Source organism: Mycobacterium colombiense (genome assembly GCF_001672755.1).
GTDB classification, from domain to species: domain Bacteria; phylum Actinomycetota; class Actinomycetes; order Mycobacteriales; family Mycobacteriaceae; genus Mycobacterium; species Mycobacterium colombiense_C.
In genome coordinates, this window is record NZ_LZKI01000132.1 from 112359 (window position 1) to 170029 (window position 57671).

A 57671-nucleotide genomic window follows, 5' to 3' on the forward strand; every position below is an offset into this window, starting at 1 on the left:
CATCGATCACGTCGTGTGGCGAAATCCGCTGCCGCGATGCGTTTTCCGGCGCAATCAACGACACGTACTTGTTGCCGAACAGCGTGGCCGCCTCGATGTTGGCCACCACGTTCGCCGGAATCAGCTTGATGTAGCGCGGATTCACCTCCAACAGCAGCTTGGCCGCCGGCGCGCCGTCCCGCTCGGTCTCCGAGATGCCGGACACCCGGCCGATCTCGACCCCGTTGTACGTGACCTTGGATCCCGGCTCCATCAACAGGCCCGCCCGGGTAGCGACCATCGTCAGCTCGGTCTTGGGCGTGAAGTCCCCGCGAAACTGCAGGTACACCAACGCCAAAACCAGTCCGCAGACCAACAGCAGGACGACGCCCTCGACGTACACCCACGCGCGTCGCCCCATCCGCGGCACCGGCGTCGCCATGGCCGTTACACCGTCAGATTGAAGTTCGGGTCGACGCCGTAGAGCGCCAACTGGGCGAGCAGGACCACTACCACCACCGAGACCAGTGAGAATCGCATCGATCGACCGACCGCCTGGCCCACGCCGACCGGGCCGCCACTGGCGGTATAGCCGTAGTAGCAATGGGTGATCATCACCACCACCGCGATGATCACGACCTCCAGAACCGACCAGCCGACGTCCTCGGGGCGCAGGAAGGTGCGGAAGTAGTGCTCGTAGGTGCCGTTCGACTGGCCGTAGAACACCGTCGTGACGACCTGACCCGACGTGAAAGCCATGTCGAGGGCCAGGGCGTACAACGGCACGATCACCCCCAGGCCGCCCAGGATCCGGGTGGAGACCAGGAAAGAAATCGATTTGATGCCCATGACTTCCAGCGCGTCGATCTCCTCGCTGATGCGCATGGCGCCCAGCTGGGCGGTTGCGCCGGCACCGACCGTGGCGGCCAGCGTGACCCCGGCGACGATCGGTGCGGCAATGCGTGTGTTGGCCAGTGCGGCAAAGAATCCGGTGAACGCCTCGACGCCGATGTTGCCCAGTGACGCGAAGCCCTGGATGGCGATCAGCGATCCGCCGGACAGCGTCACAAACCCGATGATCGCGACCGTGCCACCGACGACGGCCATCGCGCCGGTGCCCATGCCGATCTCGGCGACGAGCCGCAACGTCTCCCGCCGGTAATGGCGTAGCGCCCACCCGATCTGTCCGACGCTGATCCTGGCGAACCTTGCGAAAATGCCGATCCGCCAGAGCCTTCGCGCCGTGCCGCCGCCATAGCGGTTGAGATTGGCGGCCGTTCGCGGATAGCGGGCGCGCAGTACTGCCCCGGTCGCCATGTCAGCGGCCCGTCCCGAACCGCACGCCGATCGTGGTCAGCACCACGTTGACGGCGAACAACGCGATCACGCACAGCACCAGCGTCTCGTTGACGGCGGTGCCGACGCCCTTGGGGCCGCCCTTCGTGGTCAGCCCGCGATAGCAGCCGACCAGCCCGGCGATCGTTCCGAAGATGGCCGACTTGACCACCGAGATCACCACCTCGGGCAGGCCGGTGATCAAGGTGAGGGTACCGACGTAGGCGCCGGCCGAAATGTGTTGGATGAAAACGCCGAACACGAATCCGCCCACCAGTCCGATGGTGATCACCGCGCCGTTGAGCAGGGTGGCGACGATCGTCGCGGCGACGACGCGGGGCACCACCAGCCGGTGGATCGGGTCGATGCCCAGCACCTCCAGCGCATCGATCTCCTCGCGGATGGTGCGCGCGCCCAGGTCGGCGCAGATGGCCGTGGATCCGGCGCCGGCGATCACCAGCACGGTGGTCAGCGGTCCCAGCTGCGTCACCGCGCCCAAAGCAGCGCCGGCGCCGGAGATGTCGGCGGCGCCGAACTCCGCCAGCAGGATGTTGAGGGTGAAGATGATCAGCACGGTGAGCGGAATCGCGACCGCGAGGGTGGGCAGCAGCGAGACGCTGGTGATGAACCAGCCCTGCTCGATGGTCTCTCGCCACTGAAAGGGTGACCGGAACAACGCTTTGCCGGTCAGCACGCAGGTCCGGAAGAAGCCGCCGACCGCGTCGATCCCGGGCTGGATCTGACCGCGAAGGTACGTGGCGATCACGGTGTGGGTGCTCATCGCCGCGTCCCCCGCCGTTCGAGCGCGGCGATCATCGTGGAGTTGGCGAGTTCGAGGACGTCTCGGGCGGCTTTGCCCGCTTCGGCCGCATTTCCGGCGCAGATGGCCTCGGCCAGTTTGCGGTACGCGTCCGTGCGGTTGACCTCGGCGTTCATCGCGGTGGCCAGGGCGCTCAGCGCCCGCTCATACGCCGCGCGGAAAGGGTTGTACATCAACCGGAATACGATCGACCCGGAGCTGTCCACCATGTGGTCCCAGAACGCGAGGGTGTCACGATGCCACTCGGCCGGGCTATCCGATGCGTCCAGTCGGCGCAGCGAATCTTGGAGCAGCGCAGCCAGTTCGGGGCCGTGTTGTTCGGCCGCCAATTCCGCGACCTTCGGACCGATACGCAGCCGCGTCTCGAGGATGCTGCGGAAAACGCTCGCGTCGAGTTCGCCCTGGCGAAACAACAACTGGGGCAGCAGATCAAGGCCGGCGTGTCGGCGGAAATCCCGCACGGTCGTGACGCCGCCCTGGCGCACCTCGACCAGGCTGGCCGCCGAGAGACGCTTGAGCGCCTCGCGTACGGCGGGGCGCGACACCCCGAAGACCTCCGCCAGCCTGCGCTCGCTGGGCAGCGGCGAGCCCGGCTGTATCTCGCCGCTGAGCACATCGGTCGCGATCTGGTCGAAAACCGCTTCAGGCACCGATCGGCGAATTACCGGCTGCAGCGCCATGCGGCCAGTGTGGCTGGCCGACCGCCAGTCAGGTGGTCAGACCACCGGCGTGTCGGCAAATCTTTCCCGAGTTTGCGGGGCGCCTAATTCGCCGAGCGTTGCGCCGTCACAAACAGATTCCCGGGCACGTAGTCCCGGACTTCCTCGGGCGCGGCACGCCCGTAGCCGGCCATCAGCTCGTCGGCCGGCGTCACCGTCACGTCCCAGCCGTGCCGGTTAAACCACTCGCCGACGTCCTCGCGCTCCTCGAAATACCAGAGCTCGTCGGTCCGGGGCACCTGGCGGTCCGGATCCACGCCGGCCATCAGCCCGCGGATCCGGTCCATCCGCTCCCGGCGCTTCGCGCGGAACTGCGGGTCAAGGAACGTCGGCCCCAGCGCCTCCACGGCGACCCGGCTGCCGGGAACGGTCAGCCCCTGAATGCGCTCGAACAGCAGATCCTGTGCGGCGGCGGGCAGGTACGGCATCAACCCCTCGGCCGACCAGACGCTGGGCGCGGAGGGGTCAAAACCCGCCTGCCGCAACGCGGCCGGCCAATCCTGGCGCAGGTCCACCGGCACCGCGACCCGGTCACAGGCGGGCTGCGCCCCATGCTCGGCCAACGTGGAGGCCTTGAAATCCAGCACCCGGGTCTGGTCGAGCTCGTAGACCGTGATGCCCGCCGGCCAGGGCAGCCGCCAGGATCGCGCGTCCAGGCCGGCCGCCAGGATCACCGCCTGGCGGATGCCGGCACCGACGGCGTCGAGGAAGAACTTGTCGAAAAACGCTGTGCGCGAAGCCATGTAGCCGACCATCGACTGCATCTGCAGCGGCAACGTCGGTTCGGCCTCGATGACCTCGTCCGGCAGCTGGGCCGCGGAGTGCCAGTTCCACGCGCCGTCTCCGGCGGCGTCGAGGAACACCTGGGCGAATGGATCTGTGATCAACGGGTTTTCGTTGCGGGTCTCGGCCGCGCGGGCCGAAGCGACCCCCAACGCGGTCGCCCCCACGCTTTCGGTGATCTCCCAGCTGTCGTTGTCGGTCCTCGCCATCCTCAGTTCCTTCCCGTCCGCTGCGCCGCCACGAACAGCGTCTGCGGCGCGGCATCGTCGATGTCTTGTGGTGGTCTGCGGTCGTAGCCGGCCATCAGCTCCGGCGCCGGGGTGACCGTCACGTCCCAGCCGTGCCGGCCCAGCCAGTCCCCCACGTCTTCACGTTCCTCGAAGTACCAGAGGTCTTGCACATCGGGAATGTCGCGGTCGGGCTCCAGTTCGGCCATCAGGTCGCGCACCCGCTGCATGGTCTGGCGCTGCCGGTCGCGGGCGCCCTCGTCGAGGAAGTCGGGGCCCGGTGCCTCCACGGCGATCCGGCTGCCCTGCGCGCCGAGCGCCTGTACCCGCTCGAACAACAGCTCCTGGGCGGCCGCCGGCAGAAACGGCAACAGCCCCTCGGCCGACCACACGCTGGGCGCTTCGGCGTCAAATCCGGCCCGCCGCAAGGCGGACGGCCAGTCGTGGCGCAGGTCGACGGCAACGCTGATCAGCTCGCAGGTCGGCTGGGCGCCTTTGTCGCGCAGCGTCGACGCCTTGAAGTCCAGCACCAGGGGCTGGTCCAGCTCGTACACCCTGGTGCCGTCCGGCCAGGGCAGCCGCCACGCCCGCGAGTCCAGCCCGGCCGCCAGGATCACCACCTGCCGCACGCCCGCGCCGGTGGCGTCGAGGAAGAACTGATCGAAGAAGGCCGTCCGCGCGGCCATATAGTCGACCATGCCCTGCATCCGCGGCTTGAGGTCCGGATCGATCTCGGCGACCTGGGCGGGCAGGTTGGGAGCCGCGAACCAGTCCCACATACCTTCCCCGGCGGCCTGCAGGAACACCCGCGCGAATGGGTCGCTGATCAGTGGGTTCTCGCTTTCGGTCTCCGCCGCCCGGGCCGCCGCCACGCCGAGCGCCGTCGCCCCCACGCTCTCGGTGATCTCCCAGCTGTCGTTGTCCGTCCTGGCCACGCCGGTGCCTCCCCAATTCGCTAGCACGCCTACGTACCCGACCCTACGCGCGCCGGATGAGTGGGAGCTGTCAACGGACCGGGTATTGAGTTAACTTGTCGGCGGGCCGTTTAGCAGGTCGAAAGCACGGTGCCGGCGCGAATCCGAGGGATGTACATGCGAGTTGACGGGCGCGACATCGTCGTTTCCGGCAACTTGCTGCACCCGCTGGCCCGGCGGACCAACGACATCCTGCGGTTGATGCTGGCCTCGCTTTTCTTGGCGCTGGTGATCACGGGCTCGGTGATCACCCGCCCGCAATGGATCGCGCTGGAGAAATCCGTTTCGCAGATCGTCGGCGTCTTGTCACCCACGCAATCCGATGTGGTGTACGTGGTGTACGGGTTCGCGATCGTGGCTTTGCCATTCATCATCCTCATCGGGCTGATCGTCGCCGGGCAATGGAAACTGCTCGGCGCCTACGCCACCGCGGGGTTGAGCGCGATCCTCGTATTGTCGATCAGCGCCAGCGGCATCGCATCACCGCGATGGCACTTCGACGTTCACGATCGGCTCAGCACGGTACCGGCGCAATTCCTCGACGATCCGCGCTGGATCGGGATGCTGGCGGCGGTGCTGACGGTCTCGGGTCCGTGGCTGCCGGCGCGCTGGCGGCGCTGGTGGTGGGCGCTACTGCTGGCCTTCGTCCCCATCCACTTGGTGGTCAGCGCCATCGTCCCGGCGCGCTCGTTGGTGGGCCTGGCGGTGGGATGGATCGTCGGCGCTCTGGTGGTGCTCGTCGTCGGCACTCCCGCGCTCGAGGTGCCGCTGGAAGCCACGGTGCGTGCACTGGCCAAGGGCGGCTTCGCCGTCTCGCGGCTGACCGTGGTCCGGCCCGCCGGCCGCGGCCCGCTGATTCTTTCGGCCGACGGCGAACATCTCGGGGAGACGGCGCTGATCGAGCTGTACAGCCCGCACCAACGCAGCGGCGGAGCGCTGCGCCAGCTCTGGGGCAAGCTGCGGCTGCGCGACGCCGAGACCGCACCCCTGGTGACCTCCATGCGCCGGGCCGTGGAGCATCGCGCGTTGATGGCGATCGCCATCGGTGACGCGGGCGTGGCCAACACGGCGACGGTCGCCGTGGCCCCGCTGGACCGCGGGTGGATGCTCTATTCGCACCGGCCCCCGCTCGGCACGCCCATCGACGAATGCGCGGAGACGACTCCCGTTGGCCGGCTGTGGGAATCGCTGCGAGTCCTCAACGACCGCCAAATCGCCCACGGTGACCTGCGCACCCACCACATCACGGTGGAGGACGACACCGTGATGTTCGGCGGGTTCGGCAGCGCCGAATACGGGGCGACCGACGCCCAGCTTCAGTCCGACATCGCCCAGCTGCTGGTGACCGCCTCCGCCCTCTACGACCCGAAGTCGGCGGTGCGCGCGGCGATCGAGGTGTTCGGCAAGGACACCATTCTGAGTGCATCCCGCCGGCTCACGAAAGTCGCTGTGCCACGATCCCTTCGGCGGTCGGTACCCGACGCCGGTGCCGTCATCTCCGGCGCGCGGGCCGAGGTCAAGCGGCAGACCGGTGCCGATCAGATCAAGCCGCAGACCATCACCAGGTTCACCCGCAGCCAGATCGTCCAGCTGGTGCTCTTCGGCGCGCTGGTCTATGTGGCGTACCCGTTCATCAGCACGGCGCCCACATTCGTCTCCCAGCTGAGGACCGCGAACTGGTGGTGGGCGCTACTGGGCCTGCTGGTGTCGGCGCTGACCTACGTCGGCGCGGCCGCGGCGCTGTGGGCGTGTGCGGACGGCATGGTGAACTTCTGGACGCTGTCAATCGCCCAGGTGGCCAATACCTTTGCTGCGACCACCACCCCGGCGGGCGTCGGCGGGCTGGCGCTGAGCACCCGGTTCTTGCAGAAGAGCGGCCTGTCGGCGATGCGGGCGACCGCGGCGGTGGCGCTGCAGCAGTCGGTGCAGGTGATCGCGCATCTGGCGCTGCTGGTCTTGTTCAGCGCCGCGGCCGGCGCCTCGATGAACCTGCGGCACTTCGTCCCGAGCGCGACGCTGCTGTACCTGATCGCGGGGATCGCGCTGGGCATCGTCGGCACGTTCCTGTTCGTGCCCACGCTGCGCAAGTGGCTGGCAACCGAGGTGCGCCCCAAGCTGAACGAGGTGGTGACCGATCTGGTCAAGCTGGCCCGCCAACCGCGGCGCCTGGCCCTGATCCTGCTGGGTTGTGCGGGCACCACCCTCGGCGCGGCGCTGGCGTTGTGGGCCAGCATCGAAGCCTTCGGCGGCGGAACGACTTTCGTCGCCGTCACGGTGGTCACCATGGTCGGCGGCACACTGGCTTCCGCGGCGCCCACACCCGGCGGCGTCGGGGCGGTCGAGGCGGCGTTGATCGGTGGGCTGGCCGCATTCGGCGTGCCGGCGGCCGTCGGCGTGCCGTCGGTCCTGCTGTACCGGGTGCTGACCTGCTGGCTACCGGTGTTCGTCGGGTGGCCGGTGATGCGGTGGCTGACCGCCAACGAGATGGTCTGAGGACCTAGTTTTCGGATTCGGTCTGCGCGACCACGAGAACCGTTGAGGTGCGCACGCTTTGGCCGACCGTGGTGGTCAGAGACACCAGGTAGTAGTCCTCGGGCACCGACTGCGCGACGGTGATCGGGACGGTGACGCTGGCCGATCCGTCGGCGGTGAATCGGCCCGACGCCGGCTTCACGCCGATCCCGACATCCGACGAGGTGCCCGTGATGGCGTAGCCGTCGGCGCCGTCGGTCATGCGTTGCGCATCGAGGGTGACGCTGCCCGTGTGGCCGGGCGCGATCGTGACGACGGGCTGATCGACGTTGACGGCCACCGCCGAACTGCCCGCCCCGAACGACGGGGGGGCATCCGCTTCCGCTGTGCCCCAATGCTTGTCGGGATAGGCGGCCAGCGAGAAGGCCAGTGTGCCGCCGGTGCGGATGATCGACTCGGGCAGCGAGGTGCGGTCGGTGGCCTGGCCGTCGATCTTCAGCCCGCTGATGTATTTGAGGTGGTGCGGTCCCGAGGCGCCTGGGGCGGCGATCCGGATGGATTTGTTTGCGGGCAGCGCGATTTCGATTCGGTCGAACAGCGGTGCGCCCACGGTGAGGATCGGCGTTCCGGGGGTGGCCGGGTACAGGCCCAGCGCGGCCCAGACGTACCAGCTGGCCAGCGCCCCCAGGTCGTCGTTGCCCGGCTCGCCGTCGGCGGTGGGAGCGAAGAGCCCGCGCACCCGATCGACCGTGCGCTGCGTCTTCCACGGTTGGCCGATGTAGTTGTACAGCCACGGCACACCGAAACTCGGTTCGTTGCCGGCCCACAGGTAGGGCTGGTTGGGTCCGACGTTGAGCTTCTCGGTGAAGCGGTCGAGCCGGTCGGCCACGGCCGCGCGCCCGCCCAGCGCGGTCACCAGTCCCGCGACATTGTGCGGCACCGACCAGACGTACTGTTCGGCGTTGCCCTCGTCATACCCCACCTGGCCGAAGTTTTCCGGGACCACCACAAACCCGGGACCACGCCGGAAGTAGCCGGTCCAGCTGCGCGGCAGGATGTACCGGGTGGTCGGGTTGAACAGGTTCTGCCAGTACTGCGTCCGGTTCGCGAATTCGGTGGCGGTCGCGGCATCGCCCAGCGAGTCGGCGAACCGGGAAATGGCGAAGTCGTCCAGCGACCACTCGAGGGTGATCGACGCGTCGGCGATCCAGCCGTTGCGGCCGAATTCCAGTGTGAACGGCGCATAACCGAGCCGCTGGTAGGTGGCGATGCCGCGGCGCTCCACGTAACCACCCAGGCCCACACCGCCTTTGGTCGCCCCGTCCACCATGTAGCGCAACGCCGCTTTGGTGTCGAAGTCGTTGGCGCCGAAGGTGTTCAGGTTAACGATCAGCGGTACCACGCTGTCCCCGCTCATCTCGCCGGTCGCGGCGTTGGCGAACGCCCACCGGGGCAGCGCGCCGCTCTGCTCGGCGTCGTTCACCAGCGATTGGGCCATGTCGCCGGCCCGCTCCGGGAACAGCAACGCCTGCAGCGCTGCCAGGCACCGGTAGGTGTCCCAGTCGGAGAAGTTGGCATATTGCGTGTGGCCGGCGGCAACCGTGTGGATGGAGCCGTCGAACCCGACGTAGCGGCCGTCGGCGTCGTTGAACATGTTGGGGTGCAACAGCGATCGATACAGGGCGGTGTAAAAGGTGGTCAGATCGTCGACGTTGCGGCCGGCGACCGACACGCGCGACAACGCGGCGTTCCATTCCCTCGACGCGGCCCCGCGAACGTCGTCGAAGCCCGCCGCGCCCTCGGCCGCCAGATTCGCCCGCGCCCCCTCGATGCCGACGTAGGAGATGGCGGTCTGCACCTGCAGCGTCGACCCGGGGGGGAACTCCACATACCCGCCGCTGTACGGCGCGTTCGCGCTGCGGGCGCCGGCGTGAACCGCACTGCCGTCCCAGGATCCGTACGAGGTGAAGGGCTGGCTGAACTTCATCGCGAAGTACACGGTGTAGGCGTTCGGTTTGTCGCAGAACCCACCGCTGGTGGCCCAGCCGGTGATGGTGGTGTTGTCCTCCCCGATCTGAATGGTCGCGCGGGAGTTGCCCGCCAGCGACGAGCCGGAGCGCACCTGAAGCAGCGCGGGCCGTCCGTTGCGCGGGTAGCTGAAACGGCCTACCCCCGTGTGCGCGGTGGCGGTGAGTTCCGCCTTCACCCCGGTGCCGGGGAAGCGCACGGTGTAGTAGCCGGGCATGCCCTGCTCGGTGTCGTCGTGGGCGATCCTCTCGGTGGCGTTCCAGGGTTGCAAGGCGATTTCGCCGGTGACCGGCAGCATCGAGATGTCGCCGAAGGCAGCGCATCCCACCGAGGCGTGGGTCATGCTGAATCCGCTTGCGCGCGGGTTGTCGTAGTTGTAGCCGGCGTAATTGCCGACGGTGTCGGGCGAGTACTGCACCATCCCGAACGGCACGGTGGCGCCGGGGAAGTTGTTGATCTCCCCCACCGTCTCGCCGCCCGTCCCGGTGCCGATAAGGGTCACGACGTGGTCCACGGGGTTGGCCACGAACAGGGGCGGACCGTCGTATCCCCTCGGCGGGGCCGCCGCGATGAAGACCATGAAGACGGCCGACGCCGCGATGACCGCGATGAGGGCCCGTCGCGACCGCATACCTGTCTAATACTGGAAAACGACTGCATAGCGGCGTATTCGAGTGGCGTTTTGGCCCACGAATCGGATAACGATTGGCGGCCGACGGCGAAGCCGGCCAAAAGTCCAAAAGATCTCGGCAAACTGTCGATCCCCTTCGGTGACTGTCGTGCGCAGCATGGCTGGCACTGGTAACGGCCCAATTTCGGGAGATCGGAGCGATGAGATATTTGACTCTAGCAACCATTTCTGTGGCGCTGAGTGTAGCGCTAAGTCGGTTGCGGCCGCGACCACAAATCCGGTGAAAAACGTCGACGTCCCCTTCGGCGACGACGTCGACGGCCTCGGCAACGTCGTCGCAAACGAGCGCGCCACCGGCGGCGAAAGCCAAGTACACCATCGCCGGACGGCTCCGCGTCCACGCTCGGTGGTTTCCGGGCCTGGCAGGTGGGCGGCACGTATCAGCCGCTGAGTTTCCAGGCCGCCGGGCCCGGTTGGCTCTACGGTAAACGCATGACAGAGCAGTCGTATGCGGTGGACGCCGGGCATCCACCATCGGCGCTGATGCGTCTGGTCAATCCGGTGATGAGATTCCTGCTGCGCAGTCCGCTGGCCGGTCTCGCCCGCAATCAGTTCATGGTGTTGAGCTTCACCGGGCGCAAGACGGGACGGCCGTATTCAATTCCGTTGAGCGCTCACCTGATTGACGGCCAGCTTTACGCATTGACCGGAAACCCGTGGAAGCAGAACTTCCGCGACGGCGGGCCGGTCCAGGTGGTGTACGACGGCAAGTCGACGCCGATGCGCGGTGAGCTGATCCGCGACCGAGGCGTCGTGTCGGAACTGTTGTTGCGCTGCGCCGAGTCCTACGGAGTTCAGCGCGCACAACGCATGATCGGGCTGAAGTTTCGCGACCAGCGCATACCGACACGCGACGAGTTCGCCGAGGCGGTCGGTCGGCTGCATCTGGGTGCGGTCCGGCTGAGTCCGGCGGAATAGAATCGCGCCCGCTCAGCCGCCGTCGTCGCCGGTGCCGGGCGGCCGCAGGTGCGCTTCACGCAGGCGCTGGTCGAAGCGCGAGCGCGCGGTGATCACCTCTTTGCCCAGCGCCGCGAAGTCATCGGCGATCCGTTGGGCGAGCAGTCCGAGCCTTATGTTTCCCGACTGGGACAGCGTCTTGAGCATGTTGAACGCGGCGTCCTCGTCGATGCCGTAGATCAGCATCAGCATGCCTTTGGTGCGGTCGATCACGCCACGGCGCCCGGCGATTTCGGCGACCTTGGCGCTGATGGAGTCTTCCCTGGCGCGGGCGGGCGCGGGCGCGAGTTCGATGTAGAAGCCGTGGGTGCCGACGACTTTCCCGCCGTCATCGCAGAACGGGTCGCCCACCACGAGGACGTGATGGATCATTCCACCGGTGTCCACGATGCGATGCCGCGTGGAGAAAGCCTGACGACGCCGGATCATGTCGTTGATGCCGTCGGTCACCTGGGGACGATCGGCCGGATGCTTGTGCGACAGCACCAGCTCGGTGGTGGGTGTCACCGTGCCGGGTTCATACCCGTGCATGCGCTGGACCTGGTCGGACCACACCCAGCGGTGACCTTCGAAGTAGAAGCGGAACCAGCCCGCGCATTGCGGGGTGGCGCCCGCCAGGCCCCGCTCGATCGCTGCGGCTTGGCCTTCTAGTTTCCAAGCCACGGCGAACGTTTCGCGTCGAGGGCGATGGAATCGGCGGCGGGCATCGGTAGCGATGGCACGCCAATCGCTACTGCCTGGACGGGAAAACCCGCACTGCACATGCAGGAGTGAGATACCCCCATGGGGGTTCACGTTACATTTAATGACCAGTGGTCATCGGCAGAATGACGAAATTGCCGGGCAAGTAAGTTCAGGCGCCGGTCAGCAGCATTCGCCGCGCTCGCCGTGGATGTCGCTCCCTCACACCAGCCCCGCGCCCGCGGCCGCGCGGGTCCGGGTGACGGTCGGCCGCTCGAAACCGGCGTCGATCACGGCGCGCTGCACCGCCTCGCCGACCTTCTCGGTACGGTCCAGCGGCACCAGGGTGATCACGCAGCCGCCGAAGCCGCCGCCGGTCATCCGCGCCCCCAGCGCGCCCGCGCACACCGCGGTGTCGGCGATCAGGTCGATGCGTTCGGTGGTGATTCCGAAATCGTCGCGCATGGAGGCGTGCGAGGCGGTGAAAATTCGCCCGGCTTCGGGGTAGTCCGAATGTCGCAGCGCCGCAACGCAGTCGATGACTCGCTGATTTTCGCTGAGCACGTGACGGGCGCGGCGGGCGTCGACGGGGTCACGCACGGCGGACAGGTCGGCCGGCCCGCGATCGGCGGCCGCGCGCAGCGACGACGCCGCCAAGTCGGCGGCGGCCCGCTCGCAGGACGCGCGACGCGCCGCGTAGTCGCCGCCCGCGTGGCTGTGCCGCTCCCGGGAGTCGATCAGCAGCAACGCGACGCCCGCGGGCTCCGGGTCGAATTCCACCGGCGTGACGGTCAGGTCGGCGAAGTCGATCAGCACCGCCGTCGCGTCCCGGCCGAAAAGCGCGGCGAGCTGGTCGAGCAAACCCGTTGGCGCGCCCACGTACTCGTTCTCGGCCCGCTGGGCCAGCCGGGCCTGCTCCGTGACGTCGATGCGGACGCCGGCGGCCGAGGCGATCGCGCCCAGCGCCGCGCACTCCAGTGCCGCCGAGGACGACAGGCCCGATCCCATCTCCACGTCGCTGGTGATCGACATGGTGCCGCCGGGCACCGGGTGGCCGGCCTGGCGCAGTGCCCACACCACCCCGGCCACATAGGCCGCCCAGCCGGTCACCTCACCGGGAGCGGTGCCGATCCGGACGCGCACCGGGGTGTCCGCGCGGTCGCTGACCACGGTGATCGCGTCGCCGTCGGCGGGCGTGAACGTCGCGACCGTGCGCTGCGGTAACGCGATCGGAAGCGCGAAACCCAGGTTGTAGTCGGTGTGTTCGCCGATCAGGTTGATCCGCCCGGGTGCGGCGTAGCGGATCGTCATCGCAGTTCCCGTAGCCGCTGGGCCACGCTCTCCGGCGTGACGTCGCCGATGAAGGCGTCCATCGCCGATTCGGAGGCCGCCAGGTACTTGAGCTTGGTGGCGCTGCGCCGGATGGACATCAATTCGACGTGGAAGTAGCCCTCGGCCTGGGCCGCCGTGTCGGCGTACTGGTGCAGCGCCGAAATGTAGGGCAGCGGCGTGGAATACATCCGGTCGAACCGCCCGAGCACGTCGAGGTAGACGCCCACGAACGCGTCCATCTCGTCCTCGTCGAGCTCGGTCAGGTTGCGCACGAACCGGTTCGGGTAGATGTGCGCCTCCACCGGCCAGCGCGCCGCGAACGGCACGAACGCGGTGAACAGCTCGTTGCGCGCGACGATGCGACTGCCATCGGCGACCTCACGGGCGAGCAGGTCGCCGAACAGGTTGCGGTCGTGCCGGTTTCGATGTTGACGAGCCTGCTCCAGCATGGTGGCGGTGCGCGGCGTGAGATAGGGATAGCCGTAGATCTGCCCGTGCGGATGAGTCAACGTCACCCCGATTTCCTCACCGCGATTCTCGAAACAGAACACCTGCTCGATGCCGGGCCTGGCCATCAGGTCGGCGGTGCGATGCCGCCACGCCTCGACGACCAGTCGTGCGTGCGCCGGTTCCAGCTGGGCGACGGACCCGGTGTGGTCGGCGGAGAAGCAGATCACCTCGCAGCGGCCGTGCCCGGGCGCTGTCACGAAACCGTCCTCGGCGGGCACGGGCGCCGAGGCGGGCAGCGACGGCAGCGCGCCGGACAGGCTGGGGAATCGGTTCTCGAACACGACGACGTCGTAGTCGGGGGCGGGCACCTCACTGGTCAGTCCGGTCGGGCCCGGGCACAGCGGGCACGCCTCCGGCGGCGGCTTGTAGGTGCGGTCCTGGCGCTGCGCCGCGACGATCACCCACTGCCCGGTGGACCGGTCGAACCGCAACTGCGACTGCGCGGCGGGATCCCGCACCGGCAGCGGCCTGCGGTCCTCGACCGGCGCCGGACGATGCCCGGGCAGCGCGAAGAACAGCAGGTCACGACCGTCAGCCAGCTTCGCGAGCATCGGCGCAGTCACGATGTCGAAGACTAGCTTGGTCGCCGGGTCGCGGTTCGGGTAACCATGTTGACTAAACGCAAGAGAGGCGGTCTCCCGATAACTGTTCTTTACGAACGCGCCCGCAACTGGGTGATCGGCTCCGATCCTGGCTTGCTTCGGCTGCGAATGGCCACTCGGACGACGGCAGCGCTCGGCCTGTCCCTGCTGGCGCTCTTCATCCTCACCAGGGCGACGGGTCAGCCGCTGACCGTTGCCCTGCTGGGCGTCGTCATCACCATGGTCGCGTCCCGATCCGTCAACGAGCCCGACCCGCACCAGCAGCGGATCACCATGGCGCTGCTGCCCCTTCACGCCGCGGCGTCCATCACCGCCGCCGCGCTGCTGGCGCCGCACACGGTGGTCAGCGACGCCGTCTTCGTGATGGTCGTGTTCACCGCGGCATACATCCGGCGCTACGGGGCGCGGGGCAGGGCGCTGGGCAGGGTCGCGTTCATGTCCTACTTCTTCACGCTGTATCTGCACGCCCGCCTCGCGGAGCTGCCCTGGATGATCGGGGCGGTCGCGGTGGGCACCGTGTGCACGTACGTGATGAGCAGCTACGTCATGCCCGATCGGCCTGAGCGGGTGCTGCGTGCCACCATTCGGGCGTTGCGCGCCCGGATGGCGATCGTCCTCGACACCACCGCCGAGGCGGTGCGCACGGGCCGCCTCGACGAGCGGCGGCGGCGCCGCATGCGGGTCCGCACCATCCGGCTCAACGAGACCGCCCTGATGGTGCAGAGCCAGATCGAGGACAAGGCCGACCCCGGCACCCTGTGGCCCGGTGTCACCGCGGAACGACTCGCGCCCTGGCTGCTGGACGCGGAGCTGGCCATCGAATGGGTCGCCACCGCCGGCCGGCGGGCGGCCGTCATCGCTTGCGAGAACCCCGATTCCATGCCCGCGCCCACCCGGGTCGCGCTCGTCGACGCGCTTACCGAACTGTCGCGGGCCATCCGGATTCCGGAACCCGACGGGCTGCGCCGGGCCGCCGACCGCGCACAGCGGCTGCTCGATGAGCAGCGCGAGCCCGCTGCGGACCAGGCGGGCGATGACGAGGGCAGCGCGGCCGTGCGCCGCCTGGCGCTGGCGATCATCAACGCCGCGTCGGCGACGTCAGACGTGCGGGCGATCGTCGACCGCGTGGCCACCGGCCTGCCCCTCGACGACGGCGACGGCGAGCGCCCCCAGCCGGCCGAGGACGCCGTCCCGGACGAGGCCGCCGCGGACGAGCCGGCCGCCGGGCTGCGGCCGACCACCCGGCAGGCCATCCAGGTTTCGGTCGCCGCATCCCTGGCCATCGTCGTCGGCGAGCTGGTCTCGCCTGCTCGGTGGTATTGGGCGGTGATCGCGGCGTTCGTCATCTTCGCCGGCACCAACTCGTGGGGCGAAACCCTGACCAAGGGCTGGCAACGCCTGCTCGGGACGATGCTCGGCGTGCCGTGCGGCGTGCTGGTGGCCACGCTGCTGACCGGCCACAAGACCGCCGCGCTGGCCGGCATTTTCGTGTGTCTGTTCTGCGCCTTCTACTTCATGACGGTCACGTACAGCCTGATGACCTTCTGGATCACCACGATGCTGGCGCTGCTCTACGGACTGCTCGGCCAGTTCTCGTTCGGCGTGCTGATGTTGCGGATCGAAGAGACCGCGATCGGTGCGATCATCGGGGCGACCGTCGCGGTCGTGGTGCTGCCGACCAACACCAGAACGGCGATCCGCAGCGACACCCGTGCCTTCTTGACGAGCCTGTCCGCCCTGATCGAAATCTCCACCGCGACCATGTTCGGTGAGGAGGACAGCGCAAGCCCGTCGGAGCAGGCGCGTCAGCTCGATCGGGACCTGCAGCAGTTCCGCGTCACCGCCAAACCGTTGCTGGCCGGCGTCGCCGGCCTCGCCGGCCGGCGCAGCATCCGGCGCGCGCTGCGGATCTTCACCGCCTGCGACCGTTACGGCCGGAGCCTGGCGCGCAGCGCCGAGCAGTACCAGGATCCCGTCGGGTCACCCTCGCTGGCCGAGGCGTTTTCGGCGGCCGCAGCCCAGACGCGACGCAACATCGACGCGTTGCAGGAAGCCATCGATGGCGGCCACGCGCCGACCCTCGTCTCGGCGACGGACGAGCTCGACGCCGCCGAGACGGTGGCCCGGCAACAGGACGGCAACGGTCGCGGCAACACCAGCCCGGACACAGGGCGCTTCCTCACCGCGGTGCACGCGCTGCGCCAGATCGAGCGTGCAGTCATCACCGCGGCCACCAATCTTGGTGGGCGCGAAAGCGTCAGGACAGCCAGCCCCGCGTCGCGCTGAAGATTTGCTTGGCGGCGCGCTAGCTCGGCCCGAACGGCTGCGGGCTCTGCGCGTCGCGGCGCTCGCCCGTGGCGATGAAGTCCTCGATCAACTCCACCACCCGCTCGGGCGCCTCGACCTGCGCGAAGTGGCCGACGTCGGGCAACACCTCGAGTCTCGCGTCGGTGCGTGCTTCGTGCGCGGCGTAGGCGTGGTCGACGGGAATGATGCCGTCGCGCTCGCCCCAGATCGCCATCACCGGCAGATCCGCGCGCAACCGCAGCCTGTTGAGCGCGCTGACCGCCTGCCCGCGGTAGTCCACGACCGATCGCAGCGTCCGCAGGAACGACTGCCGTGTCTGGCCATCCGACAACGACGAGTAGGCGCTCCACAGCTCGGCGCCGCGGGGCGAACGGATGCCGGCGCCCTTCATCCAGGACCGCAGCTTGTTGCCGACGGACAGCACGGGCGGCGGGGCGATGATCGGCAACACCAGCTCCGCGCCGGGCGCCGAGAGCAGCCGCAACACCCAGCCGACGTCGGGACCCAGGCCGCCGCTGCTGATCAGGATCAGCCGCTGGGCGTAGTCGGGGTGCTGGTAGACGAACTGCATCGCGACGCCACCACCGAGCGAGTGACCGACGACGGTGGCGTGGCTGACGCCGAGCTCGTCGAGGAAATCACGAAGCCAGACCGCGAACGCGCCCAGCGAGTAGTCCGTGCGGGGTTTCGCCGACTCGCCGTGGCCGAGCAGGTCCGGCGCGATGACGCGGAATTTCTTCGACAGCGGCGGGATCACCGACCGCCACGTCTCCGAACTGCCCGCCATCCCGTGGATGAGCAGCAGCACCTCGCCGTCACCCTCGTCGCGGTAGGCGATGCGATCGCCGTGCAGTTCGAGAACCTTCACCTCATTCATGTGGGGCTGGGTACCCGCTTTGGTCCTGCTCAGCAATGATCGAAGGCATGACCGAACCGGTTGCGACCCGAGTGGCCGTCTACCTCGACTTCGACAACATCGTGATCTCCCGCTACGACCAGACCAACGGGCGGAATTCGTTCCAACGGGACAAGGCCAAGGGGCTCGAGCAGCACGCCGACCGGCTAGAACGGGCGACGGTCGACGTCGCCGCGATCCTCGACTTCGCCTCGTCCTTCGGGACCCTGGTGCTCACCCGCGCCTACGCCGACTGGTCGGCGGATATCAACGCCGGGTATCGCGGGCAGCTGGTGGCCCGCGCGGTCGACCTGGTGCAACTGTTCCCGGCGGCGGCCTACGGCAAGAACGGCGCCGACATCCGGCTGGCCGTGGACGCGGTCGAGGACATGTTCCGGCTGCCCGACCTGACCCACGTGGTGATCGTGGCCGGTGACTCCGACTACATTCCGTTGGCCCAGCGCTGCAAGAGGCTCGGCCGGTACGTGGTGGGCATCGGGGTGGCCGGCGCGTCGAGCCGCGCGCTCGCGGCCGCCTGCGACGAGTTCGTCATCTACGACGCGTTGCCCGGCGTTCCGGTACCCGAACCGGCGCCCGCCGACGCGGAGGCGGCCAAGCCGAAGAAACGGGCCACCCGTGCCAAGTCGGCCAAGCCGGACGAGCCCGACGAGCAGCCCGACCCGCAGGCCGCCGCCACCGCGCTGCTGACGCGTGCCCTGCGGATCGGCTTGGAGAAAGACGACGTCGACTGGCTGCACAACTCGGCCGTCAAGGCGCAGATGAAGCGGATGGACCCGTCGTTCAGCGAAAGGTCTTTGGGGTTCCGCTCATTCAGCGACTTCCTGCGTTCACGCTCCGATGTCGTCGAGCTGGACGAGACGTCGACGACGCGGATGGTGCGGCTGCGCGCGCACGATTGAGCGACGAGGGCACTGCGGCAATGCATTTTCCCTCGCGTGTATGGCGCTCGCGCCGAGTGCTGGGCGATATCGTTGACACTCCCCTGGGGCGGCCATACATTGTTTGAAAGTCGTCCGCAGCCTTCTGCGGAACCAAGGAGACCGTCATGACCGTCGGTGCCGCTCCCCCAAGCGTTTTCGAGGCTGACCTGCCGACGCTTTGCTACGACCCCGAGGAAACACCCGCGCAGGTCTATCCGCGGCTGCGGGAGGCGCAGCGCCAGGCCCCCGTCGCGATGGGACCCCACGGGCCCGAGGTGCTCTCCTACCGCCTGGTCCGTTCCGTCCTTCGCGATCCCCGATTCCAGATTCCGCCCGGCATCAACCTGCTCGCCCAGGGCATCGACTCGGGCCCGCTGTGGGACAAGGTCGCCAACAGCCTGCTGTGCCTGGAGGGCGACGCGCACCATCGACTGCGCAGCCTGTGCTCCAAGGCGTTCACCCCGCGAACGGTCGCCCGCCTGCACGACACCATGACCGGCGTGATGAACGAGCTGGTCGATCAGGTGGCCGGCGCGGGCCAGTGCGACGTCGTCACCGACATCGCGCGCCCCTACCCCGTGCCGATCATCTGTGCGCTGCTCGGCGCACCCCGCGAGGATTGGCAACAGTTCTCGTTGTGGGCCGACGACGTGTTCAAAGCCTTCAGCTTCACCGTCGACCTCCGCGCGGTCGAGCCGGTCGTGATGCGCGCGTGGCGCGAGCTCGACGACTACGTCGACGAGATGGTCGAGCGCCGCCGGCACAGTTTGACCGACGACCTGCTTTCCGACCTGATTCGCGCCGGGGACGAGGGCGACCGCCTGGATGCCGCCGAGCTGCGCATGCTGGCCGGCGGCCTGCTGCTGGCGGGGACGGACACCACCCGCAACCAGGTGGCCGCCTCGGTGCAGGTGCTGTGCGAACACCCGGAGCAGTGGGAGCTGCTGCGGCGGCGGCCCGAGCTGGCGATGCGTGCCGTCGAGGAGACCATGCGGCACTCGCCGATCGCGTGCGGAACCCTGCGCCTGGTGGTCGAAGATGCCGAGCTCGACGGCTACTCGTTCCCCGCCGGCACCGCGGTGTTGATGAATACCTTTGCGGCCAACCGCGATCCGGCGGTGTATGACGACCCCGACCGGGTCGACATCACCCGCGATGCAGCACCACCGATCCTGACCTTCGGCGGCGGCGTGCATTACTGCCTGGGCGCCAACCTGGCCAGGCGGGAGATCGCCGAAGCGCTGAACGTCCTGGCGAACCGGCTGCGGAACCCGCGCATGGCCGGGCCGGCGCCGTGGAAGCCGATGGTGAGCCTGAGCGGGCCGAAGAGCCTGCCCATCGAGTTCGACCGGTAGGTATCCCCGGCTCCTCATGTGACAATGCCGCCAAGTGCCCGAGTCGCGGTCGCATCGGGGCGGCTTTACGCTCCTTGGTTACACGAACTTAACGGGGGTTTTCAATGCGTGCAGCCTGGGTGCATGCGATGCGGCACCGCCTGTTCAGGCGTGTCGCGGTCGCGTCGGTCGGCTGCCTGGCCGTCGCGTCCTGTTCGGAGACCGCGGCGCCACCGGCGCTCACCCCCACCACGTCGACATCGGTCTCGAAAACCAGCGCCCACGCGGCTCCCCCGCCCGCCCCGGTCACCGGCCCGCTGGAGAAGGATTGGAAAAGCTACGGCGGAACGGCGTACTTCGGTTGCCCGGAGAAGTTCTCGGCCGGCAAAACGGCGCTCGAGGACATCCGGCCGAAGATCTTCGACCCGAAGACCGGGCAATACGTCGCGCCCGCCATCCCCGCGATCCCGGCCGGGCAGAACCTCACCGGCGGCCTCTGCGCGCTGACCGGCACCGCCGACGACATGAAGGTCGTGTACGTCGTCACGACCGTCAAGCCGGCGCAGGCCCCGTCCCCCGAAGTCACCACGACCACCGGCTACGTGTTCGATTCCAAGTCGGGTCAGCAGGTGGCCGCCAAGGAGCTGCAGCCGCCCGCCCCCGACCTGAAGCCGGCCGCGCCGAAGGATTGGGGGCTGGCGTCGACGGCCTCGGGTGTGGCGTGGCTCAACGCCTTCACCGACGGCCACGGCGCCGCATCGCCGCCGCGCACCGTGGTCCTGTCCGGCGGCGACCTGTCGATGATGTGGAACGACCCGCAGCCCGGCCGGGTCTGGCAGGACGTTCTGGCGTTCCAGCGCAACACCGAACCTGGCAAGACATCCGGCGCCGAACTGCGCCGGCCCAGCGGGGAAGCGATCTACCAGGACAACGACGTGCAATCCGTCGACGCCGAATTAACCGACGGCCCAAACAAACTGGTGAAGATCACGCACTGGGATTCGTACAACCCCCCGGTGCTGTCGACGATGTTCTACGATCTCAACGCCAAGTCCATCATCAAGATCGGCGATTCCGACCGGATCTCCGGCGGCGGGCTGACCGCGGCGCTGTCCGATGGAAAACTGTTCGTCGACGGCCACGCCTCGGACACCTCCCAATTCGGCTTCGGCGTGTGGAACCTGCGTAGCCAGCAGTGGGACCTCCAGAAGAGCCGAGACGACGCCAACAAGATGTCGATCGCCAAGCTGACGTTTTTCGAAGACCACCTCTACATCACCGGCACCGGCGGGACATTCTCCGTAATCGCCTTGCCCGCAACCGATCCCGTCGCACCGAACTGGTCGCTACGCCCCTTCGAGCGGATCTCGGGATGGACCCTGGTGTGCCGCGGCGAGACCGCGCCGGGGTCCAACGGCGAGTGCAAGGAGATCGTCATGGTGCAAGACCAGGACGGCCACTACCCCGGGCCCTGGTTCTGAGGTCGGCTCGCGCTCAGAACAAGCCGAGCGCCTGCGGGGCCATGTAGAGGCCGAAGCCGATGGTCACGAAACACAATGCGCGGGTGAGGTGTTTGTGCAGACCCCGCATGCGCCACTGCTCGGGCAGCGCCCTGGCCTCCAGCGCCAGCAGCAGGCCCAGCACGATCGGCAGCAGCAGCGCGTTCATCACCTCGACGTCGACGGCCAGGTTGACCAGGTCGACGCTGGCCAGCACCAGCACCGCGCCCACGATGTGGGCGAGCCCGTAGGTGAGGTAGAACTTGGCGGTGGCGCGGTTGGGCCGCTCGTTGAGCGTGTGCTTCCAGCCGAACACCTCGGCGAGCCCCCATGCACCGGCCAGCGAGGCGACGATCGCGGCCACCAGCGCCGCCCCCAGCATGCCCAGGCCGAACAGCACCGTCCCGCCGACGCGGCCCAGGTAGGGGGTCAGCGATTGGGCGATCTGGCCGACCGTCTCCAGCTCCGCCCCGCCACCGTGCTTGCCGATCGTGGAGGCCATGGTGATCACCACCGCGATCATGATCAGCTGGGTCAGCACCGCGCCGAACGCGGTGTCGTAGCGAGCCTGGCGAATCGTGCTCTCCGACAACCGCTTATCGACCACCGCGCCCTGCTGGTAGAAGATCATCCACGGCATGATGACCGCGCCGACGTTGGCCGCGACCAAGAGCAGATACGACGAGTTGCCCAGCGGCATCGACGACAGGCCGTCCGCCAGCGCCTTCGGATCCGGCCGGGCCATCACCATGGCAACCAGGAACGCCAGTTCGGCCGCGCCGACGACGAGGCCGATGCGCTCGACGCGCCGGTAGCTGCCGGTCAGCGCCAGCGCCAGCAGCGCGACGGTCGCGACCGGAATGCTCACCCATCGCGAGACGCCGAACAGCTCACCGACTCCGGCCACGCCGGCGAATTCCGTCAGCAACGCCCCGATCGCCGAGGCGAACAGGGTGAACGCCGAGACCCAGGCCCAGCCGCGCCCGAACCGCTCACGGATCAACGAGCCGTGGCCGCGCTTGGTGACGATGCCCAGCCGGACGGTCATCTCCTGCACGACGTAGAGGACCGGCATCAAGATGAGCTGCGGCAGCACCATCCGGTAGCCCCATTGGGCACCGGACTGCGACGCGGTGATCAGCGATCCGGCGTCGGTGTCGGCCAGCATCACCACCAGCCCCGGACCCCACACCGACACCAGTCCCCACCGCAGCCAGCGGCCGCGCGTTCGCAGTGACACCGGTGGTCGATCGTCGAATTCGCCCGTCACCGGCTGCGTGGTTGTCTCGGTCACCCCTGGTTACCCCTCTAGTACGACTGCGTTCGTGCAATCCGATCCGACCCGAGGATAACTAAGGGTGGCCTAACCGCGGGCATTTTTCCGGCCGTCAGCATTCCGCCGCATCGGTTGGCCCTTCGTGTGGCGGATCTGCTCACGCATGGTTGGGACATCGCGTCGGCCACCGCATACCCCTGCACCTGCCACAGGATCTATGCGACGAGGCCCTGACCTTCGCCCAGAGCCGCTCAGCGGCCCTACAACGCGGCCTCTCGCACAAGAACTCGTTGACCGCCTAGCGGCGGAATCGGATACAGGGATCACCGGTACACGACTCCGAGTTGTAATATGCTGTCTCCCAGCGTATTTAGCAGCACCGCAATGTTCGGATAGTTGTCAGGCCTCGAGGCGTCAGGGCACCGTACGCAGCCAGACCCACCGAGCCGCACCTCCGAGTCGTCCGGTGAAACGTAGAAGTAGAGGGATAAGGTGGGCAACCGGTGACGGTCATCATCTCCCGCGTGGCCAACGCGCTGATCGTCGATGCCGACGTGACCGCACCTTCCGCTTTGGTTAATAGACGTATCCTGGACCGTTACCGGCGCCGCTACGGTGGCCTGTGGGTCGGTGGCCGACTCACCTGTACCGATACCGACGTACGGTTCCACGCCAATGCCCTCAACCGCTCAATCCAGTCGGGACGGCTGGACATCGTCATCGCCCTCCGCTCGATCGAGTCGGTCGAAGTACTGCCGGGTGTCCTCACCAAGATCATCGCGATACGCGCCGGTGACCGGGTGACCAAGATCCGTTGCTTCGGCGCGGCGAAGGTTGCCAACCAGATCCGCGCTGCAGCATCGTCGGCGGGCGCCTGAGTTGATTTCGGTCAGGCCTTGCGGCCAGGCCGGACAGCAAGAGCACGGGCGGATCGCCCGAATCCCCATACGTCTCGTAGTACAGCGAGATGCCCTGTGTTTCAGAGAAGGTCATGACAGAACCGCCTCGGCTAGGCGGTCGATCTGATCGATCTCGGCGACGCACGGGTGGAACATGAGTCCGTCGAAGCCCAGGTCGCGGTAGGCGCGCACGGTCCGGGCCGCCTCGTTGGCCGAGCTGAGCATGTCGGCTGCGTTGAGCGCGGCGTAGTCAGGCTTGAATCCGTAGTAGCGGTGCAGGTGGGCACGACCGGCAGCGACGGTGCCGGCATCACCGAAGGCGAAGTTGACACTGGCCTGAAGCCGCGGGCGCTCTGCACGGCCCGCCTCTGTCCATGCCGCGCGCACCCGGTCGGCGAGAGCAGCCTGGTTGGCGTAGTCGCGCAACGCTCCTGCGGTCCAGCCGTCACCGATCGTGGCCGCGCGGCGGATTGTCGCGTCCGCTCGGCCACCGAACAGGATGGGAATCCGCACCGCCGCTGGGGTCAACGGCTTGTCGCCCGTAACGGTTTGGCCTGCACACGTGTCGCGCAACACGGCCACGGTCTCGTCGAGGATGCGCCCGCGCCGCCGATAGTCCACGCCGACGGCGGCGTAGTCGTCGGATCGGCTCCCGACACCGAGGCCGAGGGTGAGCCGCCCACCAGATGCGTCGGCGAGGGTGGCGACTTGCTTGCTCAGCGCCGCCGCGGGGTACAGCGGAGCCAGCACCACGTTGGTCATCAGCCCGATGTCTGTGGTTGCGCCCGCGGCCACAGCCATCGCGACGACCGAGTCGAGGCTTTCGTAGACGAGCCGGTCTATCGCGGCGAGTTCGGCGAAGCCCCGCTGTTCGGCTCGGCGCGCCCACTCGGCGGTCAACGGCCCCGGCGTGTGCGCGATGTGGCTGGGCAGTCCGATTCCGATGTGCATGGTGATCGCTCCCTACGAGTTGATTGCCGTGAAGACGTCGTCGTAGTGGCCGTCGCGGGCGGCGAATCGCACCAGTTGAGCGGCATCGACCACGATCTCTGCAGCGTGAGGTTGACTGTGCAACAGCGAAATCGTCTCGGCAACAAAGGAATTCAACGACATCGCGCCCGGCCCGCCGCCCTGCTGGGCGAGCATGTCGGTCTCGACCCGCGGCGGGATGATCTCGATGACCTGGACCGGAGTGTGCCGCAATTGGTGGCGAAGCGACTGGGTGTAGGCGTGCAGGCCCGCCTTGGACGCTGAGTAAGTCGGCACGACCGCTCTGGGGACGAACGCCAAAGCGGAGGTGATGTTGGCGATTGCGGCGCGCGGTTGCAACAGCAGGGTGGGTAGCAGTGCTGCGGTGAGCCGGATCGGGCCCAACAGATTGACCGCAACGGTCTGCTCGGCGATTTCGGCTGGGGAGGCATCGCCGGTCGACAGGTCCTCGGTGCGCATGACCCCCGCGTTGTTCACCAGGATGTTCAGATCCGGGTAGCTGCCGGTCAGTTCGATGGCCAACTGGTTGATGCTGTCCGCCTCCGTCAGGTCCAAGTGACGGTATGCGATGCCCGGGTTGGCGGCGGCGACGGCTTCCAGCACGTCGCGACGGCGCCCCGCAATCACAACCTGGTTGCCCGCCCGATGCAGGGCTTCGGCCAGTCCGCGACCGATCCCGCTGCCACCGCCGGTGACCAAAACGGTGTTGCCTGTCAGCTCCATGGTCCCAAGCCTCACAGCGTCACCGCCGAAATTGCGATCGTTGCGGCGAATTCGGTGAGAAATCCTCATCTGAACCGGATCTAGCGCATACTTTTCTTTGTGCTCGACGAGTTGGACGCGCAGATTCTGCATGCCTTGCAGTTGGCTCCGCGCGTGCCGTTTCGCCGGATCGCCGCCGTCGTCGAGGCCACCGAGCAGACGGTGGCGCGGCGCTACCATCGACTGCGCCGCGACGGCGTGGTGCGCGTTGTCGGCCTGGAGAACCGGTGGGTCGACGGCGAAGGGAGTTGGGTGTGCCGGATGCGCGCCGCACCCGAACGCATACAGAAGCTGGCCGACGCCCTGGTGCGCCGACCAGATGTGTCCCACGCCAACGTGCTGGCGGGATGGACTGATCTGGTCTGCGTCATCCGTGCACCGGTGGGTGACACTCGTGACGATCTCCTGCACCTGCTACCGCGAACAACATCGGTCACCGACATCACCATTGATCTGCTGCTGCATTCGTTCGGGCGGCCCGAAAGCGCGCCGTGGACCGGCTACGGCCACACGCTCACCGATCGGCAAGCCGCAGAGATCCTGGCTGAGCGGACCGGCCCGGTGTCAAGCGCTCCACAGTGCTTGCCCACCGCCGAAGACCGCCCGATCTTCGAGGCGCTCGCCGAGGACGGCCGGACGTCACAACCGAAACTCGCCGCACGCGCCGGCTGGTCGGTGGCCCGAGTCGGCCGGCGAATCGCGGCGCTGGAAGCCTGCGGCGCGCTGCTCTACGATGTCGACCTCTTACCGGAACGGCTCGGCCACCGGCTCAGCGCGATGCTGTGGCTCACGTTGGCGCCCAGCGACATCCACCGCGTGGGCGAGCGTATCGCGGCGCACCACCACATCGCATTCGCCGGCGCCGTCAGTGGGACCAAAAACCTGGTGGCGATTGTCATCTGTCGGGACATCGACGATCTGTATTGGTACCTCAGCGAGCAACTGGGACAGATCGAGGAAATCCTCAGCTACGAGGTCAACATCCGCACTCAGCGCCTCAAGCAACACGGATCGCTTGTGGCCCAAGGAAGGTTGATCAACCCCCGCCCGATTCGCAATGTGCGCTAAGCCATTGATTCGCCCTCGGCCCGGCGCGGTTGCGCGAACTGGTTGGCAAACCAGGAGATGGCGTGAGTTTGTTCAAAAAGCGGCATGGTCAACAGCGCACCGGGACGGCTCGTGCTGATCGCCTCGATCGCGGCCGCCGGCCCGCTGCTCGGCGCTGCGCTCGCCACGCTCACATCGAAACCTGGTGCCAGCAACGCTGATTGATTACCCGTCGCTCACCTCTCAGGGATTCAATCACCTTCACTGGCAACGTGTTTCGTCCTGATAGCGGCGAGCGCGGCGCAGACCACCAGCACGGCGGTTGCCGCCGCCTCGGCGAGCAGTGCGCCGGAGTTCACGAACTCGCGGTCCGCCAGCCCGGATGCCCCCATCTCGTGCTTGGTGCCGTCGACCAGCAACGCCGGGTACAGCCAGCACAGGACGGCGGTGACGAATGCGACCGCAGCACAGCCGCACGCGGCGAGGCCGAGCCACCGCGCTCGCGATCCGGCCAGCAACGTGGCGGCGGCCGCGATCGCGGCGATCAACACGATCCAACCCGGCGTGCTGTTCACCATGCCGCTGAGCAAGGGGCCGTAGTGATCGGCATCCTCGCCGTCGTATATGCCGAGGCCGTTCCACCGGATGGGAAAACCCAAGTGGCTCAGGTCGATCCAGGGCAGCAGTGTCAGCGCCGCTGACGCGATGGCCGCGACGACCCCCGCTATGGTGAATACCTTGCTACGCAGCATGTTTCCTTTCGATCATCGGGAAGAACTTCCCGTCGGCCACCAAGCGTAAGGCGGGACGGGTCGGCCCCGAAAGAGCGGGTTAACCCCGCCGAGGTCAGGGGTACCCCTCAGGGCATGGGGTGGGCGACGACGCACGCGGTTGCGATCTTCTCGGCTTTGCTTTCCGCGTTCTGGGCTGCGGTGGGAATCGTGGTCCGCCAGCGGGCCACCCAGCGCGTTCCGGGTGATGAGGCCATGTCCGCGGCGATGGCGACAACGCTGGCCCGCCAGCCGCTGTGGTGGACGGGGACCTTTGCCGCGGTCGCCGGCTACGTGTTTCAGGCCGTGGCGCTGGCGCACGGGTCGCTGCTGCTCGTCCAGCCGCTGCTGGTGTCGTCGCTGCTGTTCGCGCTGCCGCTGAGCGCGGCGCTGTGCCACCAGCGCATCAGTCGGGTCCAGTGGGGCTGGGCGATGCTGCTGACGGCCGCGCTGGCGGTCTTCCTGCTGGTGGGCCAGCCCCGCGAGGGCCACAGCCGCCCCCCGATTCCGGCGTGGACGCTGGCGCTGGCGATCACCGTGCCGTCGGTGATCGCCTGCGTCATCGCGGCCCACCGCGCCGCGGGCCGGGTGCGGGCCTCGCTGCTGGGCGTCGCGGTGGCGATCCTGCTCGGCATGATCGCGGTCGTCACGAAGGTCTGCACCCACCGCTACTCGGTCGGCGGATGGCATGCGCTCATGACCGTCCCCGCCCCGTATGTGCTGGTGGCGCTGGCGGTGACCGTGACCGTGGTGCAGAACTCCGCGTTCCACGCCGGCGCGCTGCAGGCGTCGGTACCGATCATGCTGGTGGGTGAACCGGTGGTCGCCGTGCTGCTCGGGGTTGTCGTGCTCGGCGAGCACCTCGCGGTGGGCGACGTGACGGCGCTCGTCCTCGGCGTCGCGGTAGCGGCGATGGTGGCGGCCACCGTCGCCCTGGGCCGCAGCCAGGCCATCGACAACGCCGAGGTCCCGGAAGAGGAACCCCGCATGAGCCCGGACGAGGCCACCCTGGCGGCCATCGGCGCGAGCGGCCGGCGCGATCACCTCGACTGAGGCCCGATATGGCCCGGTAGTTATTTCTTGTCGCGCGGCAGCCGACAGCCGGTGTAACCGGACACGACGAGGTTGCCTCGGTAGCCGACCTTGATGAAGATTCCGGCGGGGCCGTAGAAACCGACGTCGTGGTTGCCGGGGTTGTCGTGCATGACCTGCATGTCGGTGGCGTCCAGCTTGGCGGCCGCCTGTTTGGCGGTCTCCTGGATGCTCGCCCACTGCTGCTCGGAGACCGCGACGTTGGCGGCCACCTCGTCGGGCAGGAAGTAGCCCCGTCCGTCGGTCTGATCGTAGGGCCGTTCGCAGCCCAGGCCCGAACCCTCGTGCGGCGTTTCCCAGGTGATCGAGGGTAGCAATTTGCTTGTCGCCGAGGTGATTTCGTTCATCGCGGCCTGAACCTGGGTTTGGGTGTCCTCGAACGACGGCAGGGATTTCAGCGTTGCCAGCGCCTTAGTTGCGTCGGTGGGCGGAGTGGGGTTGTGGGGCTGATTCACGTGGCATCCTGTTGCGGCTAGTGCGGTGGCGGCCAGGACGGCGGCTGCGGCCAAGATCAGCCCGTGGCGCCACCGGCTCGGGGTGCTCGTTATTCGGTTGTTCGTCACTTCTGCGGAACCGCCTGATCTCCCAGTCCGGCCAGCACGGCCGCGATGTTGTAGTTGGTCGTCCTGGTGCCGCCGCCGTCGGGGAAGCGGGGGTAGTCGCTGTGCCCGTGGGCGTCACCCAGGTTGAGGGTGCCACCGTGGCCGTCGGGCACCGCGGCGGCCCCGGTCGCAAGGTGAGTGAAGTTGGGGTTGGTGGCTGGATTCGGTCCGAAGTGGCCGGCGCCGGTGGCGTCGGCCGCGCCCAGGACGGTTTCGGCCAGGGTGCTCAACGGCGGCGGCAGGAACGGGGCGACCGTGTGGGCGATGGCCGGGCCGTCGTAGGTCCACTGGATCGGGTCGTCGGGGGTTTCCATGGTGAACACGTGGCCGGGCTGCAGGTGGAGCTGCTGCGGCGTGGACGCTTCGATGCCGGGGGATCCGTAGAACAGTGCCCGCGAGACGCCGTGGTCGCCAGGTTCCTGCAGGGCCAGGCCGGTGGTCAGGGAACCGTAGGAGTGGCCGATCGCGGTGAGATCGGCGGGGCCGCCGTGGTGGGCGGCCTGTATCCCGTCGTAAAAGCCGGCCAGGTCGTGCGCCCCGGCCCTGGCGATGTCGTCGTGGCTGACACCCCAGCCGCCGGCCAGCGACTTGCCGAGGTCGTCGAAGCCGGGGACCTGCGGCGGGTCGTACCCGATCCAGGCGATCGCCGAGACGGTGTCGTGTTCGTGGCCGGGAGCCAGGCTCAGCTGTCGCAGCGCTTCGCTTCTGAGCCGGGTCGCCTCGTCCGACATGCTGCCGATGGCACCGTGCACCGTGGTGTTGAGGCCCGGCACGGTGACCGACACGTGGGTGGCCGTGTCGGGATCACCGACCGCGATCGCGGCGCGGGCCTGCTTGCCGGTTTTGGTGTCCAGCAGCATGAGTTTCCGATCCGGGCTCATCTTGACGGCCTTGTCGACGGCCTGCAGGTCGGGCAGGTATTCGGCCCCGTTGCGGGCGGCGTCGTATTGGCGTTGCCACGCCTCGTACGCCAGGCGATCGTCGAAGATCGCCCCCGGCTCGTTGGGCGGTGGAATGTTCTTGCCCTGCGCCCAATCCGGATGCTGGGTCTTGAGCGCGTCGGCCTGGGCGGCGGCGGCCTGGGCGCCGTTCAACTCGGCCGCCAGAGTGAGCCGGTTGTAATGATCCCGGTCCACCGCGGGCATCCCATTGTGGTTGCCGATGTACGGATTGTGTTGGTACTCCCCGTCTTTCTGCGCCGGTGTGAGCGAACTCCACACCTGCGCGAATTGCTTGGGGTCATCGGGCAGCGCGGGCAACGGCGACAGCGGCCCCTCCACGGCCTGGATCGCCGCTGGGTCGTAGCCGTCGCCGTGCAGGGCTCCGAGGGCGTTCTGCAGCGTGTTCGAGTAGCCGTCGCGCGTCGTCTGCAGCTGACCCAGCGCGGCTTTGGTCTCGCGGACGGCGTCGTCCTCACACCTGGCGATGAGCGCTTCGAGCGCGTCGATGTCGGCCGCCGTAAGGTCCTCGTCGTCCTCCATCTCGTCGGCTTCGCCGATCAGATCGTCGAGCTCCTGCAGCCGGGCCTCCAAGGCGGCGATCTGTGCTGCCGCGGCCTTTTGCGCCTCGGCCAGGCTTGCGGCGATGTTTTCCAGGTCCGCCCCGATCTTGGGCAGCTGCAACGACTGCGCCCCAAGCGATTTGGTCACCCGCTGCACCTCGTCGGAGTCGTTGATCGGATGGCCGCCGTCCTGGTGATTCCACGCGGCTTCGAAGCGGGCGCGGGCCTGCTCGAACGCGTTGTTGGTCTCCGCCGTGCATCGCCCCGCGCGCAGAAACGCCCCGGCCAGATTGGAGATCTGCAGCGGGCTGCCGGCTTGCAGGCTTCGGTTGATCGCCCACGGGTCGCCACCGGCTGCGGCGATCAGCGCCGGGATGCTGAGGTAGCGAAGTTGCATGAGCCCGTCAGCCGCTCACCTGACCGACACGCATCGCCAACCCTCCCACGCTCGGGAAAAGGTTACCGCCGCAGACCCGCGAATCAATTCAGCGAGGCGCGTTGCTGACGACGAGGCCGCGGTCAGTCGTTTGCGATAGACGAGAAACGACACCAGCCCTTGGCTTTCAGGCTCAATATGAGAGCAGGATCGAGCGCGAAGACTCGCCGCTGAAAGGAGAACGATGCCGCCCAGTTCACCAACATCGACCCCAAAGCTGCCGCCCGCCCGGGTGGCTCGCGCAGTCGAACGAGTCCGTCATCACGTGGGGCGTCTGTACCAGCGACTGGCACCTCCGCCGATTACGGTCATCGACATCATCTTTGGAGCCTTTCTGTCGCAGGCTATCTCGGCGTCGGCGCAGCTAGGCATCGCCGACGCGCTCGCCGCGGGCCCGTTGACCAAAGAGGATTTGGCGCGGCGCATCGGAGCCGACCCGGACAGCGTGGGGCGGCTGATGCGGTTGCTGATCAGCCGCGGCGTGTTCCGCAGGCGCCGCGACGGTCGTTTCGCACTCAACGCGCTGGCCGACACGTTGCGCACCGATTCGCCTATCTCGACACGTGGGGTCGCCTTGCTTTACGGCTCGCCGCAACACCGGGCGAACTGGACGAGGCTGGCCGAGGCGGTGCGCACCGGAGAGCCGACCCCCCGAAAAGTGTTCGGAAAGGACTTGTTCGACTATCTCCGCGACGACCCCGAGTTCGCGGAGATCTTCAACAGCGCCATGACGTCCACGTCCGCGGTGTTGGAGGCGGCGGTTGTCGCGGCATACGACTTCAGCAACTTCGGAGTCATCGCCGATATCGGTGGCGGCCACGGCCGGCTGCTGTCATCCCTTCTCGCCGCCGCCCCCAATGCCCGCGGCGTGCTGTTCGACCTCCCCGAGGCAGTCGAGGGAGCGCCGCCGATGTTGGCCGCGCACGGTGTCGCCGACCGAGTCACGGTGACGGGCGGATCGTTCTTCGACAGCGTGCCGTCCGCTGACGCCTATGTGATGAAGAACGTCATCCACGACTGGCCCGACGAGAAAGCGATCGCGATCCTCAGCACCATCAAAGCCGCGGCCCCTCCGGGTGCCAAACTGCTGCTGCTGGAGATGGTGGTCCCGGATCACGACCGCGAATACCTCGGCCACTACGCCGATATGGAGATGCTGGTGCTGGCGGGTGCACTGGAGCGCAGCCACAAGCAGTGGACCGACCTACTCCGGCGTGGCGGCTTCCGGCTGCAGCGCGTGGTACAGACGGCAGGGCCGCTCTGCATCATCGAAGCCGCGCCTGGCTAGCAGATGCCCTCGAGCCGACGGGGCAAACAACCCGTGAGCTGTTGGTGGCAGGTACAGGATTCGAACCTGTGAAGCTTTCGCGACGGATTTACAGTCCGCTCCCATTGGCCGCTCGGGCAACCTGCCGCCAGACAGGTTACAACGAGCGAGTAGACAAAGCACAAACGCCTACCACCGAGTGAAGGGACGGAACGCATGGCGGACTCATCGTTCGACATCGTCAGCAAAGTGGATCGCCAGGAGGTCGACAACGCGCTCAACCAGGCGGCCAAGGAGTTAGCCACCCGATTCGACTTCCGCGGAACCGACACCTCGATCGCCTGGAAGGGCGACGAGGCTATCGAGCTGACGTCGTCCACCGAGGAACGCGTCAAGGCGGCCGTCGACGTCTTCAAGGAGAAGCTGATCCGCCGCGACATCTCGATGAAGGCCTTCGACGCCGGCGATCCGCAGGCCTCCGGCAAGACTTACAAGATCAGCGGCACCCTCAAGCAGGGCATCAGCAGCGAGAACGCCAAGAAGATCACCAAGCTGATCCGCGACGACGGCCCCAAGTCCGTGAAGACTCAGATCCAGGGCGACGAAATCCGGGTCACCAGCAAGAAGCGTGACGATCTGCAGGCCGTCCAGGCGCTGCTCAAGCAGGCCGACCTGGAGGTCGCGCTACAGTTCGTCAACTACCGCTGACCGGCGCAAGACGCCCTAGCGCGGATTCGCGCGTTACTGGCCCGACCAGTCTCTAGGCTAGTGGCGAGTCCCACAATTTGAGCGAGGTTCACGATGACCGTGACTCCCCAGGAAGCCGCCGATAGCGGTGCGGCCGAGGCCGGATATTCCGACGTGATCATCGTCGGTGCCGGCATCTCCGGCATCGACGCGGCCTACCGGATCACCGAGCGCAATCCGCACATGACGTACACCGTCCTGGAACGGCGCGCGCAGATCGGCGGGACGTGGGACCTGTTCCGCTACCCCGGGGTGCGCTCCGACAGCAGCATCTTCACGCTGTCCTTCCCGTTCGAGCCGTGGACCCGCAGAGAGGGCGTCGCCGACGGCGTGCACATCCGCGAGTACCTGGCCGCCACCGCGCACAAGTACGGCATCGACCGGCACATCCGGTTCAACAGTTACGTGCGCTCGGCCGACTGGGACTCCGCCACCGACACCTGGACGGTCACCGTCGAGCAGGATGGCGCACGCAAGCTGTACCGCGGGCGCTTCCTGTTCTTCGGCAGCGGCTACTACAACTACGACGAGGGCTACACCCCCGAATTCCCCGGCATCGAGCAATTCAAGGGCACCGTGGTGCACCCGCAGCACTGGCCCGAGGATTTGGACTACACCGGCAAGAGGGTCGTGGTGATCGGCAGCGGGGCGACCGCGGTCACGCTGCTGCCGTCGTTGTCGGACCGCGCCGCGAAGGTCACCATGCTGCAGCGCTCGCCGACCTACCTCATCTCGGCGTCCAAGTACGGCGCCGTCGCCGCGATTTCTCGAAAGCTGTTGCCCCGCAAGCCCGCTCATCTCGTCATCCGTATGTACAGCGCGCTGACCGAGGCGGTGTTCTTCGCGTTGTCGCGCAAGGCACCGGGGCTGGTGCGATGGCTGCTGCGGCGCAAGGCGATCAGCAGCCTACCCGCCGGCTACGACGTCGACACCCATTTCAAGCCGCGCTACAACCCGTGGGACCAGCGGATGTGCCTGATCCCCGACGCCGACCTGTACAACGCCATCACCGCGGGCGGCGCCGAGGTGGTCACCGACCATATCGACCATTTCGACGCGACCGGCATCGCGCTGAAGTCCGGCGGGCACCTCGACGCCGACATCATCGTCACCGCCACCGGGCTGCAACTGCAGGCGCTGGGCGGGGCCGCGATCAGCCTGGACGGCACCGACATCAAGACCAGCGACCGCTTCGTCTACAAAGCGCACATGCTCGAAGACGTGCCGAACCTGTTCTGGTGTGTGGGCTACACCAACGCGTCGTGGACACTGCGCGCCGACATCACCGCCCGCGCCACGGCAAAGCTGATGGAACACATGGCCTCTCACGGCTTTACCCATGCCGCCCCGCATCGCGGCAACGAGCCGATGACCGAGAAGCCGTCGTGGGACATCAACGCCGGCTACGTGTTGCGCTCGGTGCACATGCTGCCGAAGTCGGGCACCAAGCGGCCGTGGAACGTGCGGCAGAACTATCTGGCCGACGCCCTCGACTACCGGTTCGACCGGATCGAGGAGGCGATGGTGTTCGGCCGCGTCGACGACCGGGCACCGCTGGCCGGCTAGCCCGCCGCCGGCGGGCGGGCCATCACCGACGGCTTGAAACCGTAGGTCGGAAGGTTGCGCCAACTCCCTTGTCCGACCATCGGACCGAACGGCGCCATCGGCATGGGGTGCACCCCGTCCGCGGCGTGCGGCACCGCGGCCGTCAGCGTCGCGACCCCCGGATTGGTGACGGCGGTGACCGGCGCCCAGCTGGGCGGGACGGACAGCGCGCCCAGCGGAATCGCGCGCCCCGCGCCCGCCGCCACCGACCCGGCGTTGCCCAGGCCGGCTCCCGCCGCGCCCAGCGCATTGGCGCCGTTGCCCGCCGCCTGCGCCGCCGACGAGGCCGCGGGGGCCAAAGCCTTGCCGAAGGTGCTCATGGCCGTGATCCCGTTGCTGATCTGCCCGAAGGACTGCGCGGTCTGAACGCCGACCTGTCCCGACGAGACGTACGGGACAATGTATTTCGAGTACATCGATGCCATGTCGTCGAACGGGGTGTTCTCCGCGATCCATTCATCGATCGGCTTGAGGTTGCCGAAGGTGGGCTGAGCCAGCGTCTGCAAGTTCTCCGGAACCGCATCGGTCGCGTTCGCCGCTACGTCTTGCGCACCGGTGTGACCCGAATTGCCAACGGCTTTCGCGACCGCCTCGGCCTGCTCGGCGGACGCGGCGGGGTTGGTCACCTCCTGGGGCTCAGCAAAGTCGACCAACTGCGTCGCCGCCGCCGCGGACCCCGCATAGCCGTACATCGCCGCGGCGTCTTGTGCCCACATCTCGAAGTACGCCGCCTCCACGGTTGCGATCGCTGCGGTGTTCTGCCCCAAGACATTCGACGCGATCAGCGACGCCAGCAGCGCGCGGTTGGCCGCGATCACCGGCGGGGGCACCGTCAGCGTGAACGCCGTCTCGTAGGCGGCCGCGGCCATCGTCGCCTGGCTGGACGCCAGTTCGGCGTTGCCTGCGCTGGTGTGTAACCACGTCACACACGGGGTGCTCGCCGCCGCCAGGGCCAGCGCCGACGGACCCAACCAGGGTCCACTGGTCAGCGCGGAGATGACGGATTGAAAGGAGGCCGCGCTGACGTGCAGCTGTGCGGCCAGCTCATCCCAGCCTGCGGCGGCCGCCAACAACGAACCCGCGCCCGGGCCCGCATACAGGCGTCCCGAGTTGATCTCCGGCGGCAATAGCGCGTAGTCCACGTCGCTGCCTCCGTCCTAAAGCGCCGACGCCGTGGAATTCGCGGCCTCGGTGGCCGCATAGCTTCCCGCGCTTTGCGCCAAGGTGGCCGCCAGCAGCTCGTGCACCGCGAGGGCGCGGGCGGCCAGCGCCTGGAACCGAGCCGCGTGGGCGGCGAACTGTGCCGCCGTCAACACGGACACCTCGTCGACGGCCGCCGGCACGACACCGGTCGTCGGGAGGGCCGCGGCCGCATTGCCGACTTTGAGCGACGCGGTGATCGACTGCAGATTGCTCGCCGCCGCCGACAGCTTGTCTGGATGGACAGTTACGAAAGACATCCCGTTTTCCCTTCAGTTCGTGTTCGGATGCCGCGAAACGCTAAACGACGATTTGACGAATTCAGCGGTAACGAATTGTTCGAATGGCCCGTGAGCTCTCCTTTTCGGCAATACTCATGCTGATTTTTACCCGAACGCCATTTCGGACCGTCTGTCCACCGCCGGTTGTCTCGTGGCTGAACAGCGGCTTTGGGGCCGGTTACTCGGTGACGGGCGCCCGAGCCGATTTCTTGTAGAAAACAAATTGCTGCCGGGAAATAATTATGAATTTCGCATGGGCTATAAACGCGCCACGGCATTTCCCCGCGGTCGCCGGCCGGCCGAACGCAAATGTTGTCACCGATATATATGAATTCGGCATGGGAAGGCGAGAACACCACCCCCCGCCGGGCGCGGTGTGCAGACACGGCGCGCGCCGCCCCGGCCTCGTGAACTGCTACTAAATCGCAGGTGTCCGCAATACGCTGATCGCCATGGCATCTGAGAAGCGCGAACCCAAAGTCGTTGTCCTCGGTGGCGGTTCCTGGGGCACCACCGTGGCATCAATCTGCGCGCGTCGCGGTCCGACGCTGCAATGGGTGCGCTCCGAGGCGACCGCCAGCGACATCAATGAGAACCACCGCAACAGCCGGTACCTCGGCAATGACGTCGTGCTGAGCGACACCCTGCGCGCCACCACCGACTTCGCCGAGGCGGCAAACTCCGCCGATGTCGTCGTGATGGGCGTTCCCTCGCACGGCTTTCGGGGGGTGCTGAGCGAGCTGGCCAAGGAGCTGCGGCCGTGGGTGCCGGTGGTGTCGCTGGTCAAGGGGCTCGAGCAGGGAACGAATATGCGGATGTCGCAGATCATCGAGGAGACGCTGCCCGGACACCCCGCGGGCATCCTGGCCGGACCGAACATCGCGCGCGAGGTCGGCGAGGGCTATGCCGCCGCGGCGGTGCTGGCGATGCCGGACCAGCATCTGGCGACCCGACTGTCGGGCCTGTTCCGCACCAGGCGCTTCCGCGTCTACACCACCGACGACGTCATCGGGGTGGAGATGGCCGGGGCGCTGAAGAACGTCTACGCCATCTCGGTCGGGATGGGCTACTCGCTGGGCATCGGGGAGAACACCCGCGCGCTCGTGATCGCCCGTGCGCTGCGCGAGATGACCAAGCTGGGCGTGGCCCTGGGCGGCAATCCCGACACCTTCCCGGGCCTGGCCGGGCTGGGCGACCTCATCGTCACCTGTACCAGCCAGCGCAGCCGCAACCGGCACGTCGGTGAACAACTGGGGGCGGGCAAGCCGATCGACGAGATCATCGCCTCGATGAACCAGGTCGCCGAGGGCGTCAAGGCCGCCAGCGTGATCATGGAGTTTGCCAACGAATTCGGCCTCACCATGCCGATCGCCCGCGAGGTCGACGCCGTGATCAACCACGGCTCATCCGTCGAGCAGGCCTATCGGGGCCTGATCGCCGAGGTACCCGGCCATGAGGTGCACGGCTCGGGCTTCTGAACTGGTTGTTCAACGCCAGGTAATTCAAATCTTTGCGTTCTCTATGGGCACGGCCCGTCCGCTTGACCGGCCTTTGCCAGCAAAATACCGTCGTTCCAGGCGACCAGCGGTTTCCGGGGCGCGACCTTGCGAGTCGGCCCGGTGTAATCGTCTGCACGCCAACACGTTACGAAGAGGTAACTAGACGAAACATTGGGCGGATATCGGACATCCCCCGCTAACACCTAACGAGGGACGCGACCGATGCACAACGTTGACCAGGACCGGCCGCGTATCGACCGGCTGCGCGGCGTCATCCGGCACGACCTGCCGTCGTCACTGGTGGTCTTCCTGGTCGCGCTCCCCCTGTCGCTGGGGATCGCGATCGCGTCCAATGCCCCGGTGCTCGCCGGCCTGATCGCCGCGATCGTCGGCGGAATCATCGTCGGCGCTTTGGGTGGGTCACCGCTTCAGGTCAGTGGTCCCGCGGCCGGGCTGACGGTGGTTGTCGCCGGCCTGGTTTCCGACTTCGGTTGGGGCATAACGTGCTTGATCACCGTTGCCGCCGGAGTGGTACAGGTTCTGCTGGGGCTCAGCCGGGTTGCGCGCGCCGCCCTGGCGATCTCGCCGGTGGTCGTGCACGCGATGCTGGCCGGCATCGGCATCACGATCGCCCTGCAGCAGGCCCACGTGCTGCTCGGCGGCAAATCCAAGAGCACGGCCTGGCACAACCTCATCGGGCTGCCCGGCCAGATCATCGGTGCGCACCGCCCGGGCGTGATCCTGGGGGCGCTGGTGATCGCCATCCTGGTGGCGTGGCGATGGGTTCCGGCCAAGGTGCGCCGAGTTCCCGGTCCCCTGGTCGCCATCGTGGCGGTGACGGTGATCTCGGTGGTCTTCCCGTTCCACGTGCGCCGGATCAACCTCGAGGGGTCACCGCTGGATGCGCTGCAGTTGCCCGATCTTCCCCACGGCAACTGGGGCGCGGTCGCGGTCGGGGTGATCACGGTGGCGCTGATCGCCAGCGTCGAGAGCCTGCTGTCGGCGGTGTCGGTCGACCGGATGCACAACGGGCCACGCACCGATTTCAACCGCGAGCTGGTGGGGCAGGGCGCCGCCAACATCGTGTCGGGCACCATCGGCGGGCTCCCGGTGACCGGGGTGATCGTCCGCAGCTCGACGAATGTCAACGCGGGGGCCAAATCCCGCGCCTCGGCGATCATGCACGGCGTCTGGATCCTGCTGTTCACCATCCCGTTCGCCGGGCTGGTCGAGGAGATCCCCACCGCCGCCCTCGCCGGTCTACTCATCGTCATCGGGATTCAGCTGCTGAAGCCGGCCCACATCGAAACCGCAATGAAGCACGGTGATCTCGCGGTATACGTCGTGACGGCCGTCAGCGTCGTCTTCCTCAACCTGCTGCACGGGGTCATGATCGGGCTGGCGCTGGCCATCACGCTGACCGGCTGGCGGGTGATCCGGGCCAAGATCGAAACCACGCAGGTGGACGACGAATGGCGGGTGAGCATCCACGGCGCGGCCTGCACCTTCCTCGCGCTGCCGAGGCTGACGCGGATGCTGGCGTCCGTTCCGCAGGGCGCGACGGCGACGGTGGCCATTGCTGTCCACTACCTCGATCACGCTGCGCACCAAACGATTACCGACTGGCAGCAACAGCATGAGGCCACGGGCGGAACGGTTCACATCCAGGGCGTGATCGAGACGGGTCATCGCGACACGGACGAACCGCTGGCCTATGCGCAAAGGCCCGAGGCCGCAGCGTAATTGGTCTCCGGCGTGACCGTGAGCCGGCACGGTCTCCGAGGACGAGCGCCCTGCAAGGTCAGTCGACGTCGATGCGGATGTGCAACCGCTTGCCGCACACCTGCGCCAGCCGTTCCAGCACGTCGACGCGGGGCACTTCGGTCCCGTCCTCCCACGCGGCGACGGCTTCGCGGGTAGTGCCCAGCGCCTCGGCCAGTTGGGCTTGATTCATGCCGGCACCGGCACGCGTTTCGAAGATCAAGTCGGGCAGATCCAGCGCCAGCCCGGCTTCGTGAATATCCATCGAATGGGGTTCAGTCATCGCCATCACCATCCAAGCCCGATGGTACTTGCGACCTCGGGCTAGCGCCCGGCCATTTCCTCCAGCCGGCGGATGCGGTCCTCGATCGGCGGGTGCGTCGAAAACAGCGACCCGATCCGCTCGCCCGCCCGGAACGGGTTGGCGATCATCAGGTGTGCCTGGCTGGCCAGCTGGGGCTCCGGCGGCAGCGGGGCCGCCTGGACCCCGCCGGAAATCTTGCGCAGGGCCGATGCCAGCGCCAGCGGGTCGCCGGTCAGCGCCGCGCCCGATTCGTCCGCCTGGTATTCGCGTGATCGCGATACCGCCAACCGCACCACGGTCGCGGCGATCGGACCGAGCAACGAAACCAGCAGCAGCGCAAAGGGATTCTCGCCATCGCGGTCGTTACCGCCGAACATGCCGGCGAACATGGCCATGTTGGCCAGCGCGGTGATCACCGACGCCAGCGCCCCGGCGATGCACGAGATCAGGATGTCCCGGTTGTAGACGTGCGAAAGCTCGTGCCCCAGCACGGCGCGCAGCTCGCGCTCGGTGAGGATGTCCAGAATGCCGGTGGTGCAGCAGACCGCCGCGTTGCGGGGGTTGCGCCCGGTCGCGAACGCGTTGGGTGCGTTGGTGTCGCTGATGTACAGCCGGGGCATCGGCTGGTGCGCGGCGGTGGCCAGCTCACGCACGATCCGGTACATGGCCGGCGCCTGCACCTCCGAGACCGGCTGCGCGCGCATCGCCCGCAGCGCCAGCTTGTCGCTGTTGTAGTACGTGTACACGTTCATGCCGATGGCGAACAGCACCGCGAGGAACATCGCGGTCCTGCCGAACAGCGAACCGACGAACACGATCAACGCGGACATGCCAACCAACAACGCGAACGTCTTGAACGTGTTGTGATGCGGATGCCAGGTCATCGGTGTCCTCCTTGGAACACTCGGGTGCGCGCGTTATAGCCGATTACAGCTCATTGAACGCGCGAGATGGCCCCGTTGGTTCCGCAGGGCGGTTGGATGCGGCGCTAGGTCGAATGGTGGCGACCCGCATCGCCCGGCGGCGCCGCGCTCGCGATCGCCACTAGCCGTGCCGGCTGATGGTGTAGTCGACCAGCGTCTGCAAGGCGAGGCGGCCGGGCACGTCCGGCAACAGGGCCAGCTCCTGGTGTGCCTGCGCCGCGTATTCCTGCAGCGAGCGCTTGGCCTTGGCCATGCCCGGCGACGCCCGCAACAACGTCAGCGCCTCGGCCACCGCCTCGTCGTCGTCGATGGGCCCGACCAGCAGCTCACGCAGCCGTGCGGCCTCGGGGCCCGGTTCGCGCAGCGCGTAGACCATGGGCAAGGTGTGCACGCCTTCGCGCACGTCGGTGCCGGGCAGCTTGCCGGACTCGTGGGAGTCGCTGTCAATGTCGATGATGTCGTCGGAGATCTGGAACGCGGTGCCCACGATGCCGCCGAGGCGGCTCAGGCGCTCCACCTGATCGGCGTCGGCACCCGAGAACATGGCACCGAACCGGCCCGCGGCGGCTATCAGGCACGCGGTCTTCTCGTACACCACTTTCAGGTAGTGCTCGATCGGGTCGGAACCCTCGACGAAACCGCGCGTCTCGCGCATCTGCCCCGTCACCAGCTGGGCGAACGTCTCGGCGATCAGCCGCACCGCCTCGGGCCCCAGCCGGGAGACCAACCGGGAGGCCGTGGCGAACAGGTAGTCGCCGGCCAGGATCGCGACGTTGTTGCCCCAGCGCACGTTGGCGGTGGGGGTGCCGCGACGAACCTCGGCCTCGTCCATCACGTCGTCGTGGTACAGCGTGGCCAGGTGCACCAGCTCGATGACGGCGCCGGCGATGGTCACGTCGACGCTGTCCGGGTTGGGCCCGATCTGAGCCGACAGCACCGTGAACAGGGGCCGGAACCGCTTGCCGCCGGCCTTGAACAGGTGCGTCAGCGACTCGGTCATGATGTCGTCGGCGCTGCCAAACTCGGCTTCCATGAGCCGCTCGATGCGGCCGACACCGTCCCGTACGGTCGCCGCGAAAGCGGGGTCACCGAAGTCAACGCCCGCCACCACCGTCGCCGGAGTACTCACGGGACCAAACATACTGGTGTGCATGAAGACGGCAGCGACCCGAGCCCAAGTGGTGGTCGTGGGCGCAGGGCCCGCCGGTTCGGCGGCGGCGGCCTGGGCCGCTCGCGCGGGCAATGACGTACTGGTCATCGATTCGGCGAGCTTTCCCCGCGACAAGGCCTGCGGCGACGGGCTGACCCCGCGCGCGGTCGCCGAGCTGGAACGGCTGGGGTTGCGCGACTGGCTGGACACCCGAATCCGGCATCGGGGACTGCGGATGAGCGGGTTCGGCGGCGAGGTGGAGGTTGATTGGCCCGGCCCGTCGTTCCCGTCGACGGGCAGCGCGGTGGCCCGCTTCGAGCTGGACGACCGGATCCGCAAGGTCGCCGAGGATTCCGGCGCGCGGATGCTGCTCGGGGCCAAGGCCGTTGCGGCGCAACATGATTCATCGGGACGGGTGACGTCGGTGACGCTGGCCGACGGCACCGAGGTGAGCTGCCGCCACTTGATCGTGGCCGACGGCGCGCGTTCGTCGCTGGGCCGCAAACTGGGCCGGCGCTGGCACCAGGAAACGGTGTACGGCGTCGCCGCGCGAGGGTATCTCGCCACCGCGCGCGCCGATGACCCCTGGCTGACGTCGCATCTGGAACTGCGCGGACCCGACGGCTCCAAGGACAAAGTGCTGCCCGGCTACGGCTGGATCTTCCCGCTGGGCAACGGAGAGGTGAACATCGGCGTCGGCGCGTTGTCGACGTCGAAACGGCCCGCCGACCTGGCACTGCGTCCGCTGATCGACTACTACACCGACCTGCGCCGCGACGAGTGGGGCTTCACCGGCCACCCGCGGGCGGTGGCCTCGGCTCTGCTGCCGATGGGCGGCGCGGTGTCGGGGGTGGCCGGCGCCAACTGGATGCTGATCGGCGACGCCGCAGCGTGCGTGAACCCGCTCAACGGCGAAGGCATCGACTACGGGCTCGAGACCGGGCGCCTGGCCGCGGCGCTGCTGGACTGCCCCGACCTGTCGCAGGTGTGGCCGTCGCTGCTGCAGCAGCACTACGGACGCGGCTTCTCGGTGGCGCGCCGGCTTGCCCTGCTGCTGACGTTCCAGCGGTTTCTGCCGTCGACCGGACCGATCGCGATGCGCTCGACCACGCTGATGACCATCGCCGTGCGGGTGATGGCCAACCTGGTCACCGACGACGACGCGGACTGGGTGGCGCGCGCCTGGCGCGGCGGTGGCCGGCTGTCCCGGCTGCTCGACCGTCGCACGCCGTTCAGCTGACCGAGGGACCAGCATCGCCGCAGCTCAGCGGCGGTCCACCGGTCGCGGTCGGGCCGTCGATCGGCGATGGACTTTCGTCCGCGCACCCACAGCGAGGCGTGTATAGTCCAGCTAATGAAGGGAACGAGCCTGGCTACTATCGGAGCCGCTGCTGCAATCGCTCTGGCCGCGCTGGCCATGCCGGCGCAGCTCTCCGTACCGGCGCAGGCGGATCCGCCGCCGACGGCGCCGTACCCCACCCCGCGCACGCCGTCGCCCCCGAGCGACTACGACGCGCCGTTCAAGAACACCGTCAACGGCTTCGGCATCTACCAGCCGCAGGACCAGTTGGCGTGGCTGGGCAAGATCACCTGCGACCGCATCGGCAGGGGCGTGGACGGCGACGCGTACAAGTCGGCCACTTTCATCCAGCGCAACCTGCCGCGCGGCACCACTCAAGGCCAGGCGTTCCAATTCCTCGGTGCCGCGGTCGATCACTACTGCCCCGACCAGGTCGGCTTCGTGCAGGCCGCCGGCAACCACTAGAACTTTTTCAGCGCAACGGTTTGTGCCCCGCGTGTAGGGCGACGATGCCGCCGGTCAGATTGCGCCAGCGCACCCCGGTCCAGCCGGCCTCGGTTATCTGCTGCGCCAGCGCCGCCTGATCGGGCCACGCCCTGATCGACTCCGCGAGGTACACGTATGCCTCGGGATTGCTGGACACCGCCCGCGCCACCCGCGGCAGCGCCCGCATCAAGTACTCCTTGTAGACGGTGGCGAACAGCGCGTTGCTGGGCGTGGAGAACTCACACACCACCAAGCGGCCGCCCGGGCGCGTGACGCGGGCCATCTCGCGCAGCCCGGCCTGGGTGTCGACGACGTTGCGCAGCCCGAAACTGATTGTCACGGCATCGAATACGTCGTCGCCGAACGGCAGCCTGGTGGCATCACCGGCGACCTTCGGGACGTCGCGCGCCGCGCCCGCCGCCAGCATGCCGACCGAGAAGTCGGCGGCCACACACCACGCCCCGGACTTCTCCAACTCCACGGTGGACACCGCGGTGCCCGCCGCGAGGTCCAGCACCTTCTGACCGGGCCCGATGGCGAGCGCCGACCGGGTGGCCTTGCGCCAGTACCGGTCCTGGCCCATCGACAGCACGGTGTTGGTCAGGTCGTACCGACGGGCGACGCCGTCGAACATCGACGCGACATCCCGGGGATCCTTGTCCAACTCCGCACGGCTCACCACAGAGACGCTACCCGGTGCGGGAATGAGGCGGCGCGGACGGCGTTGTAGCAAGGCGTGACTGAAAAAGTTTGGTTTATCACCGGTACATCGCGAGGCTTCGGACGGGCGTGGACGATCGCAGCCCTGGAGCGCGGCGACAAGGTCGCCGCCACGGCGCGCAACACCGCCTCGCTGGACGACCTCGCGCACAAGTACGGCGACGCGCTGCTGCCGATCCGACTCGACGTCACCGACCGGGCGGCCGACTTCGCGGCGGTCAAGCAGGCGCACGACCACTTCGGGCGGCTCGACATCGTGGTGAACAACGCCGGATACGGGCAATTCGGGTTCGTCGAGGAGCTCTCCGAGCAGGACGCACGCGACCAGATCGAGACCAATGTCTTTGGGGCACTGTGGATCACCCAGGCCGCGCTGCCCTATCTGCGCGAGCAGGGCAGCGGCCACATCATCCAGGTGTCCTCGATCGGGGGCATCACCGCGTTCCCGCTGGTCGGCATGTATCACGCGTCGAAGTGGGCGCTGGAGGGCTTGTCGCAGGCGCTCGAGCAGGAGGTCGCGCCATTCGGCGTGCACGTCACGCTGATCGAGCCGGGCGGCTTCGACACCGACTGGGCCGGGGATTCCGCCAAGCACGCCGATCCGATTCCGGCTTACGACGACGTCCGCGCCGCCGTCCAGGCCGAGCGCAGCCGCCGGTGGGCCAGCCCGGGTGACCCGTCGGCGTCCGCGGCCGCGCTGCTGAAGGTTGTCGACGCCGAAAAGCCGCCGCTGCGAGTATTTTTCGGTGCTTCGCCGCTGGAAACCGCCAAGGCCGACTACGAGAGCCGACTGCGCAACTGGGAGGAATGGCAGCCGGTCGCCGAGCTGGCGCAGGGCTGATCGGCCCGCGGCCTTGACGGTCTATGCCGAGGCCGCCTTCAGTTGGGCTCGGGCCTGGTCGATTTGGTCGTACGCGTACGCCACCATGTCGGCGGTGGTCATGGTCTCGCCGGTGCAGGCGAGCGATTCGTAGGTCTGGTCGCCGAGGACATCGCGAAGGTGGGCGATCGCCGTGTTCAATTGGGGATAACTCGCGCGCGAAAAGTCACTGGCGGCGAACCCGCTCATGATCGCCGCATGTTGGTGGTGTCCGAGCCCGTCTAACAGGGACACCAGTATTGCCAGCGGATTTCGCAAGAGAGCCGTGCTGCCGACGTCGTGATAGCGGGCGATCAAAACCAGCAGAGTTTCGAAACATTCGATGGGGTCACGGTGGGTAGCCGCGACAAGCAACACCGTTGACGCTGAAGCCGACTCCATCTGCCGGTTGCCGCTCTCCTGAGCGATCGTCAGGGATCGGCGAAGGGCGTCATAAGCCGCCTCGGGGTCGGCATCGTATTAGGCAAGGCCGTGCGCCAGTAACGCGAAGCAGGCCGTACTCGGACTAACCCTCGTGCGTTTCGATCGCCGTGCGCAACGCCTCGTCATGTCTGGCAAGCGCCTTCCGCATTGCATCCGCGTCTGATTCCCACCGACGAGTCGAACCCTCGATATCGGTGAACAGAAAGGTCACAGCCCCCGAGGGGGCGGGTACCTCGGACACGCTCACAGGATTTCACAAGGAGCCCACAACCGCCCAGCAAAGCACAAATCACTTTTGAAGGCCGCGGGTCAGCCAGCGTGGCTCAGCAGGAAAAGGGGTAAGCGCCCGTAGTACGACTCGGAACGGAATCGAAGGACACGTCATGAGCGGCGCGGATAAGGCCCGAAACAAGGTGCGGCAGGTCACGGGCAAGCTGAAGGCGGCAACCGGCCGCGCCACCAACGACCCAGCGCTGGAAGCCGAGGGCAGGGCGGACCAGCGGGGGGCCCATCTGCGAGATGCCGGTGAAAAAATCAAAGACGCATTCCGGCCCCGCCGGCGTCGACAGGTCTAGTCGGCGAACCCCTCGGCCCGCAAATTGGCGCGGGCGTTGATCGCGATTGATCGAGTAGTCGATTACTCATCCCAGGCAGCACGGTGTGGACGCACAATTGTGACTCTGCGAGGAAAGGCGATCCGATGCCCGCACCCTGGTACCCGCGCGTGGAAACCTGCGACGTTTGCATCGTCGGAGCCGGCATCGCCGGGCTGAACGCCCTGTTCGTCGCCAGCCGATACCTGTCGCGCGACAACAAGGTGATCCTGATCGATCGGCGGGCACGCGTCGGCGGCATGTGGGTCGATGTGTACTCCTACGTCCGGCTGCACCAACCGCACCCCATGTTCACCGCGGGCAACATTAAGTGGACCCTCGGCGAGGACCGCAGCTACCTGGCTACCAAGTGCGAAGTGCTCGACCATTTTCGGCACTGTCTCGACGTGATCAAGGAGCGCGTCCAGGTCGACGAGTATTACTGCTGGAACTTCGAGTCGGCAGAAGAAACGAACGGAATCGTGCGGGTCACCGCTGGTGCTGCCGACGGCCGGTGGCTCGTCATCGAGGCCAAGCGATTGATCAAAGCCTACGGCCTGGGAGTCACGCCCAACGAACCGCTCGACGTCTCCAGCACGCGTGTCCATTCGGTGTCGCCCGACTACTGCGATGTTCGGGAAGGCGACATCGAGGAAAGCGATGCGCCGGTGTGGATCATCGGCGGCGGGAAGACCGCGATGGACACCGCACACGCACTGATCACCACCTACCCCGGACGTGAAGTCAACCTCGTCGCCGGCCGCGGCACCTTCTTCTCCAACCGCGACACCCTGTTGCCGAGCGGGGCCCGGCGGTGGTGGAGGGGCACACCGCCGAGCGCCCTCGCCACCCAGCTGAGTCGCAGGTATGACGGCACGAACGAATTGGAAGTGCAAAGTTGGTACCGCGCCACCCATGGCACGTTCCTTACCCCTCAGGCAGACAACTTCGTGCTGGGAGTGTTGTCCGAGGCCGAGAACCGCACGATCTCCGCCGGATTGAACGATCTCGTCATGGACTATTTCGAGGATGCAGTCGACCGCAATGGCACGACCGAGTTGGTGTTCCGCAGCGGATCGACAAAGACGATCCAACCGGGCAGCTGGCTCGTCAACTGCACGGGATACGTCAAATTCCCCGACGAATACCTGTACGAGCCGTACGTTTCGCCCAGCGGCGCAGTCGTTTCCATCAACGTGCGGTCGGCCATACTGCACTTGCCTGCGTTCATGGGCTACTTCCTGGGGCACCTGATGTTCTTGGACAAGCTCACTGAGATCCCGCTCTACGAAATCGATTGGCAGGCACTGCGGCAGAAGGCACCGATGGCATTTCCGTACGTACTGTTCGCGCTCGTCCAGCACAACCTCAGCCTGATCTACGACAACGTCCCCAGCCGCGTGTTCAACCAGAACGGCCTCGATTTCGACAAGTGGTACCCACTACCGCGCCGCCTGCCAGGTCTGGCACGGTTCATGCTCACGCATCGACGGGAACGCGAGCGTCAGCGCCGTGTTCTCGACACAGTCCGGGAGAGATTCCAAATCCGTTGCGGCCCACTGGGCGCGCAAGCCATTCCGAGCGCCAAAATGTAGGTACCGGATCACGGCATCGCCTCGGCCCACGCTATATGACCTTCGTAGCCAAGCGTTTTCGCCATGTCGCGGTAGTCATCCCGGAATTGCGTGTAGGCCGCCTCGTCACCCCGGGCCCGGGCCAGCAGTGCCCGCAGCCGCAACGACCAGATGTCGCGCATCATCAGACCCTCATCGGCCGGCGCGGCCGCCAATCGGCCGATCGCGGCCTCGGCTTCGGCCGCGTCACCGTCGGCCCCGCGATCGAGCAGTGTCTCCACCAGAACAGCCGTCGCCGGAATGCCCCACAACAACAGATCGCCCTGACGAAACAGATGGTCGGCGGAGGCGCGGATCACCGGGATGACGGCATCGGGATCCCCGCGAAGCGCCATCTCACGTGCCGAGTAGACCTCGACGATCGGCAGATCGCTCAGGTTGTGTCCCCGGCTCAGGAACACCTCGCCGACCGCGGCCAACAACCGTTGCCCGCGATCGCGCTCCGCGATCGCGTTGCGGTGCACCAGCGCAACGCCCAACGTTGCCCGGATGAAACCCACCACGACGTCGTCACTGGAGCGCTCGGCGATCCGAAGAGCATGCTCGATTTCGTGCAGCGCACCATCGTCGGGCCTCAGCACGCCGAACGGTATCCCCAGCAGGTACGCGTAGCCGACAACCCCGGCGTAGGAGGCGGGGTCGGCGCGGCGCGCCATAGCCACGCCGTGCCGCAGGTCTGCCAGCCATTCGGGCCAACCCAGGAAATAACGAGCCATGCCCCGTGACGCGAAGGCGAGCGCCAATGGACAACCGACGAGGAAGTTGCCTTTCAACGGATCACCGTCGGCCAGGTCGATGACGGTCTGTGACCACCGCAACACGTCGCACCACTCGGCGCTCTCGATCTTGCCGAAGATCACCGGGAAGGACAGCCCCACCGTCAATGTCGCATCCCCGATCGATTCGGCGAGAGCCCAGGCTTCCGATCCCAACTGCGACGCTTCGCGCACCCGATCCTGATGCGCGCAGCCGACCACCAACCCAGCCGTGGCGATGCCGAGTGACGCCTTATCCCCTGCAGCGCTGCACAATTCGCGCAACTCATCGAAGTGGTCGCCGACGATGCCGGCGTGGACTCGCCAACCGGTCCCGCACAACATGGTGCGCGGGGCGATGCGCATGGCTTCGCGGTCTGGGTGGTCGGCGGGCAGGGCGTCGGCGATCTCCGCCGCCCGCTGCCAACTCAGTCGCGCCGCACTGATGTCGCGGTTGGTCGCCCAGGTTGCGGCGCGCATGTGCCAGCCGTAGGCGGCGTGCAGATCACCGGAGGCCTCCAGATGTTCTGCAATCAACGCCGCGTTTTCTTCGCACGATTCCGGCTCGCGGGCCTCGATCGCGGCGGCCACCCGGCGGTGCAGATCGGAACGATCCGATCTGAGCTGTGCTTCGTATGCCACCGAATGAATGAGCGGATGGTGGAACACATACGCCGGTCGGCGGGCCAGGCTGACCTGGTCAATGACCTGGGCCGCCACCAGTTCGTCGACCACCGGCTCAACACCGAGCGCCGTGAGCAGGTCGAGGCCGAATCGCGAGCCGATGACCGCAGCGGCGCTCAGCGTGCGCTTGGCTTTCGGATCGAGCCGGTCGATGCGCGCCGCAATGGTCGCCTGCAACGTGGCGGGCACGCTGACCTCGCCAACCTCCGCGGCCGACTGATAGGCACCGGGCTCCCCACGCAGTACACCGCGCTCGGACAGTTCGCGCACCAACTCCTCGGCGAAGAACGGATTACCGGCGGCCCTTTCGGTGACTTTCCGGGCGAGTGCGTCTACCGACGGGTCGGAGCCAAGGAGATGTGCGGCCAGCGCAGCGGTTTCTGAATCACTCAGCGGCGCAAGGGTTATGACGTCGGCTCCGGTCACTCGGCTTAACGCGCCGTGATATTCGGGTCGGTAGGTGACCAGCACCAGCGAGGGCGTCTGAGGGATCTCCGCAAAAAAATCTGTCAGCATCGACTCGCTGACCTCATCGATCCAGTGAGCGTCCTCGACGACGTAGACCGTCGACGTGTGCCGGGACAAACTGGCGGCGTTCACCAGCGCGGCCAACCGACGCCGACGCGCGTCGGGATCAATCGCCGGTACGGCAGCGCCCGGGTCGGCGACGCCGAGCAGGTCATCAAGCAGCAGCGCGTCCTCGGGGTCTGCGTCTGGAATTCGGTCTCGCAGCCGGGCCCGGGCCGCCTCTGTGTCAAGACCGTCGACGCCGATGGCCGCCCGCAGCAGTCGCGCAACGGCATGAAACGGGATCTGACTCGTGTGCGATTCACAAAAGGTGCTGAACACCTCCGCACCCCGGGCACCTGCCCGCGCGACGACCTCGCGCACCAGGCGGCTCTTGCCGATGCCGGGTTCGCCCACCACCTCAACCACAGCGCCGCGCCCACCGACGGCGCGCTCCAACAAGCCCGCCACGGCGGACAATTCCCAACGGCGACCGACCAGGATCGACTCGGCGCGCTCGGTAGCGCGATGCCGATCCCCCATCCCCCGCAGCCGGTAGGCGATGACCGGGTCGTCGACGCCCTTGATGTGGACCATCTCCGGTTCACCGAGCGCCGCCGCGCCGGAAACCAGTCGCGCGGTGGAGACACTGAGCATCACCCCACCCGGCGGGGCGACCGATTCCATCCGCTGCGCAAAACCGACCTGCTCACCGATCGTGGTGTAACGCAATGACGTTGAGCCCACTTCCCCGGCGATGACCTGACCGGAATTGAGTCCGATCCGCAAAGCTAGCTCGACGTGGTCGCGGTCGTTGACCTCGGCGGCAAGGCGGGCCGTCTCCTCTTGGATGCCCAGCGCCGCAAGACAAGCACGCACAGCGTGGTCCTCCAACGCGACCGGTGCTCCGAATACGGCCATGATCCCGTCGCCGGTGAACTTGTCCACCGTGCCGCCGAAACGGCGCACCATCGCGGTCGCACGGTCTACCAGGCTGGTCATCACCTCACGCAGTCGCTCCGCCCCCACGGTCGCGGCGATGTCCATCGAATGAACTACATCGGCGAAAAGGAGCGTGACCTGCTTGTACTCGGCTCGGGAATCGCGGTCTCGGACCGGGGCGCCACAACCGTGGCAGAACCGCGCGTTCTCTAGCAGCTCGGTGCCACACGTCCGACACACTGTCCTGGCCGTCATCCGACCCTCCACCGATCGGGAACCCGAACGCAAGGATAGGCGGTCGGACCGTTCCAGCGATACGTCCGCGACCCAACAGATTTGGGTCACGGCGCGCCCGCCATCCCTGAACCGGGACGGCCGCAAGACAGGTAGTCGGCTACGCATGTGGTGGGTTCCCGCGCCGATGAGACTTGGTGGTGCAAGCACCTAACCGACGACCTACGGGGCCCACCATGACCATCACCGTTGACACGTCGATCTGCCCGAGCGTCTTTGATGCCGGCCTTCCGGCGATCGATTACGAGCATTGCCAGAGCCTCGACGAGGCCCACGTCATCATCCGCCAGGCGCGAGACCAGGCGTCGATCGCCATCGGACCCCACGGGCCGGAGTTGCTGACCTATGAACTGGTCCGAACCGTGCTGCGCGACCCGCGATTCCGCGTGCCACAGGGCATGTTCCTTGCCTCCCAGGGCATCACCGCCGGCCCATTGTGGGATCGCGTCGCCACGAACCTGATCAGTCTCGACGGGGCCGCGCACCACCGGCTGCGCCGGCTGGTGTCCAAAGCCTTCACACCACGAGCCACCGCGCGGCTGCAGGCGACGATCGTCGAGGTGATCACCGAACTGGTGGACCACCACGCGGCAACCGGGCGCTGCGATGTGGTTACCGACATCGCCCGTCAATATCCGATCCCGATCATCTGTGCGCTTCTGGGCGCGCCGGCCGAGGATTGGAAGCTGTTCTCGGAGTGGACCGACGACATCTTCAAGGCCTTCAGCTGGGAGGTCGCGGCCCACCAGCGGACCATCTTGGCCGCGTGGGATGAACTCGACGCCTACATCGACGACATGGTCGCGCAGCGACGCCACAGGCTGACCGACGACCTGCTCTCTGACCTGATCCGTGCCGAGGACGACGACGACCACCTGAGCGCCGACGAACTGCGGATGCTGGCGGCGGGCCTGCTGGTGGCCGGCACCGACACCACCCGCAACCAGCTGGCCGCCTCGGTGCAGGTGTTGTGCGATCACCCCGAACAGTGGGCCCTGCTGGCCGCGCATCCCGAGCTCGCGGCCAACGCGGTTGAAGAGACCATGCGGCATTCACCGATTGCGGGCGCCACCTTGCGCATCGCCCTCGAGGACGCCGAGGTCGCCGGCGTGGTAATTCCCACGGGCACACTGGTTATCGCGAACACCGCCGCGGCCAACCGCGATCCCGCCGTTTACCACGACCCCGACCGCCTCGACATCACCCGCACGGCGGCCCCGGCGATGCAGACGTTCGGCGCCGGTATGCACTACTGCCTGGGCGCCAACCTGGCCCGACTCGAGCTCGCCGAAGCCTTGGCGATCATGACGCAGCGCATGCCCAACGCCCATCGCACCGGCCCCGCCCCCTGGAAACCCCTCACCGGGCTGAGCGGACCGACCACGCTGCCAATCGAATTCGATTCCGTGACGTGAACGGGAACGCCACGGCCACCGCTCATTCCCCCTGCACGTGACGGGTGGACAGTAGTTGGCGCCGAACGAACGGCGACAGCACCGCCTCGTAGTGGCCGAGGAGTTCGTCGCAGATGACCGGCCAGCTCCGGCCCACCACGCTGCGCCGCGCGGCCGGCGCGTAGCGCGACCGTTCGGCGGTCAGGTGTGCGACCGCGTCGGGCAACCGGGACTCGAACTCGTTGACGGCCAACAGCAGACCGGTCCGCCACGGAGTGACGAGGTCACGTGGGCCGCCGGCGTCGGGGGCAATCACCGGCAACCCCGACGCCAGCGCTTCTTGCACGACCTGACAAAACGTCTCGTGCTCACCGGGATGCACGAAGACGTCCATACTGGCGTACGCCGCGGCGAGTTCGTCGCCGTAGAGCGCACCCGTGAAAACCGCTGTCGGCATTGCCGATTGCAGCTTGTCACGGTCAACACCGTCGCCCACGATGACGAGCTGAACCGCGTCGCCGGCGGCCAGCCCGATGAGTCGCTCGACATGTTTCTCGGGCGCGAGCCGACCCACGAATCCGACGATCGGCTTGCCCTGCGGCGACCACTGTGCACGCAGCGCCTCGCTGCGCGCGGACGGCGCGAACCGCAGCACATCGACGCCGCGCGCCCACCGGTGCACCCGCGGAAAACGGTGAGCGACAAGCGATTCCATCGTCACACTGGATGGCGCCAGGGTACGGTCGGCGAGACCGTGCAGATGGCGGAACCAGGCCCAGGCGGCCCGCGCCGTCATCGGAATGCCGTAGCTCGCCGCGAAACCCGGGACGTCGGTCTGATACACCGCGACCGTCGGCACCCCCAGCCACCGCGCCGCGCGCACCCCGCCGTAGCCCAGCAGCGCCGGCGAAGCCAGATGCACCACGTGCGGATCGAATCCACGCAACACCTGCACCAGCCGGGGCGTCGGCACGCCGAGCGGCAGGGTGGTCACCTTGGGGAACATCCGCGACGGCACCCGGTGAACGCGGATCCCGTCGTAGATGCGATCGGCCCGGGGCTGGCCGGGAGGCGTGTCGGGGGCGATGACGAGGGCTTCATGACCCGTCCGGCGCAGATGCTCGAGCACCCGGATCACCGAGTTGCTGACACCGTTGACTTCGGGGAGGAAGGATTCCGCGACGATGGCAACGCGCACATCACTACCGTGTCAGCGTCGGCTGTCGACAAGGTTGCCTGTGTGTATACGTCACGCGAAATTTGCAGGTCCGACACTTTTTGCGGCCGCGCCGGCCGGTGCGTCGCCGGGCTCGTCGCGACGGTCCAGCCACTTGTCCAGCAGCGCCAGCGCGACCAGGATCGCCGCCGCGGCCAGCCAGCCGACCACCGCGATGGATCCCGCCGGGATGATCGCCAGCCCGGCGTTGCGATGCTGCACGCGCACCAGGTTCGGGTCGTTCTTGTTGTACTCGACGTAGATGCGCATCCCGGTCGCCAGATGGGACGGATAGAGCACACCGAGCTCGGGGCGATAGGTGACCCGCTCGGGGGTGACGAATTCGATCGTGGAGCGACGCGGCCCGGCGCTGAGCACCTCGGCCTGCGCGACGCCCATGTTGTGGGTGATCGCGATGTCGTCACGCCACGCGCCGGCCACCAGCAGCATGGACTGCAGCGTGACCAGGCCGGTCACGATCAGCACCGCAATCCGGGCCCACCGCAACACAATCCGCGCCCGCGTTTTCGGCGGTTCGTCACTACGCCCATGAATCAGGATGCGCAGCAGCGCCTTTGGAGATACCGCCATCTAGGTGCACCTCATAGCGCGGCCTTGATGGCGGCGTGCAGCTGCCGCAGCGACGAGCGGTCGGCCTTGACCTCCAGTACTCGCATCCCGAGCCCGGGTTCGTCGAGGGCCGTGGGCAATTCGCCGACCTCGATCTGGCGGCTCTCGACGTGGTAGGCGCGGCACAGCGCGCCCACGTCGACGTCGTGCGGCGTGCCGAACACCCGTGACGACACGTCGGAAAACCGCGGGTCGCCCTGCTCGAGCAGTTCGAAGATGCCGCCGCCGTTGTCGTTGGAGACCACGATCGTCAGCCGGCGCGGCGTGGGCTCGGTGGGGCCGATCAGCAACCCGGAGCTGTCGTGCACGAACGTCAGGTCCCCGATCAGCGCGACGGTGCGCGCCGGGCCGTCCGGGCCGCCGTCGCGTTCGTGGGCCAGCGCCGCGCCGATGGCCGTGGAGACCGTCCCGTCGATCCCGGCCACACCGCGGTTGGACCGCACCCGGATGTCGCGGGTGTCCAGGCCGACCAGTGCCGCGTCGCGGACCGGGTTGGAGGCCCCGAGCACCAGCTGATCACCGGGTGCCAGCGCATCGGCCACGGCAGCCGCGACGTGCAGACCGGTGGTCAGCGGGTGCGCCGCGAGCTGGCTGCGGACGGCGGCCAGCGCGTGCCGGTTGGTCTCCGCGCAGCGCTGCAGCCACGCCGGGTTGGGCGCGCCGGTGGTGACCGCCCGCGTCCCGGTGGCCTGCGAGTTGCCCGAGACGTCCGGCCAGCGCGGCCCGGTGGTCAGCGCGAACACCGGCACCTGCGGGTCGGCCAGCAGCGCCGACACCGGCCGGTGCAGGGTGGGGCGGCCGAGCATGATCACCTGCTTGGGTCGCAGCAGGGGCAGCGCCAGCGGGTGCAGCGGGTTGGCCGGGGCGGGCGCCGTCGGCTCGGCGACGGTCGGCAGCTGCGCCAGGTTGGGCTGCACACCCGCGCCGTGCCCGGCGATCACGACCGTGTCGGGTGACAGGTCGATGTCCAGCGGCTGGTCGAAGCTGACCGGCGGCGTGTAGGTCCACGGCCGCCCACCCGGGCGGCCCTGCGGCGTCGGCGCCTGAGGCTCGGGATCCGGCACCAGGGGCTCGCGCAGCGGGATGTCGAACTGCACGGGGCCGGCGTTGGCCGTGCGGGATCCGGTGGCGGCCACCAGCACCCGGCAGGTGGCCGATCGCCAGGTGGCGTTGAGCGAATCCAGCCGCTCGGGGGCGTCCTCGGCCAGGCCGAGACTGATGGTGGCCCGCACCTGGGTGCCGAAATAGCCCAGCTGCTCCATGGTCTGGTTGGCGCCGGTGCCCAGCAGCTCGTAGGGCCGGTTGGCCGACAGCACGATCAGCGGAACCCGGGCGTAGTTGGCCTCGATCACCGCCGGGCCGAGGTTGGCGACGGCGGTGCCGGACGTCATGGCGACGCAGACCGGCGCGCCGGCGGCGATGGCCAGGCCGATGGCCAGATAGCCGGCGGTGCGCTCGTCGATGCGGACGTGCAGGCGGATGCGGCCGGCGCGGTCGGCGTCCTGCAACGCGAACGCCAGCGGGGCGTTCCGCGAACCGGGGCAAAGCACCACGTCGCGGACGCCGCCGCGAATCAGCTCGTCGACGACGACGCGAGCCTGTGTCGTCGAGGGGTTCACTCCTACAGCCTGTCACAGGCTCAGCGAACCGCTGTCAGCGAAGGTGAACCGCGCTCAGCCTCTGGCGTCGCCGAAGAATTTGAGCATGGCGGCGTTGACGGCGTCCGGCCGCTCGAAGAAGCCGAGATGGCCGGTGTCGGGGATCTGCACGTAGCGGCCGTTGGGCAGCGCGTCGGCGACCTCGCGGCCGAGATAGGGCGGGGTGAGCACGTCGTCGGAGAAGCCGATGACCAGTACCGGGGTCGCGATGCTGCGGTAGGCGGTCAATCGGCTGGTGTACGGCGCGACATCCAGCTGGGCGCGCATGCCGGGAGTGGACTTGACGGGCCAGGTGGAGAACATCGCGATCCAGTCGGCGATGGCGGTGTCGTCGTTGAGCGTCTTGCGGGAGAAGTTTTCCAGCAGGCGGATTTTCGCTTCGTAGGCGGCGGGCATGGCGACACCGGCGTCGGCCAGCTCGGCCTCGGCGTCGCGGAAGAACTGCCGGGCCCGGTCCATGCGGCCGCGGGTGCCCATCAGCACCGCCGAGGTGACCAGCTCCGGGCGGGCCAGCATGAGTTCCTGGGCGATGAACGCGCCCATCGACATCCCGACGATGCGGGCCGGGGCCGCGTTCAGGCCCTCGATCAGGGCCGCGGTGTCGGCGACCATGGTCTGGGTGGAGAAGCCGTCCGCGTTCTCCGTGGCGCCGATCCCGCGGTTGTCGAAGGTGATGACGCGGTATCCGGCCGCCAGGAACGCGGGCACTTGGTAGGGGTGCCAGGTCCGTCCGGCGCCGCCGTGGCCGGCGATAAAGACCACGGGCTCACCGGAACCGCGGTCGTCGTAAGCCAGGTTGATCACTCGGTCGACGGTACAAGCAACCGATGGCAGGCCTTGACCCGGTCGATCCACCACTGCCGGCGCTCGGGGGGTGCCGCCAACGCGTGCAGCCGCGCCGGATCGGGCGTGACCGGCCCCACCGGCAGGCAGCCGTCGACCGGCCCTGTGAACTCAGGGGTCTCGACCACATCTTCGACGAACAGCCCGCCGGTGCCCAGCCCGCAGGCATGACGCAGTTGCGGTAATGCCGCCGCGGCGGTCAGCCCGGCGGCGATGCCCACCGCCGAGTCCAGCGCGCTGGACACCACGACCGGGATGTCGATCTGCGCGGCGATGTTGAGCATGGCCGAAATCCCGCCCAGCGGAGCGACTTTGAGCACCGCGATGTCGGCGGCGCCGGCGCGGACCACAGCCAGCGGGTCCTCGGCCTTGCGGATGCTTTCGTCGGCGGCGATCGGTACCTCGACCCGGCGGCGCAGCTCGGCGAGCTCGTCGACCGTCGCGCAGGGTTGTTCGAGGTATTCCAGCGGGCCGTCGGCGGTCAGCGCGGCGGCCGCCGCGGCCGCCTCCCCCACGCTCCAGCCGCCGTTGGCGTCCACCCGCACGGTCGGAACCAGCTCGCGCACGGCGTTGACCCGCGCGACGTCGTCGGCCAGCGTCTGCCCGGGCTCGGCAACCTTCACCTTGGCCGTCGCGGCCCCCGGAAACCGGGACAGCACCTCGGCCACCTGCTCGGCGGGCACCGCAGGCACGGTCGCGTTGATGGGGACGCGGTCGCGGCGAGTCGGCGGCGGCTCCCGGTAGGCGGCCGCGATGCCCGACGCCAGCCAGTGCGCGGCCTCGCGCGGCTCGTATTCGACGAACGCCCCGAACTCGCCCCAGCCCGCCGGGCCGTCGATCAGCGCCACCTCGCGGGTGGTGATGCCGCGAAACCGCACCCGCATGGGCAGCGCCACCACATGCAGGCGGTCGAGCAGGTCCTCGAGCGTCGGCGTCACGCGGTGTAGACCTGGCGACCCGCCAGATACGTCGCCCGCACCTCGAGGTCGGCGATCTGCTCGGGCGGCACGGTTCGCGGGTCGGCCGACAGCACCACCAGGTCGGCGTACTTGCCGACCTCCAGCGAGCCGATCACGTCGTCGGAGAACAGCTGCCAGGCCGCGTCGATGGTTTGCGCGCGGATCGCCTGCTCGACGGTCAGCCGTTCCTCGGGCCCGAGCACCCGGCCGCTCGGCGCGGTGCGGGTCACGGCCACGCTGATGTTGCGCAGCGGCTCCTCGGGCGTGACCGGTGGGTCGTTGTGCAGCGAGATGCGCATCCCGGTGGCCACCGCGGATCCGGCCGGCATCCAACGGGTTCCGCGTTCCTCGCCGAATAGCCCGTCGACGATGACGTCGCCCCAGTAGTGGATCTGGTCGACGAAGATGCTGCAGGTGACGCCGAGGTCGTGGGCGCGTTGCAGCTGCTCGGGGCGGATGGCGCCGACGTGTTCGAGCCGCAGCCGATGGTCGTCGCGCGGGTGGCGCCTGAGGGCCTCTTCGTAGACGTCGAGGATGGTGTCCACGCCGGCGTCG

52 protein-coding genes, 1 tRNA gene and 1 pseudogene (2 of these 54 cut by a window edge) are annotated in these 57671 nt (G+C 67.8%); 21 read left to right on the plus strand and 33 right to left on the minus strand.

Annotation, left to right across the window (positions count from 1 at the left end; translation table 11 throughout):
• The 6 genes from A5708_RS18460 to A5708_RS18485 all read right to left on the minus strand — a co-directional run.
• Window positions 1-421: the 5' end (the start) of an MCE family protein gene (locus A5708_RS18460; RefSeq protein WP_065029993.1), read on the minus strand. Its footprint begins 794 nt before the window's first position; the window shows 421 of its 1215 coding nt (coding positions 1-421); the start codon lies at window positions 419-421; its stop codon lies off the left edge, out of view.
• A 5-nt stretch (window positions 422-426) separates the two neighbouring features.
• Window positions 427-1296, minus strand: coding sequence for an ABC transporter permease (locus A5708_RS18465; protein WP_065029994.1), 870 nt, complete (start codon window positions 1294-1296; stop codon window positions 427-429).
• A 1-nt stretch (window position 1297) separates the two neighbouring features.
• Window positions 1298-2095: an MlaE family ABC transporter permease gene (locus A5708_RS18470; RefSeq protein ID WP_065029995.1), complete on the minus strand. Its 798-nt coding sequence runs from the start codon at window positions 2093-2095 to the stop codon at window positions 1298-1300.
• A complete protein-coding gene (locus A5708_RS18475) occupies window positions 2092-2814 on the minus strand; it encodes a FadR/GntR family transcriptional regulator (protein ID WP_065029996.1) in 723 nt (240 codons plus the stop codon). The genes A5708_RS18470 and A5708_RS18475 overlap by 4 nt, the downstream gene beginning before the upstream one ends.
• 83 nt (window positions 2815-2897) lie before the next feature.
• A complete protein-coding gene (locus A5708_RS18480) occupies window positions 2898-3845 on the minus strand; it encodes a class I SAM-dependent methyltransferase (protein WP_065029997.1) in 948 nt (315 codons plus the stop codon).
• A 2-nt stretch (window positions 3846-3847) separates the two neighbouring features.
• A complete protein-coding gene (locus tag A5708_RS18485; RefSeq protein ID WP_065029998.1) occupies window positions 3848-4798 on the minus strand; it encodes a class I SAM-dependent methyltransferase in 951 nt (316 codons plus the stop codon).
• Between the two features lie 156 nt (window positions 4799-4954).
• On the opposite strand from A5708_RS18485, the gene A5708_RS18490 reads away from it, so the two are divergent.
• Entirely contained in the window at window positions 4955-7330 is a 2376-nt protein-coding gene (locus tag A5708_RS18490) for a lysylphosphatidylglycerol synthase transmembrane domain-containing protein (protein WP_065030071.1), read from the plus strand.
• 4 nt (window positions 7331-7334) lie between these two features.
• On the opposite strand, the gene A5708_RS18495 is transcribed toward A5708_RS18490, so the two are convergent.
• Entirely contained in the window at window positions 7335-9968 is a 2634-nt protein-coding gene (locus A5708_RS18495) for a GH92 family glycosyl hydrolase (RefSeq protein ID WP_065029999.1), read from the minus strand.
• Window positions 9969-10168: 200 nt separating this feature from the next.
• Between A5708_RS18495 and A5708_RS28020 the strand changes: the two are divergent.
• Window positions 10169-10351: pseudogene (locus A5708_RS28020) on the plus strand (hypothetical protein); the annotation flags it as partial.
• Window positions 10352-10460: 109 nt separating this feature from the next.
• Window positions 10461-10946 carry a hypothetical protein gene (locus A5708_RS18500; RefSeq protein ID WP_065030072.1) on the plus strand — a complete coding sequence of 162 codons (486 nt, stop codon included), beginning with the start codon at window positions 10461-10463 and terminating at the stop codon, window positions 10944-10946.
• A gap of 12 nt (window positions 10947-10958) precedes the next feature.
• Here A5708_RS18500 and A5708_RS18505 read toward each other — a convergent pair whose 3' ends face one another.
• From A5708_RS18505 to galT, 3 genes are all read right to left on the minus strand, one after another.
• Window positions 10959-11648, minus strand: coding sequence for a PAS and ANTAR domain-containing protein (locus A5708_RS18505; RefSeq protein WP_065030000.1), 690 nt, complete (start codon window positions 11646-11648; stop codon window positions 10959-10961).
• 240 nt (window positions 11649-11888) lie between these two features.
• Window positions 11889-12977 (minus strand): galactokinase, encoded by a 1089-nt coding sequence (locus A5708_RS18510; RefSeq protein ID WP_065030001.1) that lies wholly within the window; start codon window positions 12975-12977, stop codon window positions 11889-11891.
• The gene (gene galT / locus A5708_RS18515) at window positions 12974-14059 is read right to left on the minus strand and encodes a galactose-1-phosphate uridylyltransferase (RefSeq protein ID WP_065030002.1); all 1086 of its coding nucleotides are present in this window, start codon (window positions 14057-14059) and stop codon (window positions 12974-12976) included. The genes A5708_RS18510 and galT overlap by 4 nt, the downstream gene beginning before the upstream one ends.
• 123 nt (window positions 14060-14182) lie before the next feature.
• Here galT and A5708_RS18520 point away from each other — a divergent pair, with 123 nt between their 5' ends.
• Entirely contained in the window at window positions 14183-16396 is a 2214-nt protein-coding gene (locus A5708_RS18520) for an FUSC family protein (protein WP_065030003.1), read from the plus strand.
• Between the two features lie 19 nt (window positions 16397-16415).
• On the opposite strand, the gene A5708_RS18525 is transcribed toward A5708_RS18520, so the two are convergent.
• Entirely contained in the window at window positions 16416-17294 is an 879-nt protein-coding gene (locus tag A5708_RS18525; RefSeq protein ID WP_065030004.1) for an alpha/beta fold hydrolase, read from the minus strand.
• Window positions 17295-17329: 35 nt separating this feature from the next.
• On the opposite strand from A5708_RS18525, the gene A5708_RS18530 reads away from it, so the two are divergent.
• From A5708_RS18530 to A5708_RS18540, 3 genes are all read left to right on the plus strand, one after another.
• Window positions 17330-18232: an NYN domain-containing protein gene (locus A5708_RS18530; RefSeq protein ID WP_065030005.1), complete on the plus strand. Its 903-nt coding sequence runs from the start codon at window positions 17330-17332 to the stop codon at window positions 18230-18232.
• A 146-nt stretch (window positions 18233-18378) separates the two neighbouring features.
• Entirely contained in the window at window positions 18379-19608 is a 1230-nt protein-coding gene (locus A5708_RS18535) for a cytochrome P450 (protein ID WP_065030006.1), read from the plus strand.
• Between the two features lie 104 nt (window positions 19609-19712).
• Complete coding sequence (locus A5708_RS18540; RefSeq protein ID WP_065030007.1) at window positions 19713-21068, plus strand: hypothetical protein; 1356 nt, start codon at window positions 19713-19715, stop codon at window positions 21066-21068.
• 13 nt (window positions 21069-21081) lie between these two features.
• Here the strand turns inward: A5708_RS18540 and A5708_RS18545 are convergent, their stop codons facing one another.
• Window positions 21082-22380: an NRAMP family divalent metal transporter gene (locus tag A5708_RS18545; RefSeq protein ID WP_065030008.1), complete on the minus strand. Its 1299-nt coding sequence runs from the start codon at window positions 22378-22380 to the stop codon at window positions 21082-21084.
• A 506-nt stretch (window positions 22381-22886) separates the two neighbouring features.
• Here A5708_RS18545 and A5708_RS18550 point away from each other — a divergent pair.
• Window positions 22887-23240, plus strand: a complete 354-nt coding sequence (locus A5708_RS18550) for a hypothetical protein (RefSeq protein WP_155766066.1) — start codon at window positions 22887-22889, stop codon at window positions 23238-23240.
• A 111-nt stretch (window positions 23241-23351) separates the two neighbouring features.
• Here the strand turns inward: A5708_RS18550 and A5708_RS18555 are convergent, their stop codons facing one another.
• Window positions 23352-24212, minus strand: coding sequence for an LLM class flavin-dependent oxidoreductase (locus A5708_RS18555; protein WP_065030010.1), 861 nt, complete (start codon window positions 24210-24212; stop codon window positions 23352-23354).
• Between the two features lie 12 nt (window positions 24213-24224).
• On the minus strand, window positions 24225-24974 hold the full coding sequence (locus A5708_RS18560; RefSeq protein WP_065030011.1) for an SDR family oxidoreductase: 750 nt from the start codon (window positions 24972-24974) through the stop codon (window positions 24225-24227).
• Between the two features lie 99 nt (window positions 24975-25073).
• On the opposite strand from A5708_RS18560, the gene A5708_RS18565 reads away from it, so the two are divergent.
• Window positions 25074-26081, plus strand: a complete 1008-nt coding sequence (locus A5708_RS18565; RefSeq protein WP_065030012.1) for an Lrp/AsnC family transcriptional regulator — start codon at window positions 25074-25076, stop codon at window positions 26079-26081.
• On the opposite strand, the gene A5708_RS26920 is transcribed toward A5708_RS18565, so the two are convergent.
• Window positions 26078-26254 carry a hypothetical protein gene (locus A5708_RS26920; protein ID WP_155766067.1) on the minus strand — a complete coding sequence of 59 codons (177 nt, stop codon included), beginning with the start codon at window positions 26252-26254 and terminating at the stop codon, window positions 26078-26080. The two genes, A5708_RS18565 and A5708_RS26920, sit on opposite strands and share 4 nt — an antisense overlap.
• 57 nt (window positions 26255-26311) lie before the next feature.
• Complete coding sequence (locus A5708_RS18570) at window positions 26312-26812, minus strand: hypothetical protein (protein ID WP_065030013.1); 501 nt, start codon at window positions 26810-26812, stop codon at window positions 26312-26314.
• A gap of 114 nt (window positions 26813-26926) precedes the next feature.
• Between A5708_RS18570 and A5708_RS18575 the strand changes: the two genes are divergently transcribed.
• Window positions 26927-27883 carry a DMT family transporter gene (locus A5708_RS18575; protein ID WP_065030014.1) on the plus strand — a complete coding sequence of 319 codons (957 nt, stop codon included), beginning with the start codon at window positions 26927-26929 and terminating at the stop codon, window positions 27881-27883.
• Between the two features lie 20 nt (window positions 27884-27903).
• Here A5708_RS18575 and A5708_RS18580 read toward each other — a convergent pair whose 3' ends face one another.
• Complete coding sequence (locus tag A5708_RS18580) at window positions 27904-28377, minus strand: LppA family lipoprotein (RefSeq protein WP_065030015.1); 474 nt, start codon at window positions 28375-28377, stop codon at window positions 27904-27906.
• 104 nt (window positions 28378-28481) lie between these two features.
• Window positions 28482-30422, minus strand: coding sequence for an alpha/beta hydrolase (locus tag A5708_RS18585; protein ID WP_065030016.1), 1941 nt, complete (start codon window positions 30420-30422; stop codon window positions 28482-28484).
• A 304-nt stretch (window positions 30423-30726) separates the two neighbouring features.
• On the opposite strand from A5708_RS18585, the gene A5708_RS18590 reads away from it, so the two are divergent.
• Window positions 30727-31749 (plus strand): methyltransferase, encoded by a 1023-nt coding sequence (locus tag A5708_RS18590; protein WP_065030017.1) that lies wholly within the window; start codon window positions 30727-30729, stop codon window positions 31747-31749.
• Window positions 31750-31791: 42 nt separating this feature from the next.
• On the opposite strand, the gene A5708_RS18595 is transcribed toward A5708_RS18590, so the two are convergent.
• A tRNA-Tyr gene (locus A5708_RS18595) sits at window positions 31792-31875 on the minus strand.
• Window positions 31876-31944: 69 nt separating this feature from the next.
• On the opposite strand from A5708_RS18595, the gene A5708_RS18600 reads away from it, so the two are divergent.
• Window positions 31945-32436, plus strand: a complete 492-nt coding sequence (locus A5708_RS18600) for a YajQ family cyclic di-GMP-binding protein (protein WP_065030018.1) — start codon at window positions 31945-31947, stop codon at window positions 32434-32436.
• A 93-nt stretch (window positions 32437-32529) separates the two neighbouring features.
• Window positions 32530-34041 carry a flavin-containing monooxygenase gene (locus A5708_RS18605; protein WP_065030019.1) on the plus strand — a complete coding sequence of 504 codons (1512 nt, stop codon included), beginning with the start codon at window positions 32530-32532 and terminating at the stop codon, window positions 34039-34041.
• Here A5708_RS18605 and A5708_RS18610 read toward each other — a convergent pair.
• Both A5708_RS18610 and A5708_RS18615 read right to left on the minus strand, forming a co-directional pair.
• Window positions 34038-35222 (minus strand): PPE family protein, encoded by a 1185-nt coding sequence (locus A5708_RS18610; RefSeq protein WP_065030020.1) that lies wholly within the window; start codon window positions 35220-35222, stop codon window positions 34038-34040. The genes A5708_RS18605 and A5708_RS18610 overlap by 4 nt on opposite strands.
• 15 nt (window positions 35223-35237) lie before the next feature.
• Window positions 35238-35540, minus strand: a complete 303-nt coding sequence (locus A5708_RS18615; RefSeq protein WP_065030021.1) for a PE family protein — start codon at window positions 35538-35540, stop codon at window positions 35238-35240.
• Between the two features lie 473 nt (window positions 35541-36013).
• Between A5708_RS18615 and A5708_RS18620 the strand changes: the two genes are divergently transcribed.
• The gene (locus A5708_RS18620) at window positions 36014-37039 is read left to right on the plus strand and encodes an NAD(P)H-dependent glycerol-3-phosphate dehydrogenase (RefSeq protein WP_064950689.1); all 1026 of its coding nucleotides are present in this window, start codon (window positions 36014-36016) and stop codon (window positions 37037-37039) included.
• 243 nt (window positions 37040-37282) lie between these two features.
• On the plus strand, window positions 37283-38803 hold the full coding sequence (locus tag A5708_RS18625) for a SulP family inorganic anion transporter (protein ID WP_065030022.1): 1521 nt from the start codon (window positions 37283-37285) through the stop codon (window positions 38801-38803).
• A 58-nt stretch (window positions 38804-38861) separates the two neighbouring features.
• On the opposite strand, the gene A5708_RS18630 is transcribed toward A5708_RS18625, so the two are convergent.
• From A5708_RS18630 to grcC1, 3 genes are all read right to left on the minus strand, one after another.
• Complete coding sequence (locus tag A5708_RS18630; RefSeq protein ID WP_065030023.1) at window positions 38862-39116, minus strand: helix-turn-helix domain-containing protein; 255 nt, start codon at window positions 39114-39116, stop codon at window positions 38862-38864.
• A gap of 29 nt (window positions 39117-39145) precedes the next feature.
• The gene (gene htpX, locus A5708_RS18635) at window positions 39146-40009 is read right to left on the minus strand and encodes a zinc metalloprotease HtpX (protein ID WP_065030024.1); all 864 of its coding nucleotides are present in this window, start codon (window positions 40007-40009) and stop codon (window positions 39146-39148) included.
• Window positions 40010-40169: 160 nt separating this feature from the next.
• Window positions 40170-41177: a nonaprenyl/(2E,6E)-farnesyl/geranylgeranyl diphosphat synthase gene (gene grcC1 / locus A5708_RS18640; protein ID WP_065030073.1), complete on the minus strand. Its 1008-nt coding sequence runs from the start codon at window positions 41175-41177 to the stop codon at window positions 40170-40172.
• A 22-nt stretch (window positions 41178-41199) separates the two neighbouring features.
• Here grcC1 and menJ point away from each other — a divergent pair, with 22 nt between their 5' ends.
• Both menJ and A5708_RS18650 read left to right on the plus strand, forming a co-directional pair.
• Window positions 41200-42438: a menaquinone reductase gene (menJ, locus tag A5708_RS18645; protein WP_065030025.1), complete on the plus strand. Its 1239-nt coding sequence runs from the start codon at window positions 41200-41202 to the stop codon at window positions 42436-42438.
• A 114-nt stretch (window positions 42439-42552) separates the two neighbouring features.
• The gene (locus A5708_RS18650) at window positions 42553-42963 is read left to right on the plus strand and encodes a DUF732 domain-containing protein (protein ID WP_065030026.1); all 411 of its coding nucleotides are present in this window, start codon (window positions 42553-42555) and stop codon (window positions 42961-42963) included.
• A 7-nt stretch (window positions 42964-42970) separates the two neighbouring features.
• Here the strand turns inward: A5708_RS18650 and A5708_RS18655 are convergent, their stop codons facing one another.
• Complete coding sequence (locus A5708_RS18655) at window positions 42971-43663, minus strand: demethylmenaquinone methyltransferase (RefSeq protein WP_065030074.1); 693 nt, start codon at window positions 43661-43663, stop codon at window positions 42971-42973.
• Window positions 43664-43720: 57 nt separating this feature from the next.
• On the opposite strand from A5708_RS18655, the gene A5708_RS18660 reads away from it, so the two are divergent.
• A complete protein-coding gene (locus A5708_RS18660) occupies window positions 43721-44545 on the plus strand; it encodes an SDR family oxidoreductase (RefSeq protein ID WP_065030027.1) in 825 nt (274 codons plus the stop codon).
• A gap of 21 nt (window positions 44546-44566) precedes the next feature.
• On the opposite strand, the gene A5708_RS26925 is transcribed toward A5708_RS18660, so the two are convergent.
• Complete coding sequence (locus A5708_RS26925; RefSeq protein WP_155766068.1) at window positions 44567-44773, minus strand: hypothetical protein; 207 nt, start codon at window positions 44771-44773, stop codon at window positions 44567-44569.
• Window positions 44774-45390: 617 nt separating this feature from the next.
• Here A5708_RS26925 and A5708_RS18670 point away from each other — a divergent pair.
• Window positions 45391-45582, plus strand: coding sequence for a CsbD family protein (locus A5708_RS18670; RefSeq protein WP_065030029.1), 192 nt, complete (start codon window positions 45391-45393; stop codon window positions 45580-45582).
• A gap of 125 nt (window positions 45583-45707) precedes the next feature.
• Window positions 45708-47195 (plus strand): FAD-dependent oxidoreductase, encoded by a 1488-nt coding sequence (locus A5708_RS18675; protein ID WP_065030030.1) that lies wholly within the window; start codon window positions 45708-45710, stop codon window positions 47193-47195.
• A gap of 8 nt (window positions 47196-47203) precedes the next feature.
• Here the strand turns inward: A5708_RS18675 and A5708_RS18680 are convergent, their stop codons facing one another.
• Window positions 47204-50377: an AAA family ATPase gene (locus A5708_RS18680; protein WP_065030031.1), complete on the minus strand. Its 3174-nt coding sequence runs from the start codon at window positions 50375-50377 to the stop codon at window positions 47204-47206.
• Window positions 50378-50592: 215 nt separating this feature from the next.
• Between A5708_RS18680 and A5708_RS18685 the strand changes: the two genes are divergently transcribed.
• On the plus strand, window positions 50593-51831 hold the full coding sequence (locus A5708_RS18685; RefSeq protein WP_065030032.1) for a cytochrome P450: 1239 nt from the start codon (window positions 50593-50595) through the stop codon (window positions 51829-51831).
• Between the two features lie 22 nt (window positions 51832-51853).
• Here A5708_RS18685 and A5708_RS18690 read toward each other — a convergent pair whose 3' ends face one another.
• The 6 genes in view from A5708_RS18690 to A5708_RS18715 are tightly spaced (at most 54 nt apart) and all read right to left on the minus strand, a layout consistent with a single transcriptional unit that may run on beyond the window.
• A complete protein-coding gene (locus tag A5708_RS18690) occupies window positions 51854-53008 on the minus strand; it encodes a glycosyltransferase family 4 protein (protein ID WP_065030033.1) in 1155 nt (384 codons plus the stop codon).
• Between the two features lie 51 nt (window positions 53009-53059).
• Window positions 53060-53617 carry a DUF3592 domain-containing protein gene (locus tag A5708_RS18695; protein WP_065030034.1) on the minus strand — a complete coding sequence of 186 codons (558 nt, stop codon included), beginning with the start codon at window positions 53615-53617 and terminating at the stop codon, window positions 53060-53062.
• 11 nt (window positions 53618-53628) lie between these two features.
• The gene (gene menD, locus A5708_RS18700; RefSeq protein WP_065030035.1) at window positions 53629-55275 is read right to left on the minus strand and encodes a 2-succinyl-5-enolpyruvyl-6-hydroxy-3-cyclohexene-1-carboxylic-acid synthase; all 1647 of its coding nucleotides are present in this window, start codon (window positions 55273-55275) and stop codon (window positions 53629-53631) included.
• A 54-nt stretch (window positions 55276-55329) separates the two neighbouring features.
• Entirely contained in the window at window positions 55330-56118 is a 789-nt protein-coding gene (locus A5708_RS18705; protein ID WP_065030036.1) for an alpha/beta fold hydrolase, read from the minus strand.
• Window positions 56115-57095, minus strand: a complete 981-nt coding sequence (locus tag A5708_RS18710) for an o-succinylbenzoate synthase (RefSeq protein WP_065030037.1) — start codon at window positions 57093-57095, stop codon at window positions 56115-56117. Before A5708_RS18710 ends, A5708_RS18705 begins: the two co-directional genes overlap by 4 nt.
• Window positions 57092-57671: the end of an amidohydrolase gene (locus A5708_RS18715; protein ID WP_065030038.1), read on the minus strand. Its footprint extends 1025 nt past the window's final position; only the last 580 of its 1605 coding nucleotides appear in the window; its start codon lies beyond the right edge, outside the window; its stop codon occupies window positions 57092-57094. Before A5708_RS18715 ends, A5708_RS18710 begins: the two co-directional genes overlap by 4 nt.

Coding starts and splice junctions, on each gene's coding strand:
- A5708_RS18685 (WP_065030032.1), top strand. CDS start 50,593: ATGACCATCACCGTTGACACGTCGATCTGCCCGAGCGTCTTTGATGCC.
- A5708_RS18560 (WP_065030011.1), bottom strand. CDS start 24,974: ATGGAGCTGACAGGCAACACCGTTTTGGTCACCGGCGGTGGCAGCGGG.
- A5708_RS18605 (WP_065030019.1), top strand. CDS start 32,530: ATGACCGTGACTCCCCAGGAAGCCGCCGATAGCGGTGCGGCCGAGGCC.
- htpX (WP_065030024.1), bottom strand. CDS start 40,009: ATGACCTGGCATCCGCATCACAACACGTTCAAGACGTTCGCGTTGTTG.
- A5708_RS18670 (WP_065030029.1), top strand. CDS start 45,391: ATGAGCGGCGCGGATAAGGCCCGAAACAAGGTGCGGCAGGTCACGGGC.
- A5708_RS18585 (WP_065030016.1), bottom strand. CDS start 30,422: ATGCAACTTCGCTACCTCAGCATCCCGGCGCTGATCGCCGCAGCCGGT.
- A5708_RS18695 (WP_065030034.1), bottom strand. CDS start 53,617: ATGGCGGTATCTCCAAAGGCGCTGCTGCGCATCCTGATTCATGGGCGT.
- menJ (WP_065030025.1), top strand. CDS start 41,200: ATGAAGACGGCAGCGACCCGAGCCCAAGTGGTGGTCGTGGGCGCAGGG.
- A5708_RS18495 (WP_065029999.1), bottom strand. CDS start 9,968: ATGCGGTCGCGACGGGCCCTCATCGCGGTCATCGCGGCGTCGGCCGTC.
- A5708_RS18540 (WP_065030007.1), top strand. CDS start 19,713: ATGCGTGCAGCCTGGGTGCATGCGATGCGGCACCGCCTGTTCAGGCGT.
- A5708_RS18615 (WP_065030021.1), bottom strand. CDS start 35,540: ATGTCTTTCGTAACTGTCCATCCAGACAAGCTGTCGGCGGCGGCGAGC.
- A5708_RS18570 (WP_065030013.1), bottom strand. CDS start 26,812: ATGCTGCGTAGCAAGGTATTCACCATAGCGGGGGTCGTCGCGGCCATC.
- A5708_RS18650 (WP_065030026.1), top strand. CDS start 42,553: ATGAAGGGAACGAGCCTGGCTACTATCGGAGCCGCTGCTGCAATCGCT.
- A5708_RS18620 (WP_064950689.1), top strand. CDS start 36,014: ATGGCATCTGAGAAGCGCGAACCCAAAGTCGTTGTCCTCGGTGGCGGT.
- A5708_RS18555 (WP_065030010.1), bottom strand. CDS start 24,212: ATGCACATCGGAATCGGACTGCCCAGCCACATCGCGCACACGCCGGGG.
- A5708_RS18480 (WP_065029997.1), bottom strand. CDS start 3,845: ATGGCGAGGACCGACAACGACAGCTGGGAGATCACCGAAAGCGTGGGG.
- A5708_RS18575 (WP_065030014.1), top strand. CDS start 26,927: ATGGGGTGGGCGACGACGCACGCGGTTGCGATCTTCTCGGCTTTGCTT.
- A5708_RS18530 (WP_065030005.1), top strand. CDS start 17,330: ATGATCGAAGGCATGACCGAACCGGTTGCGACCCGAGTGGCCGTCTAC.
- A5708_RS18630 (WP_065030023.1), bottom strand. CDS start 39,116: ATGGTGATGGCGATGACTGAACCCCATTCGATGGATATTCACGAAGCC.
- A5708_RS18475 (WP_065029996.1), bottom strand. CDS start 2,814: ATGGCGCTGCAGCCGGTAATTCGCCGATCGGTGCCTGAAGCGGTTTTC.
- A5708_RS18625 (WP_065030022.1), top strand. CDS start 37,283: ATGCACAACGTTGACCAGGACCGGCCGCGTATCGACCGGCTGCGCGGC.
- galT (WP_065030002.1), bottom strand. CDS start 14,059: ATGCTCGCGAAGCTGGCTGACGGTCGTGACCTGCTGTTCTTCGCGCTG.
- A5708_RS18680 (WP_065030031.1), bottom strand. CDS start 50,377: ATGACGGCCAGGACAGTGTGTCGGACGTGTGGCACCGAGCTGCTAGAG.
- A5708_RS18470 (WP_065029995.1), bottom strand. CDS start 2,095: ATGAGCACCCACACCGTGATCGCCACGTACCTTCGCGGTCAGATCCAG.
- A5708_RS18535 (WP_065030006.1), top strand. CDS start 18,379: ATGACCGTCGGTGCCGCTCCCCCAAGCGTTTTCGAGGCTGACCTGCCG.
- A5708_RS18525 (WP_065030004.1), bottom strand. CDS start 17,294: ATGAATGAGGTGAAGGTTCTCGAACTGCACGGCGATCGCATCGCCTAC.
- A5708_RS18490 (WP_065030071.1), top strand. CDS start 4,955: ATGCGAGTTGACGGGCGCGACATCGTCGTTTCCGGCAACTTGCTGCAC.
- A5708_RS18675 (WP_065030030.1), top strand. CDS start 45,708: ATGCCCGCACCCTGGTACCCGCGCGTGGAAACCTGCGACGTTTGCATC.
- A5708_RS18465 (WP_065029994.1), bottom strand. CDS start 1,296: ATGGCGACCGGGGCAGTACTGCGCGCCCGCTATCCGCGAACGGCCGCC.
- A5708_RS18510 (WP_065030001.1), bottom strand. CDS start 12,977: ATGACGATCCGCTACGCCGCACCCGGGCGGATCAACCTGATCGGCGAA.
- A5708_RS18500 (WP_065030072.1), top strand. CDS start 10,461: ATGACAGAGCAGTCGTATGCGGTGGACGCCGGGCATCCACCATCGGCG.
- A5708_RS26925 (WP_155766068.1), bottom strand. CDS start 44,773: ATGAGCGGGTTCGCCGCCAGTGACTTTTCGCGCGCGAGTTATCCCCAA.
- A5708_RS18600 (WP_065030018.1), top strand. CDS start 31,945: ATGGCGGACTCATCGTTCGACATCGTCAGCAAAGTGGATCGCCAGGAG.